Origin of the sequence: Psychrobacter sp. JB385 (assembly GCF_900163785.1) — a bacterium.
In the GTDB taxonomy this organism is placed as follows: Bacteria; Pseudomonadota; Gammaproteobacteria; order Pseudomonadales; family Moraxellaceae; genus Psychrobacter.
In genome coordinates, this window is sequence record NZ_FUKN01000011.1 from 113,992 (window position 1) to 160,162 (window position 46,171).

Annotated in this window: 44 protein-coding genes (1 of these 44 cut by a window edge); 33 read left to right on the forward strand and 11 right to left on the reverse strand. The window is 42.8% G+C overall.

Annotated elements, in window-relative coordinates; all coding sequences use genetic code 11:
* On the forward strand, positions 1-727 hold the 3' portion of the coding sequence (locus tag CZ794_RS06135; protein WP_087040770.1) for an NAD(P)H-hydrate dehydratase. The gene continues 1,058 nt to the left of window position 1, outside the view; the window shows 727 of its 1,785 coding nt (coding positions 1,059-1,785); the start codon falls outside the window, past its left edge; the stop codon is at positions 725-727.
* A 3-nt stretch (positions 728-730) separates the two neighbouring features.
* Here the strand turns inward: CZ794_RS06135 and CZ794_RS06140 are convergent, their stop codons facing one another.
* On the reverse strand, positions 731-1,228 hold the full coding sequence (locus tag CZ794_RS06140; protein WP_062843956.1) for a DUF4124 domain-containing protein: 498 nt from the start codon (positions 1,226-1,228) through the stop codon (positions 731-733).
* Positions 1,229-2,077: 849 nt separating this feature from the next.
* Here CZ794_RS06140 and CZ794_RS06145 point away from each other — a divergent pair.
* From CZ794_RS06145 to CZ794_RS06185, 8 genes are all read left to right on the forward strand, one after another.
* On the forward strand, positions 2,078-3,877 hold the full coding sequence (locus CZ794_RS06145; protein WP_227681563.1) for an acetolactate synthase 3 large subunit: 1,800 nt from the start codon (positions 2,078-2,080) through the stop codon (positions 3,875-3,877).
* Positions 3,877-4,374 (forward strand): acetolactate synthase small subunit, encoded by a 498-nt coding sequence (gene ilvN / locus CZ794_RS06150; protein ID WP_062843957.1) that lies wholly within the window; start codon positions 3,877-3,879, stop codon positions 4,372-4,374. The genes CZ794_RS06145 and ilvN overlap by 1 nt, the downstream gene beginning before the upstream one ends.
* Before the next feature lie 151 nt (positions 4,375-4,525).
* Positions 4,526-5,542: a ketol-acid reductoisomerase gene (gene ilvC / locus CZ794_RS06155; RefSeq protein ID WP_087040772.1), complete on the forward strand. Its 1,017-nt coding sequence runs from the start codon at positions 4,526-4,528 to the stop codon at positions 5,540-5,542.
* A 280-nt stretch (positions 5,543-5,822) separates the two neighbouring features.
* A complete protein-coding gene (locus CZ794_RS06165; protein WP_087040774.1) occupies positions 5,823-6,248 on the forward strand; it encodes a hypothetical protein in 426 nt (141 codons plus the stop codon).
* 378 nt (positions 6,249-6,626) lie between these two features.
* Positions 6,627-6,839 (forward strand): cold-shock protein, encoded by a 213-nt coding sequence (locus CZ794_RS06170; RefSeq protein ID WP_057758834.1) that lies wholly within the window; start codon positions 6,627-6,629, stop codon positions 6,837-6,839.
* A gap of 248 nt (positions 6,840-7,087) precedes the next feature.
* On the forward strand, positions 7,088-7,651 hold the full coding sequence (locus CZ794_RS06175; protein WP_087040775.1) for a DUF421 domain-containing protein: 564 nt from the start codon (positions 7,088-7,090) through the stop codon (positions 7,649-7,651).
* Positions 7,652-8,061: 410 nt separating this feature from the next.
* Positions 8,062-8,811 carry an electron transfer flavoprotein subunit beta/FixA family protein gene (locus CZ794_RS06180; RefSeq protein WP_087040776.1) on the forward strand — a complete coding sequence of 250 codons (750 nt, stop codon included), beginning with the start codon at positions 8,062-8,064 and terminating at the stop codon, positions 8,809-8,811.
* Positions 8,812-8,935: 124 nt separating this feature from the next.
* A complete protein-coding gene (locus CZ794_RS06185) occupies positions 8,936-9,868 on the forward strand; it encodes an electron transfer flavoprotein subunit alpha/FixB family protein (RefSeq protein WP_087040777.1) in 933 nt (310 codons plus the stop codon).
* Positions 9,869-9,966: 98 nt separating this feature from the next.
* On the opposite strand, the gene CZ794_RS06190 is transcribed toward CZ794_RS06185, so the two are convergent.
* Positions 9,967-10,761, reverse strand: coding sequence for an RNA methyltransferase (locus CZ794_RS06190; RefSeq protein ID WP_087040778.1), 795 nt, complete (start codon positions 10,759-10,761; stop codon positions 9,967-9,969).
* Positions 10,762-10,871: 110 nt separating this feature from the next.
* Positions 10,872-11,855 (reverse strand): class 1 fructose-bisphosphatase, encoded by a 984-nt coding sequence (locus CZ794_RS06195; RefSeq protein ID WP_087040779.1) that lies wholly within the window; start codon positions 11,853-11,855, stop codon positions 10,872-10,874.
* A 386-nt stretch (positions 11,856-12,241) separates the two neighbouring features.
* Here CZ794_RS06195 and CZ794_RS06200 point away from each other — a divergent pair, with 386 nt between their 5' ends.
* From CZ794_RS06200 to CZ794_RS06210, 3 genes are all read left to right on the forward strand, one after another.
* Positions 12,242-13,315, forward strand: a complete 1,074-nt coding sequence (locus tag CZ794_RS06200) for an aspartate carbamoyltransferase catalytic subunit (RefSeq protein WP_087040780.1) — start codon at positions 12,242-12,244, stop codon at positions 13,313-13,315.
* A gap of 113 nt (positions 13,316-13,428) precedes the next feature.
* Positions 13,429-14,586 carry a dihydroorotase gene (locus tag CZ794_RS06205; RefSeq protein WP_373407901.1) on the forward strand — a complete coding sequence of 386 codons (1,158 nt, stop codon included), beginning with the start codon at positions 13,429-13,431 and terminating at the stop codon, positions 14,584-14,586.
* A complete protein-coding gene (locus tag CZ794_RS06210; protein WP_087040781.1) occupies positions 14,579-15,127 on the forward strand; it encodes a DUF2127 domain-containing protein in 549 nt (182 codons plus the stop codon). The genes CZ794_RS06205 and CZ794_RS06210 overlap by 8 nt, the downstream gene beginning before the upstream one ends.
* Positions 15,128-15,225: 98 nt before the next feature.
* Here the strand turns inward: CZ794_RS06210 and CZ794_RS06215 are convergent, their stop codons facing one another.
* The 3 genes from CZ794_RS06215 to CZ794_RS06225 all read right to left on the reverse strand — a co-directional run bounded on the left by CZ794_RS06215 (position 15,226) and on the right by CZ794_RS06225 (position 19,941).
* The gene (locus CZ794_RS06215) at positions 15,226-16,500 is read right to left on the reverse strand and encodes a sodium:proton antiporter (protein WP_087040782.1); all 1,275 of its coding nucleotides are present in this window, start codon (positions 16,498-16,500) and stop codon (positions 15,226-15,228) included.
* Positions 16,501-16,634: 134 nt separating this feature from the next.
* Positions 16,635-18,254 (reverse strand): DUF2254 domain-containing protein, encoded by a 1,620-nt coding sequence (locus CZ794_RS06220; protein WP_087040783.1) that lies wholly within the window; start codon positions 18,252-18,254, stop codon positions 16,635-16,637.
* A gap of 103 nt (positions 18,255-18,357) precedes the next feature.
* A complete protein-coding gene (locus tag CZ794_RS06225; RefSeq protein ID WP_087040808.1) occupies positions 18,358-19,941 on the reverse strand; it encodes a YihY/virulence factor BrkB family protein in 1,584 nt (527 codons plus the stop codon).
* Positions 19,942-20,267: 326 nt separating this feature from the next.
* Between CZ794_RS06225 and wrbA the strand changes: the two genes are divergently transcribed.
* Together wrbA and CZ794_RS06235 are read left to right on the forward strand one after the other, a co-directional pair.
* Positions 20,268-20,885: an NAD(P)H:quinone oxidoreductase gene (gene wrbA / locus CZ794_RS06230; protein ID WP_087040784.1), complete on the forward strand. Its 618-nt coding sequence runs from the start codon at positions 20,268-20,270 to the stop codon at positions 20,883-20,885.
* 68 nt (positions 20,886-20,953) lie between these two features.
* Entirely contained in the window at positions 20,954-21,439 is a 486-nt protein-coding gene (locus CZ794_RS06235) for a hypothetical protein (protein WP_087040785.1), read from the forward strand.
* Positions 21,440-21,553: 114 nt separating this feature from the next.
* On the opposite strand, the gene CZ794_RS06240 is transcribed toward CZ794_RS06235, so the two are convergent.
* Positions 21,554-22,318, reverse strand: coding sequence for a DUF3108 domain-containing protein (locus tag CZ794_RS06240; RefSeq protein ID WP_143515705.1), 765 nt, complete (start codon positions 22,316-22,318; stop codon positions 21,554-21,556).
* 582 nt (positions 22,319-22,900) lie between these two features.
* On the opposite strand from CZ794_RS06240, the gene groES reads away from it, so the two are divergent.
* The 3 genes from groES (at position 22,901) to CZ794_RS06255 (ending at position 25,912) form a co-directional block, all read left to right on the forward strand.
* The gene (groES, locus tag CZ794_RS06245; RefSeq protein WP_087040786.1) at positions 22,901-23,191 is read left to right on the forward strand and encodes a co-chaperone GroES; all 291 of its coding nucleotides are present in this window, start codon (positions 22,901-22,903) and stop codon (positions 23,189-23,191) included.
* A gap of 110 nt (positions 23,192-23,301) precedes the next feature.
* Entirely contained in the window at positions 23,302-24,951 is a 1,650-nt protein-coding gene (groL, locus tag CZ794_RS06250; RefSeq protein ID WP_087040787.1) for a chaperonin GroEL, read from the forward strand.
* 268 nt (positions 24,952-25,219) lie between these two features.
* On the forward strand, positions 25,220-25,912 hold the full coding sequence (locus CZ794_RS06255) for a hypothetical protein (RefSeq protein WP_143515706.1): 693 nt from the start codon (positions 25,220-25,222) through the stop codon (positions 25,910-25,912).
* 173 nt (positions 25,913-26,085) lie between these two features.
* Here the strand turns inward: CZ794_RS06255 and CZ794_RS06260 are convergent, their stop codons facing one another.
* Positions 26,086-26,541 (reverse strand): Lrp/AsnC family transcriptional regulator, encoded by a 456-nt coding sequence (locus CZ794_RS06260; protein WP_087040789.1) that lies wholly within the window; start codon positions 26,539-26,541, stop codon positions 26,086-26,088.
* A gap of 147 nt (positions 26,542-26,688) precedes the next feature.
* Here CZ794_RS06260 and CZ794_RS06265 point away from each other — a divergent pair, with 147 nt between their 5' ends.
* Positions 26,689-27,606 carry a DMT family transporter gene (locus tag CZ794_RS06265; RefSeq protein ID WP_256958887.1) on the forward strand — a complete coding sequence of 306 codons (918 nt, stop codon included), beginning with the start codon at positions 26,689-26,691 and terminating at the stop codon, positions 27,604-27,606.
* 18 nt (positions 27,607-27,624) lie between these two features.
* Positions 27,625-28,803 carry an aromatic amino acid transaminase gene (locus CZ794_RS06270; protein ID WP_218778308.1) on the forward strand — a complete coding sequence of 393 codons (1,179 nt, stop codon included), beginning with the start codon at positions 27,625-27,627 and terminating at the stop codon, positions 28,801-28,803.
* Positions 28,804-28,963: 160 nt separating this feature from the next.
* Here CZ794_RS06270 and yaaA read toward each other — a convergent pair whose 3' ends face one another.
* Positions 28,964-29,776 (reverse strand): peroxide stress protein YaaA, encoded by an 813-nt coding sequence (gene yaaA / locus CZ794_RS06275; protein WP_087040790.1) that lies wholly within the window; start codon positions 29,774-29,776, stop codon positions 28,964-28,966.
* A 522-nt stretch (positions 29,777-30,298) separates the two neighbouring features.
* Here yaaA and CZ794_RS06280 point away from each other — a divergent pair.
* From CZ794_RS06280 to CZ794_RS06310, 7 genes are all read left to right on the forward strand, one after another.
* The gene (locus tag CZ794_RS06280; protein ID WP_087040791.1) at positions 30,299-31,453 is read left to right on the forward strand and encodes a Re/Si-specific NAD(P)(+) transhydrogenase subunit alpha; all 1,155 of its coding nucleotides are present in this window, start codon (positions 30,299-30,301) and stop codon (positions 31,451-31,453) included.
* Between the two features lie 115 nt (positions 31,454-31,568).
* Entirely contained in the window at positions 31,569-31,913 is a 345-nt protein-coding gene (locus tag CZ794_RS06285; RefSeq protein WP_218778309.1) for a proton-translocating transhydrogenase family protein, read from the forward strand.
* A complete protein-coding gene (locus CZ794_RS06290) occupies positions 31,910-33,310 on the forward strand; it encodes an NAD(P)(+) transhydrogenase (Re/Si-specific) subunit beta (protein WP_087040793.1) in 1,401 nt (466 codons plus the stop codon). Before CZ794_RS06285 ends, CZ794_RS06290 begins: the two co-directional genes overlap by 4 nt.
* 278 nt (positions 33,311-33,588) lie before the next feature.
* A complete protein-coding gene (locus CZ794_RS06295) occupies positions 33,589-34,125 on the forward strand; it encodes an acyl-CoA thioesterase (RefSeq protein ID WP_087040794.1) in 537 nt (178 codons plus the stop codon).
* Between the two features lie 134 nt (positions 34,126-34,259).
* A complete protein-coding gene (gene iscX, locus CZ794_RS06300) occupies positions 34,260-34,469 on the forward strand; it encodes a Fe-S cluster assembly protein IscX (RefSeq protein ID WP_021812734.1) in 210 nt (69 codons plus the stop codon).
* Between the two features lie 66 nt (positions 34,470-34,535).
* On the forward strand, positions 34,536-35,039 hold the full coding sequence (locus CZ794_RS06305; protein ID WP_087040795.1) for a GyrI-like domain-containing protein: 504 nt from the start codon (positions 34,536-34,538) through the stop codon (positions 35,037-35,039).
* Positions 35,040-35,195: 156 nt separating this feature from the next.
* Positions 35,196-35,408: a hypothetical protein gene (locus CZ794_RS06310; protein ID WP_087040796.1), complete on the forward strand. Its 213-nt coding sequence runs from the start codon at positions 35,196-35,198 to the stop codon at positions 35,406-35,408.
* Positions 35,409-35,499: 91 nt separating this feature from the next.
* Here the strand turns inward: CZ794_RS06310 and dapE are convergent, their stop codons facing one another.
* The gene (gene dapE / locus CZ794_RS06315; protein WP_087040797.1) at positions 35,500-36,699 is read right to left on the reverse strand and encodes a succinyl-diaminopimelate desuccinylase; all 1,200 of its coding nucleotides are present in this window, start codon (positions 36,697-36,699) and stop codon (positions 35,500-35,502) included.
* A 61-nt stretch (positions 36,700-36,760) separates the two neighbouring features.
* Positions 36,761-37,516, reverse strand: coding sequence for a 2OG-Fe(II) oxygenase (locus CZ794_RS06320; RefSeq protein ID WP_087040798.1), 756 nt, complete (start codon positions 37,514-37,516; stop codon positions 36,761-36,763).
* A gap of 140 nt (positions 37,517-37,656) precedes the next feature.
* Here CZ794_RS06320 and CZ794_RS06325 point away from each other — a divergent pair, with 140 nt between their 5' ends.
* The 7 genes from CZ794_RS06325 (at position 37,657) to cyoE (ending at position 45,775) form a co-directional block, all read left to right on the forward strand.
* Entirely contained in the window at positions 37,657-38,532 is an 876-nt protein-coding gene (locus tag CZ794_RS06325) for a 23S rRNA (adenine(2030)-N(6))-methyltransferase RlmJ (protein WP_087040799.1), read from the forward strand.
* 42 nt (positions 38,533-38,574) lie between these two features.
* Positions 38,575-39,471 (forward strand): CDP-diacylglycerol--serine O-phosphatidyltransferase, encoded by an 897-nt coding sequence (gene pssA / locus CZ794_RS06330; protein ID WP_087040800.1) that lies wholly within the window; start codon positions 38,575-38,577, stop codon positions 39,469-39,471.
* An 891-nt stretch (positions 39,472-40,362) separates the two neighbouring features.
* Positions 40,363-41,394: a ubiquinol oxidase subunit II gene (gene cyoA, locus CZ794_RS06335; protein ID WP_087040801.1), complete on the forward strand. Its 1,032-nt coding sequence runs from the start codon at positions 40,363-40,365 to the stop codon at positions 41,392-41,394.
* A 14-nt stretch (positions 41,395-41,408) separates the two neighbouring features.
* The gene (gene cyoB, locus CZ794_RS06340; protein WP_256958890.1) at positions 41,409-43,412 is read left to right on the forward strand and encodes a cytochrome o ubiquinol oxidase subunit I; all 2,004 of its coding nucleotides are present in this window, start codon (positions 41,409-41,411) and stop codon (positions 43,410-43,412) included.
* A 140-nt stretch (positions 43,413-43,552) separates the two neighbouring features.
* The gene (cyoC, locus tag CZ794_RS06345) at positions 43,553-44,116 is read left to right on the forward strand and encodes a cytochrome o ubiquinol oxidase subunit III (protein WP_087040813.1); all 564 of its coding nucleotides are present in this window, start codon (positions 43,553-43,555) and stop codon (positions 44,114-44,116) included.
* Positions 44,113-44,712, forward strand: coding sequence for a cytochrome o ubiquinol oxidase subunit IV (gene cyoD, locus CZ794_RS06350; protein WP_087040802.1), 600 nt, complete (start codon positions 44,113-44,115; stop codon positions 44,710-44,712). The genes cyoC and cyoD overlap by 4 nt, the downstream gene beginning before the upstream one ends.
* Before the next feature lie 160 nt (positions 44,713-44,872).
* A complete protein-coding gene (gene cyoE, locus CZ794_RS06355; RefSeq protein WP_087040803.1) occupies positions 44,873-45,775 on the forward strand; it encodes a heme o synthase in 903 nt (300 codons plus the stop codon).
* Positions 45,776-46,171: the final 396 nt, after the last annotated feature.

The window sequence follows — 46,171 nt, forward strand, 5'->3', positions numbered from 1 at the left end:
ACTTTTGACGTCACTACCAGATGCCATGACCATCGACTTACATGATGTAGAGGGCGTCAAACATTTGATGGAATCTGCCAGTATCATTGCTATCGGTATGGGGTTGGGGCGTGATGAAAAAGCGAGAGCAGTATTTATCAGCTATGTGGAAGCTGCTATGGCCAATCAAAAACCAATGGTTATCGATGCTGACGGTCTTTATCATTTGGCATCATTACAGACAGATGATCATAATCTGCTCTCTGAGTTACGCGAATACAGCAAGGATCATCAGGTTTGCTTGACACCGCACAGTGGTGAAGCGGCAAATTTACTGAATAAAAAAATAAGTGAGGTAGAAAGCGATAGATTGGCTGCTATCAAGGAATGTGCTGAGACTTACGGCGGCGATTGGGTGTTAAAAGGCGCAGGTTCTTTGGTACTAGAGCAACGCTCAGGAAGGAAAAGTGTTTATGTTTGCGGTGTTGGTAATGCAGGTATGGCGACCGCTGGCATGGGTGATGTGTTGTCTGGGGTTACCGCTGGTCTACTGGCGCAACAAGATTTAGAAGCAGAGACGCGCAGCTTGCATCAAGCAGTGGTCATTCACGGTCTAGCCGGAGATATGCTGGTAAACCAAACAAGTCATCATGACAAGCGTACGCTATTGGTAGGACAACGAGGGCTACAGGCTCAAGATATGCCAGCAGCCATTCGTCATGTGATGCAGTTGGGAGTTCTTGCCTAACAGTTAGGTAGAAGGGTTGTTGCAATATTGATTAATGGCTTGTTGCACACGCTCACGTTTCAGCTCGATTTCACGGCCATCCAAATACTGACGTTTGCCATTGGCGTCCATTTCATAAATGCGACCGCCAACGTTTAGGTTGGTCAAATTGTTTCGTAGCGACTGGCAACGCTGGGCATTGGCTTGCGCATCCTGTTCTTTAATCCGTGCTTCTAGCTGTGCCACGCGTTGTTCTTCAGCGCTTTGAGTATTGCTTCCTTGATTGGCCTCTGTTTTGCCTGCCATCTGTCCAGCATTGTTTTGTCTGCCATCACTGCGGAACTCGATGAGCTCAACATTTTTACCATTTTGCGGGGCATGTTGACTATATTTGACTTCACCGTGCGCACCAATAGATTTATAAACCTGAATCGCCTGACTGGCATTCATTGATAGCATTAACATACACGCAGTACTGATAAGCAGTTTGGCAGCATTATTTATCTTAGACGCATATGCCATGGTTGCAACCCTCTTAATTGGTAAAACAAATGTAGGTATAAATATAACATCTGAACGTACTAATGAGACTAAAAAAATATGAACGCCTGATTTTAACAAATATTACTTATGAATGTATATTATTTAATAACCAATAGTTAGGTATAGGCTTTAGAATTTTTTCTTGACAATGGCTCATAAACAATCGAATATAATAGACGTTGATTGGTCAGTGAACGGCTTTTATTATATTGCCGTGGCACTTGAAAATAATAACCACGGGTTACTTATCGGTAGCTGACGCAGTTTTATTTTCTTTGTGACAATGATATGAGAAATATAGTAGTCATAGGTATTACTATGAATAACCTTATACATTGTCTCCGGACTTATCTGTCTACAATGACTAAGATAAACTTATTATTTGATATTTAACTACGCATGATCCTAACGGTATTACTAAATTGGTATGGTATGTGAATATAGATTGTTTTGCTGAAACACTTATAAAGCCTAATAATTTTATAAGCTAGTATTGGCTATGAGAGTGATTGACTCTATCTATATTAAGGCATTTGTGTCCACCCATTCATACGAATACTGACTGATATTCATCATCAATAATAAGCCTCTTTTATAGATGCCTTTGCATCTTGTCACTGTATATCGATAAACGCCGTCACAAAACTGACCTTACATACATTGCTGAAACACAGCGGGCACAAATTCTTGTCCTACACAAGAATTGGCATTCATTTTTATGAGATGGACAACAATGTGCAAACGTGGTTGTTTTCTTTTATGAAATAACGCAATTTTTTGCCACAAAAAAGGGTGACGACAGTGACGCAAACTACGCAAAGTCCAAACATGACTGGACATACCCAAACGGGTAATGCTGCCAAAAACTTTGAAAAGAAACAACAACGTCTTGCTGAGAATACTGGTCAGCCTGTAAAGCTGTCTGGTGCTGAGATATTGGTTCAATCGCTGACTGATGAAGGCGTTGAATATATTTTTGGCTATCCAGGCGGTGCTGTACTGCATATTTATGACGCTTTGTTTCAACAAGATAATATCGAACATATCTTGGTGCGTCATGAGCAAGCGGCGGGTCACATGGCAGATGCTTACTCACGCGTGACAGGTAAGACAGGTGTCGTATTAGCAACGTCAGGTCCTGGTGCAACCAACACTGTGACGGCTATTGCGACAGCTTTTATGGACTCAGTGCCGATGGTTGTAATCGCCGGTCAGGTGCCAAGTAGCCTTATTGGTGAAGACGCTTTCCAAGAAACCGATATGGTAGGTGTCTCACGTCCTATCGTGAAGCATAGCTTTCAAGTGCGTCATGCGAGCGAGATTCCAAGCATCGTCAAAAAAGCGTTTTATATTGCACAGTCTGGGCGTCCAGGCCCAGTAGTCATCGACGTGCCTAAAGACATGACGGCACCCAACGAAAAATTCGCGTACGAATATCCAGAAGAGGTGTTCATACGCTCGTATCAGCCTTCCTTAAAAGGTCATAGCGGTCAAATCAAAAAAGCCGTTGAGACCTTATTGTCTGCACAGCGTCCGGTGATTTATGCGGGTGGTGGCGTGATTTGGAGTAAGGCACACGAAGAGCTGACAGATCTTGCTCATCGTCTAAATTTACCTGTGACCAACACGCTAATGGGTCTTGGTACTTTTCCTGGTTCTGATCGTCAGTTTTTGGGTATGCTTGGTATGCACGGCACTTATGAAGCCAATATGACCATGCATCATGCTGATGTCATTTTGGCAGTTGGTGCGCGTTTTGATGACCGTGTCACCAATAACGTCAAAAAATTCTGCCCAAATGCAACGATTATCCATATTGATATCGATCCGGCCTCTATTTCTAAAACGATTTTGGCTCATATTCCTATCGTTGGTGATGTGAAGTCTGTATTAACAGACATGCTAGATATTATTGGGCACGACAAAGAGCTTGAGCAACATGCACTACTTGATTGGTGGTCGCAGATCAATGAGTGGCGTAAACGTCATGGTCTGCGTTATGACACCAATACAGATAACGGCATTAAGCCACAAAATGTTGTGCAAGCATTATGCAAAATCACCGATGGTAAAGCCATTATCACAAGTGATGTAGGTCAACATCAGATGTTTGCTGCACTATATTATACGTATGATGAGCCGCGTCAGTGGTTGAACTCAGGTGGTCTTGGTACGATGGGCGTAGGCCTACCGTATGCAATGGCAGCCAAGCTTGTCAATCCTGAGCGTGATGTGGTGTGTATTACTGGCGAAGGCTCTATTCAGATGAATATCCAAGAGCTATCTACGTGCTTGCAGTACAATTTGCCAGTCAAGATTTTGAATCTAAACAACGCTCAGTTGGGTATGGTCAAACAGTGGCAGGACATGTTGTATGAAGGTCGTCATGCGCAGTCTTATATGAACTCGTTACCAGACTTTGTAAAATTGGCTGAAAGCTATGGTCATGTGGGCATTAAGATTACCGACCCTGAGACCATGGAAGCACAGTTGGCTGAGGCCATGGCGATTAAAGACAGATTGGTATTTATTGACGTTTATGTCGATCGAGATGAGCATGTGTATCCGATGCAAATTGCTGGACAAGCCATGCGTGATATGTGGTTAACAAAAGGGGAGCGTACCTAATGCAGCAACAACATCTTATTTCAGTATTAATGGAAAATGAAGCAGGTTCGTTGTCGCGATTGGTCGGCTTGTTCTCACAGCGTGGCTATAATATCGAAACACTCAACGTGGCGCCCACCGATGATCCAAGCATTTCACGTTTGACATTAACGACCATTACGTCACCTGAAAGAATTGAACAAATTACCAAGCAATTGCATAAGTTGATTGAAGTCGTTAAAGTGCATAACTTATCAGACACAGTGCATGTAGAGCGTGAGCTGATGCTGATCAAAGTACGTGCAACAGGTAACGTGCGTGAAGAAATAAAACGCAGTGCTGATATTTTTCGCGCCCAGATTGTTGACGTTAATGCAGCTTTATATACGATTCAAATCGTTGGCGACAAAGCAAAGTTAGATGGTTTTATCGACGTGATTGGTCGTGACCGTATTATGGAAGTTGTGCGCTCGGGTGTGATTGGTATTGCTCGTGGCGAGAAAACCCTTAGCTTATAACCAATGTTGGTTATGCCCAAACATCGCATTTTAAACGTATTGATTTAGAATTTAACATCGCGCTTAGCGAGCAATTCATTTATTAAAGTGGCTGCAAACCAAGCGCTCATTTATCCATGGTAAGCCATGATTGAGGAAAAGGACTCTATTTATGAACGTATTTTATGACAAAGATTGTGATCTATCGATTATCCAAGGCAAAAAAGTTGCTATTATTGGCTACGGTTCACAAGGCCATGCACACGCTCTTAATCTACAAGATTCAGATGTTGACGTAACTGTTGGTCTACGCGCAGGCTCAGGCTCATGGAAAAAAGCAGAAAACGCAGGCTTAAAAGTTGCTGAAGTAGAAGAGGCGGTAAAAGCTGCTGACGTAGTCATGATTTTGACGCCTGATGAGTTCCAAAAAGAGCTTTACAGTGACGTGATCGAACCTAATATCAAAGAAGGCGCCACCTTAGCATTTGCTCACGGTTTTGCGATTCATTACAACCAAGTTGTACCACGTAGTGATCTTGACGTCATCATGGTTGCGCCTAAAGCACCAGGTCATACCGTTCGTTCTGAGTTCACAAAAGGTGGTGGTATCCCTGATCTTATCGCTATTTATCAAGATGCTTCAGGTCAAGCCAAGCAAGTAGCCCTTTCTTATGCTGCTGGTGTTGGCGGTGGTCGTTCAGGCATCATCGAAACGACATTCAAAGATGAGACTGAAACGGATCTATTTGGTGAGCAAGCGGTTCTTTGTGGCGGTGCAGTAGAGCTAGTTAAAATGGGCTTTGAGACGCTAACAGAAGCAGGTTATGCGCCAGAAATGGCTTATTTTGAGTGCTTGCATGAGCTTAAGCTGATCGTTGACTTGATGTATGAAGGCGGTATTGCTGATATGAACTATTCAATCAGTAACAACGCTGAATATGGCGAATATGTCACTGGCCCTGAGGTTATCAATGAGCAATCTCGTGAAGCCATGCGTAACGCATTAAAACGTATCCAGTCTGGCGAATACGCAAAAATGTTCATCTCTGAAGGCGCAACCAACTACCCATCAATGACTGCTCGTCGCCGTAACAATGCCGAGCATCAAATCGAAGTGACTGGTGCCAAGCTTCGCGGCATGATGCCTTGGATTGGTGGCAACAAGATTATCGATAAAGATAAGAACTAAGTCGTTATTTAACGCTAATATTATTAGTGAGTCATAAAAAACCCACGTTATGAGAGCATAGCGTGGGTTTTTTAATGAGTACTATTTGAGCAGGTTGTGATAGAGGTCTGAGCGCATGGCTTGAAAAGCGATTGTGAGTCCCCAATGTATACAATCGGCTTTATGTTCTTTAATTGATTGCTCAATAAGACGACGATCGGTATCTTGATTTGTCTTTGACAGGTCAGAGAGAACAAAAATTCCTTCATTTTTATTTTTCATAGATTACAGGTTGTGTGTTGTGCAAATATCTAATCCTGACTGGCTAACGCCGCAATTCATATATGTTACTCTCAGCGCCGTAATAGCAGTGTTAATTTGGATACAAGGAGAAACGCTTAAGAAAACGAATGGCAAATTACCAAAGTCTAAGTTTTTCCAAATCAGCTCACTCCTAGACACCTTGTGGTTCTTTATTTCTGTAGTCATGTTATATGTGATTGATCTAACGCCCTTAGCCATCACCGTCCCTGCGGCTTATGGTATTTATACGACTTTTGGTTGGATTTATGGCACCCGTCTCTTAAAACGTAAAGGGGTTCCTGACTCTCCCAAAGACTTGGTCATACCAGCCAAATACATCGCTTATAGTCAGTCATTTTCGTTGATATTTTTCGCTCTTTGTTTGCTAGTGCTGAGTTCACCATGGCTACCCATATTTCAATAAAATATTTTTGTATTGTTACTCACTAGGTATCTTTGTGGTGGATTCTTCAAATCAAATCATTGGTTTTTATTTAAGCTCTGAACATTTAATGATAAAATTATATTTAATATCAGTAGTATAGGCGAGTGCTTGCTTGACAAATTGGTCCTCTTAGAGCGGTTATAATTGTTTACAAAAATCATCAATTTAACCAGTTGCGATTAAGAAAAGCTGCTATAATCAAGTGGTATTCAAAGATTTTTGGGCGAAAACCTTATGTTAACTCTGAGGTAGTTTGGTGGTTTTAATCATCAAACCAAGCAAAAAATAGTTTGGGTATATATCAATTAATCGGTGACGACACAAGTCTCGCCAACAGTTAAAGAGTTAGGAAAATTTATGTCAGATAAAGTTGAAGGCACTGTAAAGTGGTTTAATGAAGCTAAAGGTTTTGGTTTTATTGCTCAAGACAATGGCGGACAAGATGTATTCGCTCACTACAGCGCTATCCAAGGCAATGGTTTCAAAACTCTAGCCGAAGGCCAAAAAGTGTCTTTCATCTTAGGTGATGGCAAAAAAGGCCCACAGGCTGAGCAAATCGAAGCTATCTAATCTAATTTTTTATTGAATAAACTGATTTTCAGCGAGTTTAGTAATAGTTAGATTACAAATATGCATTGATTACTTTGTTTGTTAAAACAATAAAAATACTGTTTCGACTTCAAAAAAAAGCAACCTCTCATCAGGTTGCTTTTTTTATACTTTTTTTATGACACGATAAAATGATGGCTGTGGACGACAAATACTATCTAATAATAAAAATACTGATGTGAAAAACAGGCAGTAAAAAAGGATGTGCTATGAAATGGGAAACGTGGTTATTAATGGATTGGCAGCAAGTGTTAGGTATTTCTCTATCGGCGATAGGGTTTTATATAGGGCTTATGTTATTCACACGGTTGATGGGACTGCGCAGTTTCTCTAAGCTATCAAGTCATGACTTTGCCATGACAGTGGCTATCGGTAGTATCCTTGCTTCAACGGTGATATCTGAAACACCAGCATTATTGCAGGGATTGTTTGCAGTGGCTGTATTGTTTTTAATACAAGGCGTCATATCGCTTTTCAGACGAAAAGTGAAGCCATTAAAAGCTTTAATCGACAATCAAGCCATCATATTAATGGCGCATGGTGAGTATTTTTGGGATAATTTAAAAGAAGCAAACCTTGCTACCAGTGACGTTCAAGAAGTATTACGTAAAAATGGTATCAAATCCAAAACCGAAGTGTTTGCCGTTATTATGGAAACCACAGGTGATATGAGTGTGATAAAAAATAATAAGGTGACACCTGACTGGAGTTTGTTCAACGATGTGCGCGACAGTGAGCTATTGATTACAACTGATAAGTGCTCATCACAATAAATCTTCGGTAATCTGGTGGCTTTAAAGAGATAAATAATAACAAAACGTTATGTAGACAGAGTGTTAGCGATGCTATAAAGGTATGACCAGTGAGGTATTTAAGCAAAAAATGATGAAATCATACGCTTATAAACTATTTTTTATGAAATAGTGACAAATTTATGACGCATTATTCACGGCGTTGTCTTGACGTGGTGCCTGTGCTCACGCAAGATACATAGGTCTGATAATAATGATTGGCTTGGCTTTGGCCTCTGTGTCTCACGGAGTCAATAGTACTAGCATCGGCTTATATAACTGAACTCTGTTTTTGCTGAGCAATCATCACTTTAAGTACAACTTTGAACAACCCTGAACCCTTGGTTCTTAACTGATAATTTTAACTCATAACATTAATAAACGAGGAACGTATGAAAGCATTAGTAGCGGTCAAGCGTGTCATTGATTATAACGTAAAAGTTCGTGTAAAAGCTGATAACTCTGGCGTTGATCTATCAAACACTAAGATGTCAATAAACCCATTTGACGAAATTGCGGTAGAAGAAGCCGTTCGCCTAAAAGAAGCGGGCGTTATTGACGAAGTTATTGTGGCATCAATTGGGCCAAAAGAGTCGCAAGAGCAGATCCGTGCAGCCTTAGCCTTAGGCGGAGATCGTGGTATTTTAGTCGTGAGTGACGAAAAACCATATCCATTACAAGTTGCCAAGATTTTAAAAAGTATTGCTGAAACTGAAAGCACTGATATTATTCTGCTCGGCAAACAGGCCATTGATGATGACAATAACCAAACGGGTCAGATGCTAGCGGCATTGATGGGTATTGGTCAAGGCACCTTTGCTTCAGAAGTAAAAGTTGAAGGCGATAAAGTAAACGTAACTCGTGAAATTGATGGTGGTCTACAAACCGTTTCTTTGGCCTTACCAGCGGTTATCACGACAGATTTGCGTTTGAATGAGCCACGTTACGCAAAATTGCCGAACATCATGAAAGCGAAGAAAAAGCAGCTAGATGAGAAGACACCAGCCGACTTTGGTGTTGACATGACCTCTAAGCAAGAAATTATTAAAGTGGTACCACCTGCCGATCGCAAAGCTGGTATCAAAGTAGGGTCAGTTGATGAGTTGATTGATAAGCTAAGAAATGAAGCAAAAGTCATTTAATACTTACTTATCCTGTCCAGCGTTGTGATACCAAACGAAGCTGTATTGAGATTCAAGGTATAAACGGTATTGGACAGAAACAACCAAACGAATAGACGATACAAAAAAATAAAGGATTAAAACCATGGCAATTTTGGTATATGCAGAACATGACAATGCCAGTCTAAAAAAGGCAACTTTGAACACCATCGCTGCTGCTAAGCAAATCGGTGGTGATATCCATGTATTAGTGGCAGGTAGTGGTGCCCAAGCCGTTGCTGATGAAGCAGCGAAAGCAGAAGGCGTGACGAAAGTACTACTAGCTGACAATGCAGCCTATGAGCATCAACTGGCGGGCAATGTTGCGCTATTGGTTGCTGATGTCGCTGGTGATTACAGCCATATCCTAGCAGCTGCGACTACGACTGGTAAAAACTTTATGCCACGCGTTGCAGCGTTACTTGACGTCAGCATGCTGTCAGAAATCTCAGGTGTGGTAGATGCGCAAACGTTTGAGCGTCCTATCTATGCAGGTAATGCAACGGCAACCGTAAAAACGACAGAAGATAAAGTGGTACTAACCGTACGTACGACTGCGTTTGACCCAGTGGCAAGTGAAGGTGGTTCAGCGACGGTTGAAACAATCGATAACGTACAAGACACTGGCAAAGCCAGCTTCGTAAACGAGGAAATGGCTAAGTCTGATCGTCCAGAATTGACATCAGCTGGTATCGTTGTTTCTGGTGGTCGTGCATTGGCAAATGGTGAAAACTTCACCAAGTACATTGAGCCATTGGCTGACAAACTAGGCGCAGCTGTTGGTGCCTCACGTGCGGCTGTTGATGCAGGCTATGTACCAAACGATATGCAGGTCGGTCAAACAGGTAAAATTGTGGCACCGCAACTGTATATCGCTGCTGGTATCTCAGGCGCCATTCAGCATTTAGCGGGTATGAAAGATTCTAAAGTCATTGTCGCGATCAATAATGATCCAGAGTCTCCGATTGCAAGCGTTGCTGATTACTTCTTGGAAGCGGATTTGTTTGAAGCATTGCCTGAATTGACCAGCAAAATCTAGGCTATCAGTAATTGCTCCAATAAGAGCTATTTAATAAAAACCCACTATCAGCCGATAGTGGGTTTTTTATGTTGCAGACAATTTAAAGAGCATATCAACTAGGCATAATGTCGTTGGCGTAGAGTCTCATACAAGCAAAGCGACCCTGCAATAGCAACATTAAGGCTTTCTTGTCCATTTGGCTGCGGTAGTGCAATAGGTGTGGCGCATTGCATGAGCTCATCGCAAACCCCTTGACCTTCATGTCCCATAATCCAAGCAATGGGCGCTGTTAAGTCATGCTGATAGATGACGGTATCGGTATGAGAGCTGGTGGCAAAAAATGGTGTTTTTATGTGATCTAAAATATCTTGTACACTCAAGCCTTCATAGATAGTGAGGGCAAATTGCGCACCCATACCCGCACGTAAGGTTTTAGGAGACCATGCTTGAGCAGTGGCACTGGTGCACAGAATATTGGAGATGCCAACTGCTGCGGCTGTGCGCAGTAGGGTGCCTACATTGCCACTATCCTGCACGTCATTTAAAATCAAGCAATCTTCTTTTATTGTTGATAAGGTGGGCGTTGGCACCTTGATGACTGCCATAATATCGATACCTGTCCCTAGGGTTCGGATACTTGCATATAGCGTATCTGACAGCGTCAAAATAGGCGTGTAGGTTGGTAGGCGTGCTAATATTTGCTGTACTTCAGGATGCGCCTGTGCTGACTCGGACAATAGTATTTGGACAAATGGGTAGTCACTACGAAGGGCGGCGTCAATAAGATGCACACCTTCAATGACTGTCTGACCCTGCTTTTTACGCTGGCGCGCTTGCGACAATAGCGCTTTGACCAATTTGACTGTTGTATTCTTATCTGAGGTAATCAGCTCGGTAGGATTTGAGACCATAGTGGATCGCTTAGAGAAGAGGATAAAATGAGAACGGTTTGGATAACCAGTATAATGTCATATAAACGTTAGACGCTATACTGGCTACTATCAATGTGCACTGCAAACGATTATTTTTCAGTATAGTTCACATGTAAGTCTTTGACGTAATTGACTTCGTTCTTACTACCGAGCACCACAGGTACGCGTTGATGAATATCAGTCGGTTCGATATCCAAAATACGATTGACCGCATCAGTGGCACCGCCTCCAGCACGTTCAATTAATAAGCTCATTGGGTTGGCTTCATACATCAAGCGTAGTTTGCCCGCTTTGTGAGCGTATTTGGTATCAAACGGATAAGTGAACAGACCACCGCGACACAAAATACGATGAACGTCACCAACCATGGCTGCTACCCAGCGCGTGTTGAAGTCGCGACTGCGTACACCAGTCTCACCTGCGATTAACTCATCAATATACTGCTGCATAGGCGCACGCCAATAGCGGTAATTTGAGGCATTGATTGCATATTCGCTGGTATCTGCTTTAATTTGCACATTATCTTCTATCAGTACGTAGTCACCTGTATCTGGGTCTAAGCTGAACATGACCACCTTATCTGCTATCGTAAGTGCCAATACGGTAGAGGTACCATATAATAAATACCCTGCTGCAAGCTGTTTGGTGCCTGCCTGCAAGTAATCACTGTTCTCACTTGTTTGGCCTTGACGCTCATACGGTAGAATCGAAAAAATCGTACCAACAGCCATATTGATATCAATATTTGATGAGCCATCTAGTGGGTCAAATAACACCAGTAGGCTACCATCAGCGTTGGCAGGAGTTGCATCATCCAATTCTTCTGACGCAACGCCAGCACAATGTGCGTTTTTTGCCAAAGCATCTAACAACAAGTCATTGGCCAACACATCCAGCTTTTTCTGATCTTCGCCTTGAACGTTTTGATTCCCAGCTTCCCCTAAAATGTCCGCTAAAGCGCCTTTTCTCAGTAATTGTGAGATGGTTTTACCCACATCAGTGACGGTGGTAATCACGTCATTAAGGGCAGGATTGGCTGCGTGATCGTTGAGATAATTTGTTAAGGTTGTCATAAGATGTCCTGCTGGATGATAGTGGGAGTAAAAAATAGATCAGTATTAAAAGAAGAAAGGGTGGTATCAACCACGTTTAGTTTGACAGATTTTAAAATAGCCCATCAGGCAACTTTGTCCTGACCAAAAAATCAGCTACACTATATCTGTTATTATTCATTGATAGTTTTGATCAGCCTATTCTCTATGATAGATGCTAAAGGTTGACTTATCTCATCTATAGAGCGGCTGAAGATATCGTATAGTGCTTATCTTGTTAGCGTAAATTGTAGCAAATAAGTGTCTGAATGTCCTCGTGTCTGTGCGTATCAACCGTAAATGCTCGAATAAAAACGAATAAGTGATTACGATAGACTCATATAAACCCACAATAAAGACTTGCCATTATGTCAAATTCTCCCGATAGCAATTCAACACATGCGGCCTTGTCGACTGATTATGCCACGCTTGATTCCAATGCCATTCATCACAAACTCAACACTTCGCTGAGTCGTCCCCAGCTCAATTCTGATGGCAGTATTCGCCATTTTTTGGGTGTTGAAGGTTTGAGTAAAGCACAGCTGCAAGCCATTATCGCAAAAGCAGAAACGTTTTTTGATGATAAAGGACAACTGATTAACCGTCCTGAGCTTGAAGGGTATACGGTGATGAATTTGTTTTTTGAGCCATCGACTCGTACACGTACAACCTTTGAGGTTGCTGAAAAACGTTTGGGTGCCAATGTATTGAACATCGATATCGAACGCTCTAGTACCAAAAAAGGGGAGAGCCTACGCGATACGCTGTGGAATTTGCAAGCGATGACGGCAGACATCTTTGTGGTGCGACATTCAGCATCTGGCGCTGCGCATTTTATGGCAACAGAAGTGACGCCTGATATTGCCATCATCAATGGCGGTGATGGCTGGCATGCGCATCCGACCCAAGGCATGCTTGATATGCTGACCATTCATCGAGAAGCGCCGCGTCCGTTTGAAGAGCTGTCAGTGGCTATCGTTGGTGATATTAAGCATTCACGAGTAGCACGCTCTGATATCAGTGCCTTGCAGACTCTAGGTGTAAAGGATATTCGCGTCTGTGCGCCGCTTACGTTATTGCCGAAAGGGATTGAGCGTTATGGGGTAAACGTTTATGAAAATATGAATGAGTGTGTGACGGATTGCGATGTCATCATGGGATTGAGAATCCAAAATGAGCGTATCGGTTCGCCGTTATTAGCGTCATCAAGTGAGTACTACAAACACTATGGTATTACACCTGAGCGTGTGGCACTTGCCAAACCTGATGCACTGGTTATGCATCCTGGGCCGATGAATCGCGGCGTTGAGATTGCATCGAGTGTGGCTGATGGGGCGCAATCGGTGATCTTAAAGCAAGTGAATAACGGTATTGCTATCCGTATGGCTGTGTTATCACTGGCTATGGAAGGCCAACGCGCGCATCAAGCTGGCAACCGTTAATAGCTTGCTTGCCACTTTATTCTTATTTCTTTTATTTCATTGATACGGTAATAACGCTCATGTCTACTTTGCTCAATACTGAGGCAACAATACGAGATCATCTTCCTCAAACCATTAAAAACGCTCTGCCAAATGCTGTCACAGACAAACTGGCTTCCATCGAAGCTGAGCGTGAAATGTGGTTGCTACCACCATTGGTTGATTTGTGCGCGCGCTTACGAGAGCCTGGCCAGCAGCAACACGGTACGCTAGAATCAGAAGGTCGCGCGGCTCGTGGCAATGGTTTTTTACATGTGGTGATTCCACCTGACACCAATCCTATCTTAGAAAACGGATCGCTGTTAAAAGGCCTACGTGAGCGTGCGCTTGATGATGGTGGCATTTACTTACATATTTTGGGTGCATTGACCGCTGGGTTAGAAGGCGAGCAACCCTCCAATATTGCAGGCTTGAAAAAAGGCGGCTGTATTGCTGTCTCTAACGCGCGCAGACCTTTTCGTAATGATTTGGTGCTATTACGGACACTAGAGTATGCAGCGACGTTTGGTATGAAAGTATTCTTTTATCCAGACGAGCCAAGCTTGTCGGGAGAAGGGGTCGCGCATGAGGGCTATATTGCGTCTTATCACGGGTTGCAGGGTATTCCATGGATTGCTGAAACGGTGGCGTTATCTACCCAGTTGCTGATGGTCGAAGAGACAGGCGTTGCCGCACATTTTAGCCAATTGTCTTGCAAATCATCTATTGAGCTGATGCGCTGGGCAAAAGACAAAGGGTTGCCTGTGACGTGTGATGTGGCCATGCATCAGCTGTATTTGACTGACGACAATTTAGAAGGGTTTAACGCACAAGCTTATGTGTTACCACCATTACGTAGTAATACTGACCAGCAAGCCATTCGACGGGGTCTAAAAGATGGCACGATTGATGCCATTTGTAGTCATCACGAACCACTAAATAGCACCGCTAAAAAAGCCCCATTTGCTGAAAGTACACCTGGTATTTCAAACTTTGATACGTTTATGGCGCTGGCATGTCAGCTCGTGCATGATGAAGTACTTACGTTAGAGCAGCTGGTAGACAAAATCTGTTTGAACCCTGCCAAAATTGCTGGAATCAGCGAGCAGTACGAAAAAATTGGTGGCGCTGTTTTGGTTGATCCTAATATAGAATGGCAAGTGACAGCACAATCTATGCTATCAAACGGCAAAAACACGCCGTTTTTTAACCAACAACTACAAGGTCGTGTTGTGGAGACTTTCTTTGGCTAATTTACCAAGACAGGATGACAATCTGCCATCATCCTCGAAGGATTATGAGCCGAATTTACGTGACCAGCACGAAAGCCTGCAAAGTACTTCTAGTGAGTCCATTAAGGCGGTGGCAATCTATGAGGTGGTTAAAGGAGTGGGCGCACTGCTAGGGGCAATGGCATTGTGGTCGTGGCATAATAATCTTGATCACTGGCTGACAATGATTGCAGCTTTCTGGCAACGAAGGTTCGGTCAGCTCTTGGCACCTCAAGTAGATAGTGCCGTACAAATCGCTCAACAAGCCAGTAAAAACTGGCCAATATTTTTACTATTGATTGTGGCTTATGCTAGTTTGCGCTTCGTTGAAGCTTATGGGTTATGGCAAGATAGAACATGGGCGTATTGGTTTGGTGTGCTTGGCTACGGTATATTTATTCCTATCGAGCTTTACTATTTGCTAGCCAATCCGTTTGATTGGTTTAACTTTGCTATCTTGGTCTTAAATGTTCTGATTGTCATCGTGGTATATCGTAATATGAAACGAAAGGGTTTGATATAAAGCATCTCAACTATCAAAGTGAGATTAATACGCTTTAAAATGCAACAAAAGCCAGCATAGAATATGTCTATGCTGGCTTTTTGGTATAGAGATTTTATTCATACGCTGGCTTTTTTGTCATCAGGACGAATACTTTTTGCCACTCGGCCAACACTGAGGCCTTGTACCAAAATAGAAAATATCACGACGGCGTAAGTGAGTGCCAATAAGATATCGCGCTCATCGCCCATCGGTAACTGCAATACTAGAGCCACTGAGATACCGCCACGCAGTCCACCCCATGTCAATACCTTCCAAGCCCCAGTTGGCAAATCCAGTTGACGATGAAAGGTTTTGGTGGTCATTCCCACTACAATGAAGCGTGCTACCAAGGCAATAATAATGGTCAAGCCGCTTGCGATAAATAAATTGCTTGAATAGACAATCATTACTACTTCTAAACCAATAAGAACAAACAAGATAGCGTTTAAAATCTCATCAACCAACTCCCAAAACAAATCGATGTAATGCCGCGTCTTATCACTCATCGCAAGCGCCCGTCCGCGATTGCCAACCATGAGACCGACCATTACCATCGCGAGTGGGCCTGATAAATGCCAATGACTGGCCAATGCATAACCACCGATGACGCCTGCTAGTGTCAATAGTACCTCTTCTTGATAGCTGTCGATGCTCTTGAGTAGATAGTACAAGATTGCCCCAAGTACTAAGCCAAAAAGAATACCACCGCCAGCTTCAACTGCTAAGGTATGTGCCACATAACTGACCGTTGGGATATCGCCACTGGCTAGAATGCCAAGCAACAACACAAAAATAACCACGCCAATACCATCGTTAAATAGGGACTCGCCAGAAATAACGGTTTCAACGCTTTTCGGTGCACCAGCTGAAGCAAGAATGCCCATTACTGCAATAGGATCTGTGGGCGATATCAGAGCTCCAAATAACAAACACCAAATAAAGGGCAGGCCAAACCCAAATAGGGGCAACATAAAATAAATAGCAAGAGCAATAAGCAGAGCGGATACGATAGTGCCAAGCCCCGCAAGAATGCCAATCGGCAGCTTATAACGTTTTAAATCACTGATGTTGACGTGTAATGCACCAGCAAATAACAGCATGGAGAGCATGCCATCTAATAATACTTCGGTAAAATCAAGCTGCTCTAATAGACTGACCTCATAATCAATGAGCTGATCAAACCCCAAAAACCCTAAAAATATCGCCCCGATAGACAACAAGATAGAAATAGCCATGACGCCAATCGTGGTCGGTAGGCCAATAAAGCGGTGATTGACATAAGCCAAAGATGCAGTAATCGATAAAAATATGGCGCTGATTTCAAGAATAGTAAGGCTGGTTGCAGTAGCCATAGAGGGTCTCTTATAAATATGAATCACATTAAGCCTAGAGCTTATAGTAGTGACACTTAGTGACGACGCTGGCATCTAGGTTAGGTATAACTCATAACATTATACAAATCTAAGAATGACCAGTCGTCTAATGATTAGCGTGATTGTGTTTGTAGCGACTGACGAACGTGGGCGGCAAACTCGCTGGCATAATGAAAGTGCTTGTGCTGGGCATTCTTATCAAGAATGAATTGCTCTGCTTGTTGGCACATATCTATTAAGTCATCCACCAATTCTTGATAGCTTAAATTCTCTTCACCTGCACGCTTAATCAGCTCAAGCTCATGTAGGAGCGTTTGTTGCTGAGCATGATTGACGCAAGAATAATTTAAATTGACCATTGCCTGACACAAGGATTTTAATACCATCAGATCCGTTGCCGCATAACGCCGTATCTCACCAAGCGATATATTAATAAAGTCCAAAATCGTGGGTATATAAGTCACCACTGCCAATATGGCAGCGCGTGGTGCTTGGTCGATGGTCTCTGAGGTTTCGTTTTCTTGCGTTGGAACATGAAAGTGATAAGAAGTGGGTGGTTGACGGCGCATCATAATACTCAGGCAACTTGTCAAAGACTGTACACAGTTGACGGCCGTCTTTGGATCATTGATGCCAGGAGACAAAGCGCGCACAGCGATCTCAGTCATTTGACTCAAGCTATAAGAGATATCATTAGAGTGTGACACGCGTTGTTCGAGTCGTATACAGCCTGCAAACCGCTGCCAAAATTCGCCATCAGGCGCACGCGGCAAAACCGCTAAATGAGGCAGATCTGTGATTTGCTGGTTATTGGGATGATCTACTGGGCGTTGGTAAAAATAACCAATAACGTTTTGGTTGGTGACATAGTCACCTGTATTAACTTGTATTTGCACCACGCCGCCATACTCTTGAGTCAGAGTGATTAACGACTCAAGATAGATTTGTTGAACATAACCTGAGCTTGAAGGATAAATGGGCGTCGCAGACCATGTATGAAACGTCTTAAGATCGTGAGAGTCAATATCACGCTGATGCTGAATCTCACAATGATCGCTATACCAATAATGGATATTTTTAATGGCTTCATTACTGGCACCTTGAATAACATGCGACGCTTGAATGGCGTGAACCATATGTTGGACAAAGTAGACCAGTAAAAGCGCGCAAATGATAGCCATGATAATGGCAAAAGTCACTGCTAATTGCGGGACGCCAAAATCCACATCGTACTTATGAATAGACTTTAATACAAGCAAGCTATAACTAAAGGTGCCAATAAAAGCACCCAATACAAACTGGTTTGGGGTATCTGTCAAAAAATTGCGCAGTAATCGTGGGCCAAACTGAGACGAGGCCATGGATAATACAGCAATGGTAATGGAAAAAGTGGTTCCTGCCACACCCAAAACAGCTCCTGCAATCGAGGTCATAATAGCGCGTGCAGCATCGTCATTTCCTGTAAACGCAAATGTAATCTTTCTCACCGCTTCTCGATCAAAATACTGATCAATCGTCAATAACAAGGGCGCAAGCAATAATCCTACCAGTACGCAGGCGGTTGGGATAAACCAATAAGACCCGATCAGCTGCTGCCACAAATTTCTGAGTCGATCAGGCAAATCAGTCAGTGTCTGGAGCGACCACAACTGAATAAATGACTTAGGTATGTTTTGAACCCTATCAAAAAACCGCATCCACAAGCTTTTTGTTTCGTCTTTATTTATTGTCATAAGCTGCAAAATATCCAAAAATAATCACATAGTAGGGATAGGGTTTGTTTGTCATCATACCGATTTGTTTTGAGCGCGATATTGTATTGAGCTCTATATCAAGTCAGCTTTCTTTATTGGGCTGGTAAGGTTGCGGGTTATCCGCTTCAGTAATGATAGAGCGCCTGTGATCATCGCGTCTGGCAGTCTCTGTCTCAGAATGGTGTGTGTCATGACCCTCATTCGCATCCATGGGAATCAGTATTTCATTATTATTCTCATCATATTCGACATCGCTTTCTTTATCATAAGTTGCTGGATCAAAATGTGGTGATTTTTCGAGATTTGAATCGTGATTCGATGACGAGGTGTCTGATGGCGTTTTGGTCTTTCTAAATAGGGTGTTTTTATGATCTTTGAGCGTGCTTTTTTCATTGGAGTCAGCTTTTTTACGCGGTTCACTATCGGCAAAAACAGTGCTCAAAGGTAGGTTTAATTGGCGTTTAGCATAAGATTCAGTGTCTTCAAAACGTGCGACGAGAAGGCTTAGCCAAGGTTTTTGGTCTTCTGTGGTCATCTCATCGAACTCATCTTTGATCGGCAAAGGGTAGGGTAACGTCCGATAAAAATCCCACAACGTCATTTTGCTCAAGTCTCTTTTGAGCACATAATCATCATCCTCAGTCATGGTAATGAGGTTACTGTCCTGTAGGTAGTTAATATAGGTATACCATTTTGGCAGCTCTTTACGTCCCAAGACATTACGCAGCGCCTGCTCGCTGACAGCATCACCTTTTAGATGATGCGTATATACCAAGTTGAGCATATCAAGCAAACTGAGTAATGGGTGACGAGGATAGACCTCTTCAGTCTCAAAAATCGTCAGGGTATAACTGATCTCAACGCCTAATAAAATCAGGTTCCATGATAAAAAAATCCATAATAAGAAGATGGGTAAGGCAGCAAAAGCGCCATAAATTGCTTCATAACTGGTGAAGTTGGCCATTACAGTACCGAAAAGGTACTTCATCAACTCAAATACAATGGCCACAAATATACCTGCAATAGCGGCATTCTTTGCAGGTACACGCGCTTTAGGAATGAACCAATACATTCCAATAAAGCCCGCCAACGTAATACCTATCGACACAGCTTGCACCCAAAAAGACCAATCGATACCATACCCTGCGATCTGTCGGTTCAGAAAGCTCAAGCTTTGTACCGTACTTGACGCGATAAAGGCTGTGCCTAACACTAAGGGCCCCATAGTCACGATGGTCCAATAACGCATCATGCTTTTGATACCGCCAGATCGATTTTCCACTCGCCATATTTGATTAAATGCGCGCTCGATGGTCGTTAGCGTCAAGATGGTCGTTAGAAATAAAATGAGGGCACCGATGATGGTCAGATTAGACGATTTTTCAGCGAAGCTATTGATATACTCGCTGACTTGCATGCTCGACCGCGGTAGCAAGTTACTATAAATAACCTCATAGATTTGTGCTCTGACCGAGGATAGCGCAGGCACAGAAGATAAAATCATCAACAGTACCGTCAATATAGGCACAATGGATAACATTGTGGTGTACGTCAGCGATGCTGCCTTTTGCTGGCAATTGTCCTCAAAAAAATGCCGCGTTAAAAATCGCAAGAATTGAAACCAGCGTTGATTCAAAAACGGGAATTTTTTTGTTAAGTTTTCCATGTTGACCATTTAGCAAGCAATAAAGTGACAATAGTGTAACAAAGATACGCCATTATCTTCTGCCCTTTAATTGTGTCAAAATGCACAGTGGTGACTGCCATCGGCTCTTAAGCGCTATAATATAAAGCCGGGTGGTTTGCATGTCAGGGAAAGACTCGGGCATAATGTATGCCCAATTCTATGGTGTAAACCGTTGGCTGTGCATTGATATATAGCCAGTCAATCATGGTCTGAATGACAACCATAAAAATAAGCTCAAAAACTAAGCCCATGTAGATGATGGTTATCAATAATAACGTGAACGACTTTATGAGGAAGTGTTGCTAATGAGTCAGACTGCCCCTTATGTTTTGGTACTCTATTATTCTAGTTATGGTACAACTAAAACATTGGCCTATGCTATCGCTCAAGGTATTGAAGATGCTGGCATGACGGCACGTATCCGCACGGTGCCAACAGTGGCACCTGAAACTACGGTAAGTAAGCCTGCGATACCAGACGATGGTGATCTTTATTGTACGATGGATGATCTAAAAAATTGTAGTGGCCTTGCGCTTGGGAGCCCAACGCACTTTGGCAATATGGCCGCGCCTATGAAGTATTTTTGGGACAATACCGTCACCCTTTGGCTAGCAGGGAACCTGCAAAATAAGCCAGCGTCCGTATTTACAGCGACAGGTTCGATGCATGGTGGTCAAGAGACGACACTGCTGACAATGATGTTGCCGTTGATGCATCATGGCATGATCATTCTTGGTGTGCCTTATGGAGAACCAGCTTTAAACCGTACTGATCGAGGTGGTACGCCATATGGTGCCAGTCATGTTAGTGGGGCTGCCCACGATCAACCCATCACTGCCGATGAGCGTGAGCTGGCAATCGCTCAAGGTCGTCGTTTGGCGATTAGTGCAACTGCCTTGGCACAAGCCAACTGGCGTCGTTAAGCCACCATTATATGGTGATATGAGAATAATGAAGCACGGTATTATTAACTAGGAAACGAATACATCCAATGGTTACCAACCGCCCTGATAGCGAGACAACTGTTACCCCGCCTGAAAAAAGAGTAGGCAAATCTGCTAAGGCTAAAAAACCCATTGCCCCCATTCGTCAGCGTTTACTGATGACTTGGCTTGCTTGGTTGGTTTATAGGCTCATTGCACTGCCTGTTTTTATTAGCGTTTTTAACCCGAGTAATCCTGACATCGTTGGTGGCATTGCATGGCAACTGCTATGGCTTGTACCAGCGTTTATTCTGACACCATGGATAGTGCGAGGACGATCGCCTTATGCGTTGTTGATAGCCAGTATGTTTACGCTTGTGTATTTGGGTGCCAGTGGTGTGGTGTTATTTACACGTGCTTATGGCAGTAGTTGGGCTGAGATAGCCGTTTACTTAGTTGATTTCTTATTACTATTGGGGATTAATATCTGGTTGTTTATTTTGCTAAAACGTTTGCCCTCGATGAATAATGTGGTAAAACAACCGCGTTCATAAGCGATTTACCTTCTTACAAAAAAAAAGCGGCACTCTGATATAGAGCGCCGCTTTTTTATTGCCTATCATTCTGAGACTAGAATTCTCAAACCTTCAAAGCAGTAGCTGTTTTTATTAATTGACCTTGGTTAATTCTAAGTCCATTTTTTTACCGTCGTTGATTTGGCTCACTTTTACAGGTAAGTAGTCCAAGCTTGGAGCTAGCCAAAAACTGGTAGAGCGACTGTCGTCATCATGGATACGGTCAACACGTACCGTATCAAAAGTACCTGCTGGCACGGTAATCTTGGTGTTGCCAGATTTCTTAAAAGGGGTTTTTTCTATTTTGTCTTTTTTTGCCATGTAGTAATTACCAGAGAACTTACCATTTAATAAATCTTGGCGAATCTGCACCTCAAGGCTCAAATCATCAAAGGCCTGCTGTGCCATATTCATGGTCGTTGTTTTGCCTTTATACGTACTCGTAACCTTTTTTGCACTTGGGTTAAAGCTTAGCTTATGGGTACGACCAAGACCGAGCAATTTATAAGTGGTTTGAGCTTGGGTTGGCACGACGTTATTACCGTTAATGGTAAACGTACTGCTCTGTGCAGCGCTTGCCACGCCGGCAACTCGCGCATTCACATCGTACTTCCACGTATTGCCTGACTGGTTTAGTGTGCGAGTCGCGGTTCCTTTATATTTATCTTCTACGGTAAAACTATAATTGGCACTTGAAGGTTGTACGGTCTTGGCGTTAGCAAGGGTGGGGGCAGTCATACTTAAAGCTCCGATAGCAGCAATACTGGTACCTGTGGTCAAGGCTGTCAAAATCTTAGACTTACTGCGCTGTTTGTCAGTGGTTATAAGAGAGGCTTTGGTCATTGATAAAAATTTCATGAATGTTCCTTGATCGGTTTTGATGCGACATATTAGATTTTGATGGAGATTTTTTAATAATGTCAGTGCTATTTTAATAGTGTTGGCACTTATAATGGCCATGTCTGATTGCCTTTTCAAGAGCAGTCAGTCATCTTGTCGTTTGGCTCTTGTAGCCAATGTTACTGTTAGAGTGACTGGCTTTATACATTGGCTCTATGACAAGTGCGCATTAGCAACATAGTAAAAATTACTGAATAGAGTATCAGGCAGACTCTACCGCTTATTCACTGATTTGTTTCATCGCGTTATCGCTATGCTTGCTCAACCAATTTTTGCCAATCAGACTTTTAATAATATCTTGTGGCATACGAAAAGCATGGCCATCTTTCAAAAGTACAAAAAATCAAAGGTACAAAAAATCTTGTAAATTTTTGGGCTTTACACTTGAAGCCAACCTATCTTGCCCCCACTTTTTGTTACAAGCTCAAAGCGTATCTTTAGATTGCTATGATTGAATGGCGACTCTTATAGATACTGGTATTGAGACTATTAATTCAAATAAACCCTTTATTCAAACAACCAATTTTTGGAGTCATATCGATGAACATTCGTCCTTTACATGACCGTATCGTCGTCCGCCGCATAGAAGAAGAAACAAAAACTGCTGGTGGTATTTTACTGCCGGGTTCTGCCCAAGAGAAACCTTCACAAGGTGAAGTGATCGCAGTTGGTAATGGCCAAATCCGTGATAACGGTGAGACCCGTGCGTTAGATGTAAAAGCTGGCGACAAAGTTTTGTTTGGTCAGTATGCTGGTCAAACCGTAAAGGTTAACGGTGAAGAACTATTGATTATGAAAGAGTCTGACGTATTGGGCGTGTTAGAAGGCTAATAGCCTAGTAGAGTTTTTTAGCTGACCATTTTTTAGCTAAAAATACTCCCCACAATACGAACGAATCATTCAATTGTATTCTCATACTTATAATAATGGAGTAATTTACCATGGCAAAAGACGTAAAATTCGGCATTGATGCCCGTAAACAAATGATGGACGGCGTAAACGTTCTAGCAAACGCAGTACGTGTCACCCTAGGCCCTAAAGGCCGCAACGTGGTTATCGATAAATCATTTGGCGCGCCAACCATCACTAAAGATGGTGTATCAGTTGCCAAAGAAATCGAGCTTGAAAACAAATTCGAAAACATGGGTGCTCAGCTTGTTCGTGAAGTTGCTAGCCGCACAAACGATGTCGCGGGTGATGGTACAACGACTGCGACCGTATTGGCTCAGTCAATCTTGCAAGAAGGCATGAAGTCAGTAGCTGCTGGCATGAACCCAATGGATCTTAAGCGCGGTATCGACAAAGCCGTTCGCGCAGCCGTGCAAGAAATCCATAACCTATCAACCCCAGCCGATGACGAAAAAGCTATCGCGCAAGTAGGTTCTATCTCTGCAAACTCAGACACCAAAATCGGTGAGTTGATCTCGCAAGCGATGCAAAAAGTGGGTAAGCAAGGCGTTATCACCGTTGAAGAAGGTTCAAGCTTTGAAGATACCCTAGAAGTTGTTGAAGGTATGCAGTTTGACCGTGGTTACATCAGCCCATACTTTGCAAACAAGCAAGACAGCTTGACCGCTGAATTTGAAAACCCATATATCCTATTGGTTGACAAAAAAATCAGCAACATCCGTGAGATCGTGCCATTACTTGAGCAAGTCATGCAGCAAAGCAAGCCGTTGCTTATTATCGCTGAAGACGTAGAAAACGAAGCATTGGCTACGCTAGTTGTAAACAACATGCGTGGCGGCCTAAAAACTTGTGCCGTTAAAGCACCAGGTTTTGGCGATCGTCGTAAAGCCATGCTAGAAGACATCGCAACGCTAACGGGCGGCACCGTAATCTCTGAAGAGATTGGTCTAAGCCTAGAGACTGCGACGCTTGAGCAATTGGGTACGGCGAAAAAAGTCACTGTTGGTAAAGAAAACACCGTGATCGTTGATGGCGCTGGTAACAAAGCTGACATCGAAAACCGCGTTGAGTCTATCAACCGTCAGATCGCAGAGTCTACTTCTGATTACGATAAAGAAAAGCTACAAGAGCGCGTTGCGAAATTGGCAGGCGGCGTAGCAGTAATCAAAGTTGGCGCAGCAACTGAAACTGAAATGAAAGAGAAGAAAGACCGTGTTGACGATGCGCTACATGCCACTCGTGCAGCGGTTGAAGAAGGCGTTGTACCTGGCGGCGGCGTTGCGTTAGTTCGTGCCATGAATGCATTGTCTGAGCTAAAAGGCGACAACGATGACCAAGACGCAGGTATCAATATCCTACGTCGTGCGATGGAAGCGCCATTGCGTCAAATCGTTACCAACGCTGGCGAAGAAGCATCAGTGGTGGTTAACGAAGTGAAAAACGGTACAGGCAACTACGGTTACAACGCTGCCTCTGGTGAGTACGGCGATATGCTAGAAATGGGTATCCTTGATCCAGCCAAAGTATCTCGCTCAGCACTAGAGAACGCTGCCTCTGTTGCTGGCCTAATGCTGACTACCGAAGCCATGATTACTGACCTACCAGAAAAAGATGATGGTATGGCTGGCATGGGCGGTGCTGGTGGAATGGGCGGTATGGGTGGAATGGGCGGCATGATGTAATTTTACTGTCGCTGCAAAGCGGTTTGTCTTCGTCAGACGCGCTCAATGTACAATAAGTACTATTTTCGCTCGTCTTCCTCGATAAATCACTTTTCGCAAAAAGTAAAATCAACCTCATAAAGTCTATTTGACTACTAAAGGCTCTGCTATCGAAAGATAGCAGGGCTTTTTTATGCAATCTAATATGACGGTTTTTTTATGTGAAAAATCTTTGAGTTATGATAGATTGTCATTAAATTAGATTTGTATTTTTTGAAGAGGAAGTGTATTGAGCGCTGCTTTCAAAAGGTTTTATTCACAATCAATGGATTTCCGTACATCTCTGTTAAGTGAAACGAATAAAATTCCTAATATCGATGATTTTAATAATAGAGAGATAGCAACTTTGATTTTGGCAGATATTTCATCTGAACATGGTCATGCTGTACACTTATTAGCTAAAGAAGGGTGTAATATTTCGGCTAGTAGCTTGTTGCGCCTGCAATTTGAATCATTAATAAGAGCGCAATGGATATATTGGGTTGCTAAAGATGATATCGTTGAAAGATTCTATAAACCTTTGACTCAACAAAATGCATCGCAAGCCGAGAAACGTATACCTACAATTAATATTATTTTAAAGGATTTAGACGACGCTGCGAGAGAGGGAATAGTTCCTGAGAGAGCAGTAGCAATGATGAGAGAGTTTAAAGAGTTAACGATGAAACCAGCAAACTCATATGTCCATACAGGTATGCATGCGTTTTCAAGAAAGAAGGATGGTTTTCCTGAGCCGTTGATTATTCAGATATTACAGAACTCTAATGGGCTAGAAGCATTAAATGCAATGCTTTTAGCTACCGTGGTAAATTCTGCCGACATGATACAAAAGGTACTAGCTCTACAGTATCTTTATATAGATAGCCTACCGATGCACATACCTCAAATAATGGAGAAATTTTACAATATGCGTTATCAATAGATTTCTATATCAAACTACTGATCCGCTGCATCCCTTCTAAAAACCCAAGTCTTATCATCAGACACTTCTTTATCATAGCAATATTCTATCAAGTTCAAATGAACTCACTATAGGTCTTTCTACTCACTAATTATCGAGCGAGACATTGTGCTCCTAGTCGGTATAAAAGAATCTCAAACAAAAATAGGTAAAGTTGTCTTATGGATTACCTTTCTCACCGATAAATGAGTGTGTATATCTTTTACGCTAGCAAGCTTGTGTAACTTACGTGTGAACCGCTCATAACCATCGAGATTGGGGCTCACTACTTCTAATAAATAATCATAAGAACCCGATACCACATGTCCATTAATCACCTCGTCCATATTGGACAGAGCGCGTTCGAAAGCTGCGATAGATTCTTCTTGGTGGCTGTTGAGACTGACCTCCACAAAGAAACTCATCGCAATACCCGCTTTGGCTTTATTTACGTTTGCCTGATAGTTCTCTATATAACCTTCATCTTCCAAACGTTTGAGGCGTCGCGCGCAAGGAGAAGGCGACAGCCCTATACGTTCGGACAGTTCGGCTGTAGATAAGCGCGCTTCTTTTTGGAGCACTTCCAAGATATGGCGATCGATTTTGTCCATAATTTACCTTTTGGCTTTTTAAGCCAATAATTTTTATTTAATTAGCATTATCCACCAAATATTTGCAAAATTGCAATGAATAAATAGAGATAAAAGCGCGTATTTTAATCGATAATTGGTCTTTGTATACCAGCATAAGACACGACTATGAATACGATATCTCAGCCTGCATCACGCAAAAACCCTTTGTTCATTATGTCGCCACTAACCAAAGGCTATGTGGCAATGAGCGTCGTATTATTGATTTGGTCAGGATTTGCGTTGACTGTGCGAGCGGTTGGGGCGTCGTCGCTCAGTATTGCGGATGTCATGCTCATTCGCTTTAGTGTACCGCTAATCTTGTTGACCCCTTGGGTACTCTCTAGTTGGCATGAAATCAAAAATATAAGATTGCCAGATATTATGTTTATTTTATTTGGCGGCGTGCCTTTTCTTTTATTGGCTGCTTTTGGTGCAAGTACAGTGCCGGCCGCTTACATGGGTACTATTTTGACAGGGACGCCAGTCTTCTTTGCAGCCTTACTGTCTTTTATTTTTTATCGTCAGCAAATATCATTAAGAAAACTTGCCGCATTAATCCTTATTCTCTTTGGTATCGCGACTATGATTGGCGGTCATGCACAGGCAATACCTAATAGTCTGCTGTATGGGGTGGGGTTACTGTTGATGGCAAGCCTGATTTGGGCGGCTTATACCTTGGGGTTAAAAAGCACCAAGCTAAGCCCAATAGTGATCGCTATCGTACTCTCTTATATCTCTTTTTTTCTGACATTGGTGATGGTTCTGTCAGGCATGATGGAGACCAATATAGGTTCCGTATCCTTTGATGACGCGCTGCCTTTTATCCTAGTACAAGGCCTTGGGGTAGGGGTGGTATCAACCCTTGCATTCTCTTATGCGGTCAAACAATTGGGTTCTATTCGTACCTTATTACTTGGTTCCTTGTCCCCAGGATTAACCGCTATACTGGCGACGCTGATACTCAAGGAGTCTCTATCAGTCATCATGATATGCGGCATCGTACTCAGTACCATTGGCGTCATCTTGTCTAATCGAGCAAAATAAACTAATTAAGGAAGTATCATGATGTTAAACAATATGCCTATCATCAATGGTGATCCACTGTGGGCGTTGTTAGGTAGGTTTCGCGCTGACCCACGCAAACATAAAATAGATTTATTGGTTGGTGTCTATCGAGACGAGCAAGGCAATACGCCTGTGATGAAAACCGTGCAAGACGCAGAAATACATCTTGCTCATGAAGCGCATTCAAAGGCTTATGGCATGCTATCGGGTAACGCTAATTTTAATCAACAAATGGCAAAATTTGTACTGGGTGACCGTCCAAATCTAAACAACCAATGCACGATTCAGACGGTTGGTGCATCAGGGGCGCTACGACTCATTGCTGATTTGATCGCCACGCTCTCTCCAGATTCAACCGTTTGGATCAGTAATCCTGGCTATATCAATCATCGTCCGCTGATGGAAGGGGCTGGGTTAACGGTTAATACGTATCCATGGCAAAATAAAAACGGTCAATTAGATATCGATGCGTGTTTTGCCGCGCTAGAAAAAGCAAAAGAAGGAGATGTGTTGTTATTACATGCGTGCTGCCACAATCCTACCGGTATAGACCCTTCTTTAGAGCAGTGGCAACTATTTTCTGATAAGTGTAAACAGAAAAATATTGTCCCGTTTATTGATATGGCGTATCAAGGTTTTGGAGGTGATCCTGATACCGATGCTGCAGGACTTCGTTTAATGATTGAAGACGCTGATTTTGCATTTATCGCCGCCAGCTGTTCAAAAAATATGGGTCTATATAATGAGCGCACTGGTATTGCCACGGTGGTAACGACAAACCATGAGCGCCATGCCGATATACAGACACTTTTAGAAACCATTACACGAGCCAATTACTCCATGCCGCCCAATCACGGTGCCGCAGTGGCTTCTTATTTGCTAGATAGCCCAGATGCTTGGCTAGTTGAGCTGGCAAGCTACCGTGATAGGGTAGATGCTATTCGCCAAGCGTTAGGCGTAGCATTAAAAGATAGGGGTGCACCTGCAGAGTTTTTGGACATTTCGCATCAAAAAGGCATGTTTTCTTTATTACCGCTAACAGAGAGTCAAATGCTGATATTGCAAGATGAGTTCGCTATCTACGGTATGCCAAATGGCAGAATAAATATTGCCGGTTTGAAAATGACGGAAATCCCCCAACTGGCTGACGCTATCATGTCGATTATTTCACGTTAAAGAATCATCTTTATCGCTCAAGGCAATGGTTTTAGCCATCAATCGCAGCAGCAAGAAGGACTGTTGTGATCCGTTCAATTAAAGGAGATGTAATACAGTCGCTAGAAGCCCTGAGTGCCATGCGTCTAGCGACTGTAGTAAATATGATTTTTATATCAAGTTACTGATCCGCCGCATCTCTTCTAAACACCCACGTCTTATCATCAGACGCCTCGATACAGTAATAATAACCCGCCAAATCAAAATCTTTTAACTGCTCCGCATTGCTCAGCTTATTGTCAGCAGCATATTTCACCATAAGGCCACGTGCCTTTTTTGCATAAAAGCTAATGACTTTATACGTGCCATTTTTTTCGTCTTCGAACCGTGGCGTGATGATATCCGCTTTCAATGCTTTCTTTTTCACCGCTTTAAAGTACTCGTTCGACGCCAGATTGATCAAGACCTTGTCCTCGCTATCTCTCATACGAGCATTGATAACGTCAGTTATTTCTTCTCCCCAAAACTCATAAAGATTATCACCGAGCTCGTTTTTTAGCTTCGTACCCATCTCTAAACGGTAAGGCTGAATCAAGTCCAATGGTTTTAATACCCCATAAAGACCTGACAAAATACCCAGATGTTCATTGACATAGATGGACGTTTCTTTATCCATGTTATACATATCAAGACCGGTATAAACGTCGCCGTCGAACAAGTAGCCCGCTGGCTTTGCTGCATTACCAGACTCATCATCAGTAAATGGTTGATTTTCACTCCAACGCCATTGTTGATTGCGCGTGGCATTGAGTTGCGCAAGATCATCAGAGATGCTCATCAGCTCTTGTAAATCAACGGGCTCTTTAGACTTCAATACTTTCATGAGTGACTGTGAGTGCGCGATCAGTTCAGGCTGACTATAGTAGTTGCCCAAGTTCACTGGTACAGCGTCTGTTTCGTTCAAAGATTTGGCAGGGGAGAGTAAAAAATACATGGTTTGTCCTTATTATCGTGAGTCAATGACCGAGCTTTTCGTGTGTGAAGTGTTCTTATTATACGACAGCTGCGGGTGTGGCTTGACTTGACCTTGATTATTTTATGTTTTTTTTGAGGTTGTCTATTAATTGATAAAAATGTCTAAAAAGAGCTGTTTTTATAAGCTGCTACCTTAGTCCGCATGGCTTTGACGTATTTTTTGAAAAAATAAAAGATTTTAATATAACAATAAAAGTTATAGGCATGGTGTAAACGCCTAACTTTTTATCTTACTTGTTGGTCATCATTAGACAATGAAAGTTCAAGAATGATGTCTCTATAATAAAAAGTCGTGATGAATGCTGGAATATCATTTATTTAATTGATAGTATCTTTGGTATTGCTATGTACGTTGAATGTTGCTCGCTTATTACGGGCGGAAAAGAATTCTATTTTTAAGTGATATTTGCAGCATCTAAATACTTGCAATAGACCTCATCAATAACTGGTGCAGCCCAATCACCCACTACAAGGAGACAGTATGAAAATCGGTGTAATCAGTGCAGATACCGCGAGTGAAAGCCGTGTCGCACTAACCCCAGACGCAGTCAAAAAATTGCGCAAGCTTGGGTTTGAAGTCGTCATTCAGTCAGGTGCAGGCCAAGCAGCGTATTATGCTGATGAATTGTATCAAGCTGCTGGTGCCGATATTGCCAACAGTAGCACCGAGGTGATTACCCAGTCTCGAATTATTACTACCGTCAATGACTTACCATCTGAGACTACCGCTAATTTGTCATCAGGTCAGGTTGTCGTTGGCATGCTCGACCCGTATCGCAACACTCAGCTTGACACTTATGCGGCCAAAGGTGCGACGGCTTTTGCAATGGAGTTATTACCGCGCACACTATCACGCGCACAAAACATGGACGTATTATCCTCGCAGGCCAACCTTGCTGGGTATAAAGCGGTATTGCTAGCAGCTAACGAATACTCTCGTCCTTTTCCTATGTTTATGACATCTGCGGGAACGGTCAAGCCAGCCAAAGTAGTCATATTGGGCGTAGGTGTGGCAGGTCTGCAAGCAATTGCAACGGCAAAACGTCTAGGAGCGGTTGTAGAAGCGAGTGATTTGCGCCCTGCGGCGAAAGAACAAGTCGAATCACTTGGCGGCAAGTGGCTTGATGTACCAATGAGTGAAGACGAAGCGCAAAAGGCAAAAGCAACGGGCGGTTATGCGTGGACGCCATCAGAGCAATATATCAAAGACCAAGCTGCCGTGGTTGACAAGGCACTTAGTAATGCTGACATCGTTATTACCACGGCGCAGATTCCTGGTCGTAATGCCCCGCGTCTAGTGCACGAGGCAACCCTTACCAAAATGAAAGCAGGTTCTGTCCTGATCGATATGGCTGCTGGTACCGGTGGTAACGTCGAAGGCAGTGTGCCGAATGACACCATTACTACAGAGAACGGCGTACGTATCGTTGGTGCAGCCAATATCCCATCAATGCTTGCGGCGCAGTCGTCAGATCTATATGCCAATAACTTGGTTAACTTTATCACGACTTTGACCGCTCCTGCTGGCGACGAGGCAGCAGCAAACGATCTTTCGCTTAACTTAGACATGGAAGATGAGATTCAGGGCGCACTGGCAGTGACACATGACGGTCAGGTACGACTAGCCAAACGCTAGGCTTAGACTGCCTATCACTACTTATACGGTCACTATCTATTGCCAGTGATGAATAAATTTTTAGGAGGATTGTATGATTGCCACTATTTTAGCGGCAGCGCCAGCGGGTGCAGCCATGAATAGCACGCCATTTGTAGCGATTTTTACGGTATTCGTACTCGCTATTTTTGTTGGTTACTATGTGGTTTGGGGCGTTACCCCTGCTTTGCACACGCCATTGATGGCGGTCACCAATGCGTTATCCAGTATTGTTATTGTGGGGGCGATGCTACAAACCGTCACGATTGATGGCTCAATGTTCACGCCGACCAGTTTGCTTGGTGCCTTTGCGGTATTTCTAGCGAGTATCAATATCTTTGGTGGTTTTGCGGTAACTGAGCGTATGCTTGCAATGTTCAAGCCCAAAGTAAAAAAAGCGCCTGCTCTTGAAACGACGACTGATAATGGAGGCGACGCATGAATGATTTATCAGCGATGATTGCGGCGAATGCGGATTGGTTCTATCTGATTGGCGCGATCCTTTTTGTCTTAACCTTACGTGGTTTATCGAGTCCAAAGACGGCTATTCGCGGTAACCGTTTTGGTATGGCAGCGATGGCAATTGCCGTTGTGACAACCTTCTTTTTAGCAGAAGGTCCTATCCTTTGGCTCATTATTGGCGCGATGATCTTAGGTGCCGTCGTTGGTATGTGGAAAGCGAAAACAGTCGCGATGACGCAGATGCCAGAAACCGTTGCTTTAATGCATTCATTCGTCGGTTTGGCAGCGGTTGCAATTGCACTTGCAACGGTACTGCACACTGAGCAGGCGCATGGCGCTGTTGCCCGTGTTGAGCTATTTATTGGTTGCTTCATCGGTGCGATTACGTTCTCAGCATCGGTTTTTGCCTTTGGTAAATTGGCAGCAAAAAGCTGGGCAAAAACCTTGGTTGGCGGCTGGGTAAAACCTGTCCAAGCGCTATTATTTATTGCGATGATTGGTTTTGGTGGCGTGTATTTTGTCACAGATTCATTACCAGCGTTTTATGCGATGGCAGTGATTGCGGTTGTCTTTGGTTGGATGTGGATTGCGCCAATCGGTGGTGGTGATATGCCCGTGGTGGTATCACTATTGAACTCGTTTTCTGGTTGGGCGGCAGCGGGCATTGGTTTTACCCTTGGCAACTCAATGCTGATTATCGCAGGTTCGCTGGTCGGTTCATCAGGTGCGATTTTGTCTTACATCATGTGTAAAGCTATGAACCGCTCACTGCTCAATGTGTTGTTTGGTGGTATGGGTACAGGCGCTGTTGCAGCAGGCGGTGATGATGGCGCACCCAAGAACTACAAAGCAGGCTCAGCAGAAGATGCAGGGTTCCTTATGTCTAATGCCAGCAATGTGGTCATCGTACCGGGTTATGGTATGGCACAGGGCCGCGCACAGAATGCAGTAAAAGAGCTATATGAGCTGCTAAAAGAAGAAGGCGTTAATGTTCGTTTTGCCATACACCCAGTTGCTGGTCGTATGCCAGGTCACATGAACGTACTGTTGGCAGAAGCTGATGTGCCTTATGATGATATTTTAGAAATGGATGAGATCAATTCAGACTTCGCAAGTACCGATGTGGTGTTAGTTATCGGTGCAAACGATGTTGTGAACCCGTCTGCAAAAGACGATCCGACTTCTCCAATCTTTGGTATGCCAATTTTAGAAGTCAGCAAAGCTCAAACCGTTATGGTTATCAAGCGTTCAATGAGCACCGGTTACGCAGGTCTGGATAACAGCTTGTTCTACATGGACAAAACCATGATGATCTTTGGTGATGCCAAGAAAATGGTTGAAGAGATGGTACGTAGTATCAATGGCGGCGGTCATTGATAATTAAACGATGTTTTTGACTATTCGCTTTTACCGATAAGTTTTTAAACAAAGAAAGTCACTGAGGTGGCTTTTTTGCGTTAAAGTGAGCGGCGTTTATGAGCTGACTATGGACTGAGATTATTTCCAATTACGGTCAGTTTTCAATGATCACAAAATCAACTATGTTTTATGCACTTAGTATGTGGTTTGCGCTTTATTAACCTTTTAACCCATCTGAACAGCTTCAACGATAGACTATTACCAATTACAAATACGATGAAATAAGAGAAATGTTTATGAATATGTTACTACGATTTTTTATTATGGTCAGTTTACTCAAACAACAGCTCAAGCATCAATCGGCGAGCGAAACGATTAGTCTAGAGACATTGACTGCACCGACTGTCCGCCATTATCGGGTATTACCGCATGACATGGGGTTTCGCGATCACTTGCCCAATTATCGTTACCTCTCATTTATTGAGCTAAACGTGACACGCTGGGTCATGGCACGCTGTCATGAAAAAGGCATCAAACCTCTAAACTGGGTCATCGCCATGCAAGAGATGATTTATCTCAAACAAATCAAGTTTTTGGATAAAATGACGCTTAGCAGTGTGGTTGCAGGCTGGGATCACAAATACGTATATTTTGAGCATCGATTTTTTGTCAAAAATCAGCTGATGGGCGTTGGTATGACCAAGTTTGTGTTTACCGATGATACAGGTATGCGCACGCCAGAGGTATTGGATATGACAGGGGAGCAATTGACAGATGTGATTAACACATGGAATAGCCACCAAGTCGCTGTTAAGTCGACTAAATCAGCATAAAAAATATTGAAAAATAGCACCCGATAATAACTTGGCTATAATCATTTGCTGAATTTTGGTAGGATAGAGTCCATCAAATCGTCGATGCTAAGGCGACACTACTATTTCTAAAACGACTAAAAAAAGGTACCGTTATGACGCCACAAAAATTAAAATGGACAGACAGCTTAGATATCGCCATTGAGCTTTATGAAAAATTCCCAGAGACTGATCCACAGTATATTCGCTTTACCGATTTGCATCGCTGGGTGACTGAGCTTGAAGGCTTTGATGATGATCCACAAAAATCAAATGAAGGTATCTTAGAAGCCATCCAAATGAATTGGATCGATGAAGCCGACTAATCGACTCTATAACGTTGAGCAGTGTTAACCATAAAAATTCAATAAATACATTAAAAAGGCCGCATCATGACATCAAAAATTAAAGAGCTGCCAGAAGCAATCGCTTGTCGCGGTATCAGCGTTCGTACCACCAATAACGCTGAGATTAGCCACGACACTGCCAAGCTGGGTAGATTATGGCAAAAGTTTTATCAAAATCATGCGGGTCAACTTCCTGAAGGCGAAGATATTTACGGTATCTATCATAACTACGAAAGCGATGATTTGGCAGGCGCGTTTGATGTTGTCGCTAGCTGGAAAACGGCTACCGAACAAAATGCTCAATCAGACAGTGAAAGTACAGCCAGTACCAGTAATGTGGTAGAAGTCACCATTCCTGCAGGAAAGTACTTGGTATTTTCTGAAGAAGGTTATATGCCAAATACCGTCATGAATGCGTGGGAAAATGCTTGGGAATATTTCAATGCGCCAGACTGTGAGCATACCCGAACATTTAATGTAGACTTTGAGCATTATATCGGTGGCAATCTAGAGTACGGTCAAGTGGATGTTTATATTGGGATTGAGTAGGTAGAACAAATTTCAAAAAGTACCATTTTTCTTTCCTACTTTTTCTTTTAAATAATGATATTACGAAAATTTACCAACCATCGTCTGCGTTACCGTATATTGAATACGATGTCTATATGAGAAAACTCTCAAAGACGCTAAAGATGGATAGCAAAAATGGACGATGATAATATTTCAGTTTACGAGTTAGGAATCATTAAGAATGCGTTGCGTGGACGAGTGGTTGATGTAGAGGATTTTAGAACGGATGGTGTGCTTAGCGAGGAAGAGGAAGACATGAATGGTAAAGTCGATGCTTTTCAAGCAGAGCTAATAAACATACAGCAAAAACTTGAAAATATTTCACCAGAAAAAGGTATTGATCTTTAAACAAACCACTGTACCGCTATACTAAAAATAAATGCTCATAAAAAAAGCGCCATCTATAATAGACGGCGCTTTTTGCTATTAGAAATTAAAACTAATTTAGCAATAGATTTTCTAAAATCCCTTCGTAAATCTGCGCAAGTTTTCCTAAGTCATCGACTTCTACTTTTTCATCAACTTGATGAATCGTCGCATTACGTACGCCAAGCTCGACGACTTGTGCCCCTGTTGGCGCGATGAAACGTCCATCGGAGGTACCGCCAGAAGTAGATAATGTCGTATCAACATTGGTAACCTTTTTGATCGCATTTTGGCAGGCGGAGACCAGTTTTCCTTCAGGGGTTAAGAATGGCTGACCAGATAGCTTCCAGTTAATGTCGTAACTGGCCTTGCTTTCGTTAAAATATTTGTCAAAGATAGCATGGGTTTTTGCCTTTAGCTCATCTTCAGTCGTTTCAGTTGAAAAGCGGAAGTTAAAGACAACGTTTAGCGTTTCAGGAATGACGTTGGTTGCACCTGTACCGCCATTAATATTTGATATCTGCAAGGAGGTGGCTGGGAAGTAGTCATTGCCATTATCCCATACAGTCGATGTCAATTCAGCAAGGGCAGACATCGCCGCGTGAATCGGATTACAAGCCAAATGTGGATAGGCAACATGACCTTGTTTACCTGTGACAGTCAGCTCTGCGCCTAGCGAGCCACGACGACCGTTTTTGATGATATCGCCTAACGTATCCGTGCTCGATGGTTCACCCACAAGACAGTAAGTGATTTTTTCATCACGCGCTTCTAGGGTTTCGATGACTTTGACCGTACCGTTGATTGAAGGCCCTTCTTCGTCTGAGGTAAGCAAAAAGGCAATGGAGCCATTGTGTTCAGGATGATTGGCGACGAAGCGTTCGGCTGCAACAGTAAAGGCTGCAATGCCAGTCTTCATATCGGCGGCACCGCGCGCCCATAGATAGCCATCAGCGATGGTCGGGGTAAACGGAGGATAGGTCCAGTTTTTTTCATCACCGGTTGGTACCACATCGGTATGACCGGCAAAGCAAATGACGGGATCCGTTGTGCCACGGCGCGCCCACAAGTTTTTGACTTCAGCATGTTCGCCTTTTGCTTGTCTGTCACCATAGTACATAAACTCGCAGTCAAAGCCTGCTTGCTCCAATCGCTCTGACAATATGTCTTGGCAACCATCATCATCTGGTGTGACAGATGGGCGTTCGAGTAGCGCAATACTCAAATCTAAGGTTGCTTGCTGGCGGGTGGGCTGTTGGTGAGAGTCAGACATGAGTAAGCCTTTTGTATAATAATGAAAATGTTAAATATAAATAGATAATGAATAATAGGTGCTAAGCGTCTACTTCGACAAAGGGTACAAGACCGTCACGGCGCATCCAAGTGGCAATTGAGTAGCGCTGACGATGGGCTGTTTGCACTTGATGCTGCAAATCACTGTCAAAGATAATGAGTCTGTTGGCAACTGGCATCACCTCATGATGGACACCATGCTTATCAACGATTTCTAGCGCGCCGCCGTCAGTCGCTTCCCAATCATCATTAAGATAAAACACCGCTGAGATCACTCGTTCATCGCGCCCAGCAGGATTGTCGCTATGCCATTGATAGCCAAAGCCGATTGGATAGCACGCATAATGCGCTTCACTATGGCGAATACCCGCGAACAAGCTGCGGTTAAACAGGGCGGCGAGAGTATTAACGCTTTGCAGATAATAATAGCCTGCGAAGAAGTTCTCGGTGATCCAGCGTATTCTATCACCGCGAATATCACTGATGCGAACACCAGCGGTCAGCGCTGCATCACGATAGTCAATAAAACCACTTTCAGCCTGTAGCGCGAGCAACGCGATATTATCAAATACATCATCAATAATGAGCCAACCGTCAGTGACAAATGTATCAAGCTGTTTGTCCGTCAGCTTGTCTTCCCAGCTCACTGCAAAGTCAGACAGTTGCAGTACGTGCTGGGTAGGCGATTCTTGTTTATCGTTATGGCCATCTGGGAACAGTAACGGAGGATTATCTTGACCGATAGGCTGATCGACAATCAATTCTGTCTTGCTCAGGTTGCTAATAATCTGCGTCATTTCATCTCATTACTATCAAATAGCTGCAAATACACAGTCAATCAACGCTTTTTTATTGAAAGCATTACTAAAACCACATTATCTTTTACTCTGCCTATGCTACCATAGATGCAATTTTTCTTATTTAAACTTTTGAGATTATGAACTATAAACACGCCTACCACGCTGGTAACTTTGCTGATGTGGTTAAACACATTTTATTGGTACAACTGCTCAATCAATTGGGGCAGAAAAACAAACCGTTTTATGTGCTTGACGCTTATGGTGGCCGCGGACTGTATTCACTCAGCAGTGAAGAAGCGCGCAAGACAGGGGAAGCCAAAGGTGGTATCCAAGCTTTATTACAAGCAGATACCGAAAAGGCACCAGCCGCTGTCAAAGACTATATGGAAGGCATTAAGCAAGCCAGATTCACCTATGACAACAAAGTCTACCCTGGCTCACCTTGGTGGGTTGCCCATCATATTGAAAAAAATCCTGAGGCGGGTGTGCGTGGTGAGGCGTTTGAAGCCAAAGCGACTGAATATGATGCACTGAACTATCAACTACATAAGTTACCAATCGGCATCCAACATCGTGATGCTTTTGAAGGTATTACAGCGGTTATTCCGCCAAAAGAAAAGCGTGGCCTGATTTTCCTTGATCCTCCTTATGAGCAAGAGCATAAAGACTTCACGCGTCTTATCAATTTATTAGTTTCCGCTTATAATAAATGGCCACAAGGCACGTACGCGCTTTGGTTCCCTATCAAAAATATGGAAGCGGTTGAGCTGTTTTATAAGAAACTTAAGCGTACTGAAATGCGTCGCCAATTGGTTTGTGAGCTAAACATTTATCCAAATGATGTGGCAGTAGGTTTGAACGGCACGGGCTTATTGGTTATCAATCCGCCTTGGCAGTTCGACAATCATGCACGTGAAATATTACGCTTTTTACAGCCTGCATTAAAGGTGGCAGACGCACCAGACTTAACGCCTGATAGTGCGACCAATGTGCGCTGGCTGGTAGGCGAGTAACCACACCAGCAATAACGCCATGTTGGTAATAAGGATATTGAGATGACTAACAAGCAGCCACCAAGTAGCCAATCAGAGAATACACCGTTAAACGATGGACTGTTACAAGACAGTGCGGCTACCCAGCCGCCTTTCATTGACGAGCATGAGTTCAACATCCGCCTAGCGGATAATGACAGTTATGATGGTTTGACTTTTGAGGTGATTGAAGCAGAGGTCGCCGAAGGTAAGCGCGTGGTCAGTCGCGGCGTTTATTTGGCGCCCAATTTGATTACGACTTTATCTTTACTGTCAGGCTTTTACTCGATTTTAGCGAGTACGCAAGGCGAGTTTTATAAAGCGTCGTTAGCCATCTTTTTGTCGGCTATTTTAGATGGGGCAGATGGTCGCGTTGCGCGAATGCTTAATGCCCAAAGCCCTTTTGGCGAGCAATATGACTCACTGGCAGACATGTTGGCATTCGGTGTGGCACCCGCTATTTTGATTTACAGTTTTGCTTTGCAATCACTAGGTCGTATCGGTATCGGCTGTGCGTTTGTCTTTACCGCTTGTGCGGCATTCCGTTTGGCACGGTTTAATGTGCAGGTCGGTATTGTTGATAAAAAATACTTCGTTGGTTTGGCAAGTCCGCTTGCTGCTATTTTAGTCACGTCTGCGGTGATGGTCGCTATTGATCACAATGAATGGGTAGGGCAGTACGATACAGCAATCATGCTATTGTTTGCCGCGTGGGTAGTGACTTGTGGTTTGCTGATGGTTAGCAATGTTAAGTACTATAGTTTTAAAGAGTTTGACAAAAAGAAAGTACCTTTTGTGGTTCTCATCGTTGGTGTGCTAGTGATGAGTATCGTGCTATATGATATACCAGTAGGTATCTTAGCTATCGGCGTTATTTATGCGTTGTCAGGTATTGTCACTACTTTGCGTATGCGTCTCTAACATGGCTTAATGGTCGTAAGACCTATTCTTGATATCTATAGTTGACACCACATATATGAATTGATAATGAGACATACTGCCTGTTACATACAGCATGTCTCTTAAAGATGAATATATTTCTTAAAAATGCAAAACACGAGGTGTTGTATAAGCACCTATAGCTTTTTTTCATACAAGATATATTTCTTTTTAATCAAATATAAATGCTTCTCATCTGCTTTAGTTATGAGTCATTTTCGTAAGACAACCGCGCAAACTTACTGCTCATTTTTTAGATATTGACTCAGTCTCATTTACTTCATGAAGTCTTTCTACACTATTCTGATACTCAAAAAAACAAAAATTTCAAGCTCAATTTATAGCTTTTGAATAGTGAAAACATGTTTTTTTATTTCTATTTTGTTGCAGGTAGTGATTTTTAAAAAAAGAAGCGTATAGTGTGTGTGAATTAGACAAGCTTACTTCTAAAGTTTTTATAACTTGTGTATAGTGTGTAATATTTTTCTGGCATTCAGACAAAATTTAACATTGAAGTAAGGTGTTATAGACTATTGATACCCTCTTAGTAAATCGATTTACCAACTCCCAATCTCACAGGATTAAAAAACAGAGCATAACTGCTACTGTTTTTTAATCCTGTGTTACTTATTTGATTAGGTAGATGAACGTTGAGATTTACTTTATTGATTATTGTTGCAATCTGTTGGCCTTGTTTGCACTCTTTATAGCGTTAGAATTGCCGTATATTTTCTTTGCTAAATTGAGAGTGTGAATGAGGCCAAAGCCCAGTATCATTTGTTTACTGTCCGTTATGAGATTGTAACAGTTATGGGGTGTCTCTAAAACTTGGCAAATGTTAATAAGACTAACCGAATATAAGGTTAATAAGGCATGACGTTTTTCAAATTACCAATCTGGCTTAAAGCCAACTTAGTAGTCTTGATAAGCAGCTTGCTCCTGACCGCCTGTGATACAGGGATATTAGACCCTAAAGGCGAAGTTGGTGTGCAAACTAAAGAGCTTCTCATTGTTACTACTATCTTGATGTTGATTGTGGTTATACCAGTCATCGTCATGACTGTCTGGTTTACCTACCGCTATCGTGCGGATAGACCAGATGCTGATAAAGATTTCGATCCGCAGTGGTCACACAACACTTGGATTGAAATAGTAATGTGGACAATCCCCATTATTATTATCGCTATCTTAGGTGTCATTACGTGGAAAAGTACCCACGCACTCGATCCTTACAAGCCACTAGAGACGACAAGCGAAAATCCACCGCTTGTGATTCAAGTTGTGGCGCAAAATTGGAAATGGTTGTTTATCTACCCAGAGCAAGATATTGCTGTCGTCAATGAGCTTTATATGCCTGTAGATCGACCAGTAAGCTTTAAAATTACCTCTGACGCAGTCATGAACTCATTCTTCATTCCTAGACTTGGTGGCCAAATTTATGCCATGTCAAGCATGGTAACGCAGCTACATTTGGTTGCCAATGAACCAGGTATCTATAGTGGACTATCTTCTAACTATAGTGGTCCTGGTTTTTCAGATATGAAGTTTTTGGTTCATGCTGTTGATAATCAAGGTTTTGATAATTGGGTAGCTAAAGTTAAAGCTAAAGACAATAAAGTTCTTGATACCGCTGTCTATGAAGAATTAGCGAAACCATCAGAGAACCATGCCATCGAATATTTCAAATCGACGCAACCTAATATGTTTGATTATATTGTGAATCAGTATGGTTCAGATACCAAACAACAAAATCAGTTTGTAGCGCCAAATGAGGTCAATCAGCGTGATAATGAAGTTGCTGTGACCGGAGGCTTGGAGTCTGATTTGAAGAATGATGGTGAAGGTAGCATTAACCCAGCGGCGCCATCGAATAAAGATGATGCGCAAGAAGCTGACGCTCAATAATAGGAAAGCTGATTATGGAAGCAATACTCGGTAGATTGTCCCTCGAGGCAATACCTTACCACGAGCCTATCATTATGGCGGCTGGTGGTATGATGGCCTTGGTTGGGCTAGCGGTTTTAATTTTTCTAACCAAAAAGAAGCTTTGGGGTACACTTTGGCATGACTGGCTAACTTCGGTTGACCACAAAAAAATTGGTATCATGTATATCGTTGTAGCGATCGTTATGTTACTACGCGGTTTCAGTGATGCCATTATGATGCGTACCCATCAGATGCTGGCCAATTATCCTGAGACAGGATATTTACCGCCGCATCACTATGATCAGATTTTCACGGCTCACGGCGTGATTATGATTTTCTTCGTCGCTATGCCATTGGTTGTAGGACTAATGAATGCGATTGTACCTTTACAGATTGGCGCACGTGATGTGGCCTTTCCATTCCTAAACTCATTGTCATTTTGGCTATTCGTGACCGGCGCTCTATTGGTCAACGTCTCGCTAGTCATTGGTGACTTTGCAGCGACAGGCTGGTTGGCTTATCCACCATTATCAGAGCTAAACTTCAGTCCGACTGTGGGGGTGGATTATTATATTTGGGCCTTGCAGTTATCAGGGTTAGGGACGTTGCTGACGGGTGTCAATTTCTTAGTAACTATCTTAAAGATGCGTGCCCCTGGCATGAATCTGATGCACATGCCTATTTTTACTTGGTCAGCACTTTGTACCAATATCTTGATTGTTGCCGCTTTCCCAGTATTGACAGCAACTTTAATTATGCTGACGCTAGACCGTTATCTTGGTATGCATTTCTTTACCAATGATGCTGGCGGCAACGTCATGATGTATATCAACCTGATTTGGATTTGGGGTCACCCAGAAGTTTATATCTTGGTATTACCAGCCTTTGGTATTTTCTCAGAAGTCATCTCGACGTTCTCACAGAAAAAACTATTCGGCTACGTCAGTATGGTTTATGCCATTCTCGTCATTGCTGTTTTAAGCTTCATCGTTTGGTTGCATCACTTCTTCACGATGGGCTCAGGCGCCAATGTCAATGCCTTCTTTGGTATTACCACCATGATTATTGCCATTCCCACAGGGGTTAAGGTATTTAACTGGCTGTTCACCATGTATCGTGGCAAGATTATTTTTGGCACTCCGATCATGTGGACCATTGGTTTTATCATTACCTTTACGGTTGGCGGTATGACAGGCGTTATGCTAGCGGTTCCTGGTATTGATTATGTGTTGCATAACAGTTTGTTCTTGATTGCGCATTTCCACAACACCATCATTGGTGGTGCGGTATTTGGTTATTTTGCAGGTATTGCGTTCTGGTGGCCGAAGATGTTTGGCTATCGTTTGGACGAAAAATGGGGCAAGCGCGCTTTTTGGGGTTGGATCATCGGCTTCTTCACAGCCTTCATGCCGCTATATGTTCTAGGTTTCCTAGGTATGACGCGCCGTACTAACCATTACGCTAATGATTCATGGCAGTTTTGGTTAATTATTGCTGCTATCGGTGCCTTCATTATCATGTATGGTATTTTCAGCCAGCTGATGATGTTCTATGTCAGTTATCGTGATCGTGAACGCCTTGCTGATGTTAGTGGTGATCCTTGGAATGGTCGTACGTTGGAGTGGAGCACACCGTCACCTGCACCGTTCTATAATTTTGCTCAGTTACCGGTCATCAATGATCTTGATGCGTTGGCTTATTTAAAAGATGGTGGTTGGACTTCAGACAAAGCCCCTGAGTATTACAGCCCAATTCATATGCCCAAAAATACTGATTCTGGTGTGATCATTGGTCTGCTAACTTTTGTATTTGGTTTTGCTTTCGTTTGGCATATTTGGTGGTTGGTCATTGCCTCTTTCTTAGTCATGGTTTTCTTTGTTATTCGTGAAGCGAATAAGCGTGATATTGACTATGTGGTGCCGGTTCATGAAATCGAAGTAACTGAAAATGCTTATTACGAGCGTCTTCGTACGGCTCACGCAGGAGACGGATTATGAGTAGTACCGAAACTATGAATAAACATGAAGTTAACAGCAACTTACCAGATGACAACGGCGAGCATCTGTTGCCATCTGATGATAATAACAAAGGCAACATAGATTACTTTAACCTTAGTGATCCACATCATCCAGATCATATGGATGTGCAGGGCAATAAAGTACTCGGTTTCTTTGTATATTTGATGACTGACTTGATTTTGTTTGCGACGTTTTTTGCCACTTATGCTGTATTGAATGTTGGTGTGGCAGATGGTCCAGGTCCTAAAGATATTTTCGACCTTAAGTTTGTTTTAATTGAAACCTTCTTGCTACTGATCAGTAGTATTACCTTTGGTTTTGCGATGCTTGGTGCGTATCAGAACAACATGGCAAAGCTTAAGACTTGGTTGATTATTACTGCATTATTCGGCATGGGTTTCATTGGGATGGAAGTTTATGAATTCCATCACCTGATTGTCGAAGGCTTTGGACCGGATCGCAGTGCTTTCTTATCAAGCTTCTTTAGCTTAGTCGGTTTGCATGGTATCCACGTAACAGTCGGTATCTGCTGGTTATTCTTTACGCTGTTCCAATTAAACAAGTTTGGTCTTTCTGAGCGTATGATGACGCGTTTAAGATGTCTAAGTCTGTTCTGGCACTTTTTGGATATCGTGTGGATTTGCGTCTTTTCACTAGTGTATCTAGTAGGAGTGGCATTATGAAAAATGAAAATTTACATGCAGCCCAGCAGGCTCATGCACATGGGGATGTCAGCCACGGTCAGAGCAATCATGGTAGTAAAAAGAGTTACCTTACCGGCTTTGTACTATCAGCAGTCTTAACGGTTATACCGTTCTGGCTAGTAATGAGCGGTACAATGTCAGGGACCAGTGCCATTTGGATGATTGGTGTCTTTGCAGCTGTACAGGTTTTTGTGCAAGTTTACTTCTTTTTGCACATGGACTTTAGCCCTGAGCAGCGTAATACGCTTTACAGCTTTTTGTTCACGTTGTTTGTGGTTGCAATTGTCATGGTCGGTTCATTATGGATCATGCACAATGCCAACGAACACATGATGCCTGGCATGGGTAAAGATATGAATATGGACATGGGTATGGGTATGGACAAAGAGATGCCTATGCAAATGCCTACCAATGCAGATGGTACACCTCGATTAGACCGTGAGCTTGAAGGTTTTGAGGATAGGTTAAATCTACCAGATACGTACCAACCTCATACGCAGGGTAATCCTGCCACCACGCAAGAAGAACACTCGGACATGTCTGATCATTCAGACATGGCTGGAATGCAACAGTAGGGCAGTCACCGCCTTTATTATCTGCGCTATAAGTTGGCGTATGTAAGCTATCGCAAATGCCCCAATGATGGGTCGCTGGTTGAGGACTCATCATTGTTTTAGATGGTAATATTTTACCAATGTCGCTAAGGTATTTGACGATATTAACTGATGGATAATCATGAATAAACTTGCACAGTTAAAACTCGATGTTGCCAAACAACCGCTTGTTCAGGTGATCAAACCTGGCATCGTCTTTGGTAATGCTATCACGGTGTTGGGTGGCTATTTTTTAGCCGCTAAAGGCAACCCCGATTGGCTGGTATTGATTCAGGTCTTAATTGGAACCTTAACCGTCATAGCTTCTGGTTGTGTGATTAATAACATCATCGACCGTGATATCGACTCAAAGATGCAGCGCACTTGTGATCGTGTTTTGGTCACAGGTGAGCTCTCTATTGCGCATGCGATACTTTATGCGATTGTACTACTAGGCATAGGTGTATTGTGCCTAGCAGCTACTACGCCATTGGCTCTGTATTCAGCGCTGTTTGGCTATGTCGTTTATGTCGGATTTTATAGTCTGTATTTCAAACGTCAATCCGTTTGGGGTACGTTTATTGGTAGCTTCTCTGGTGCTATTCCTCCAGTAATTGGCTATGCCGCGCTGACGCCTTCTATCGATGGTGTGTACTGGGTACTATTTGCGATGTTTGCCATTTGGCAGATGCCACATGCCTACGCCATTGCCGTGTTTCGCAAAAAAGACTATAGCGCAGCCAGTATTCCTGTGCTACCAGTCAAGCACTCGTTTAGAACAACCCAGTGGCATATTGCCATCACTATTGCTCTTTTCTTAATTGTGGGTAGTTTGCTCACAGCGTTAAATGCAACTGGCTATTGGTATTTGGGCGTTCATCTATTGTTGTCAGGGTATTGGTTGTTTATCGCTATGAAACCGATTAAGTTCGATAGCGAACAAGACCAAGTTCAGCAACAGGTAAAATGGGCATATAAAATCTTCGGATTATCCATTATCATCATGATGGCATTATGTTTAATGATGGCAATTGATTACGTATAGAGTTGCCTAGTTATGGACAGTTCAGTAGCTATGATTTCAAAAGCTGGAACCATTGCAGCTCCAACCTTAAATATTGTTAATGAATACCATAAAAAAGCCACTAGCATGTATAGTGGCTTTTTTTATGTCCAATGACCTTATCAGAACTATCTGCGTTTCGAACCCTCATTTTTACAAATAAGCCAAACTATTAAAGCCTATAACCTATTGAAAAATAATCAATATTTAAAATGAGGTCGAATAAACCAATTATTAAATCTAATAAAGGCTTGCTAACAAGTCAAAACTCCGTATAATGCGTTCCAGTCGAAAGGGAAGGTAGATTGAGTATTGGATTGATGCAGATCATTCAAACAAACTTAAAATAAACCCTTGACACCAAAAATAAAGCGTCTA

Excerpts from the sequence above, each read along its gene's own strand:
- CZ794_RS06140 (WP_062843956.1), bottom strand. The coding sequence starts at position 1,228 with ATGGCATATGCGTCTAAGATAAATAATGCTGCCAAACTGCTTATCAGT.
- CZ794_RS06145 (WP_227681563.1), top strand. The coding sequence starts at position 2,078 with ATGACTGGACATACCCAAACGGGTAATGCTGCCAAAAACTTTGAAAAG.
- ilvN (WP_062843957.1), top strand. The coding sequence starts at position 3,877 with ATGCAGCAACAACATCTTATTTCAGTATTAATGGAAAATGAAGCAGGT.
- ilvC (WP_087040772.1), top strand. The coding sequence starts at position 4,526 with ATGAACGTATTTTATGACAAAGATTGTGATCTATCGATTATCCAAGGC.
- CZ794_RS06170 (WP_057758834.1), top strand. The coding sequence starts at position 6,627 with ATGTCAGATAAAGTTGAAGGCACTGTAAAGTGGTTTAATGAAGCTAAA.
- CZ794_RS06175 (WP_087040775.1), top strand. The coding sequence starts at position 7,088 with ATGAAATGGGAAACGTGGTTATTAATGGATTGGCAGCAAGTGTTAGGT.
- CZ794_RS06180 (WP_087040776.1), top strand. The coding sequence starts at position 8,062 with ATGAAAGCATTAGTAGCGGTCAAGCGTGTCATTGATTATAACGTAAAA.
- CZ794_RS06185 (WP_087040777.1), top strand. The coding sequence starts at position 8,936 with ATGGCAATTTTGGTATATGCAGAACATGACAATGCCAGTCTAAAAAAG.
- CZ794_RS06190 (WP_087040778.1), bottom strand. The coding sequence starts at position 10,761 with ATGGTCTCAAATCCTACCGAGCTGATTACCTCAGATAAGAATACAACA.
- CZ794_RS06195 (WP_087040779.1), bottom strand. The coding sequence starts at position 11,855 with ATGACAACCTTAACAAATTATCTCAACGATCACGCAGCCAATCCTGCC.
- CZ794_RS06200 (WP_087040780.1), top strand. The coding sequence starts at position 12,242 with ATGTCAAATTCTCCCGATAGCAATTCAACACATGCGGCCTTGTCGACT.
- CZ794_RS06215 (WP_087040782.1), bottom strand. The coding sequence starts at position 16,500 with ATGGCTACTGCAACCAGCCTTACTATTCTTGAAATCAGCGCCATATTT.
- CZ794_RS06220 (WP_087040783.1), bottom strand. The coding sequence starts at position 18,254 with ATGACAATAAATAAAGACGAAACAAAAAGCTTGTGGATGCGGTTTTTT.
- CZ794_RS06225 (WP_087040808.1), bottom strand. The coding sequence starts at position 19,941 with ATGGAAAACTTAACAAAAAAATTCCCGTTTTTGAATCAACGCTGGTTT.
- wrbA (WP_087040784.1), top strand. The coding sequence starts at position 20,268 with ATGAGTCAGACTGCCCCTTATGTTTTGGTACTCTATTATTCTAGTTAT.
- CZ794_RS06235 (WP_087040785.1), top strand. The coding sequence starts at position 20,954 with ATGGTTACCAACCGCCCTGATAGCGAGACAACTGTTACCCCGCCTGAA.
- CZ794_RS06240 (WP_143515705.1), bottom strand. The coding sequence starts at position 22,318 with ATGAAATTTTTATCAATGACCAAAGCCTCTCTTATAACCACTGACAAA.
- groES (WP_087040786.1), top strand. The coding sequence starts at position 22,901 with ATGAACATTCGTCCTTTACATGACCGTATCGTCGTCCGCCGCATAGAA.
- groL (WP_087040787.1), top strand. The coding sequence starts at position 23,302 with ATGGCAAAAGACGTAAAATTCGGCATTGATGCCCGTAAACAAATGATG.
- CZ794_RS06260 (WP_087040789.1), bottom strand. The coding sequence starts at position 26,541 with ATGGACAAAATCGATCGCCATATCTTGGAAGTGCTCCAAAAAGAAGCG.
- CZ794_RS06265 (WP_256958887.1), top strand. The coding sequence starts at position 26,689 with ATGAATACGATATCTCAGCCTGCATCACGCAAAAACCCTTTGTTCATT.
- CZ794_RS06270 (WP_218778308.1), top strand. The coding sequence starts at position 27,625 with ATGATGTTAAACAATATGCCTATCATCAATGGTGATCCACTGTGGGCG.
- yaaA (WP_087040790.1), bottom strand. The coding sequence starts at position 29,776 with ATGTATTTTTTACTCTCCCCTGCCAAATCTTTGAACGAAACAGACGCT.
- CZ794_RS06280 (WP_087040791.1), top strand. The coding sequence starts at position 30,299 with ATGAAAATCGGTGTAATCAGTGCAGATACCGCGAGTGAAAGCCGTGTC.
- CZ794_RS06285 (WP_218778309.1), top strand. The coding sequence starts at position 31,569 with ATGAATAGCACGCCATTTGTAGCGATTTTTACGGTATTCGTACTCGCT.
- CZ794_RS06290 (WP_087040793.1), top strand. The coding sequence starts at position 31,910 with ATGAATGATTTATCAGCGATGATTGCGGCGAATGCGGATTGGTTCTAT.
- CZ794_RS06295 (WP_087040794.1), top strand. The coding sequence starts at position 33,589 with ATGAATATGTTACTACGATTTTTTATTATGGTCAGTTTACTCAAACAA.
- iscX (WP_021812734.1), top strand. The coding sequence starts at position 34,260 with ATGACGCCACAAAAATTAAAATGGACAGACAGCTTAGATATCGCCATT.
- CZ794_RS06305 (WP_087040795.1), top strand. The coding sequence starts at position 34,536 with ATGACATCAAAAATTAAAGAGCTGCCAGAAGCAATCGCTTGTCGCGGT.
- CZ794_RS06310 (WP_087040796.1), top strand. The coding sequence starts at position 35,196 with ATGGACGATGATAATATTTCAGTTTACGAGTTAGGAATCATTAAGAAT.
- dapE (WP_087040797.1), bottom strand. The coding sequence starts at position 36,699 with ATGTCTGACTCTCACCAACAGCCCACCCGCCAGCAAGCAACCTTAGAT.
- CZ794_RS06320 (WP_087040798.1), bottom strand. The coding sequence starts at position 37,516 with ATGACGCAGATTATTAGCAACCTGAGCAAGACAGAATTGATTGTCGAT.
- CZ794_RS06325 (WP_087040799.1), top strand. The coding sequence starts at position 37,657 with ATGAACTATAAACACGCCTACCACGCTGGTAACTTTGCTGATGTGGTT.
- pssA (WP_087040800.1), top strand. The coding sequence starts at position 38,575 with ATGACTAACAAGCAGCCACCAAGTAGCCAATCAGAGAATACACCGTTA.
- cyoA (WP_087040801.1), top strand. The coding sequence starts at position 40,363 with ATGACGTTTTTCAAATTACCAATCTGGCTTAAAGCCAACTTAGTAGTC.
- cyoB (WP_256958890.1), top strand. The coding sequence starts at position 41,409 with ATGGAAGCAATACTCGGTAGATTGTCCCTCGAGGCAATACCTTACCAC.
- cyoC (WP_087040813.1), top strand. The coding sequence starts at position 43,553 with ATGGATGTGCAGGGCAATAAAGTACTCGGTTTCTTTGTATATTTGATG.
- cyoD (WP_087040802.1), top strand. The coding sequence starts at position 44,113 with ATGAAAAATGAAAATTTACATGCAGCCCAGCAGGCTCATGCACATGGG.
- cyoE (WP_087040803.1), top strand. The coding sequence starts at position 44,873 with ATGAATAAACTTGCACAGTTAAAACTCGATGTTGCCAAACAACCGCTT.